The 56,291-nt window shown below is 54.7% G+C and carries 60 protein-coding genes, 1 pseudogene and 1 riboswitch (2 of these 62 only partly in view); of the genes and pseudogenes, 37 read left to right on the top strand and 24 right to left on the bottom strand.

What is annotated here, in order from left to right; all coding sequences use genetic code 11:
* The 8 genes from G5B42_RS06495 to G5B42_RS06460 all read right to left on the bottom strand — a co-directional run.
* A protein-coding gene (locus G5B42_RS06495) for a S41 family peptidase (protein WP_181339643.1) crosses the window boundary here: on the bottom strand, window positions 1-985 show its 5' portion. 167 nt of this gene lie to the left of the window's left edge; 985 of the gene's 1,152 nt are visible here — the first part of the coding sequence; its start codon is at window positions 983-985; the stop codon falls past the left edge of the window.
* A gap of 73 nt (window positions 986-1,058) precedes the next feature.
* A complete protein-coding gene (ftsX, locus tag G5B42_RS06490) occupies window positions 1,059-1,931 on the bottom strand; it encodes a permease-like cell division protein FtsX (protein ID WP_181339642.1) in 873 nt (290 codons plus the stop codon).
* The gene (gene ftsE / locus G5B42_RS06485; protein WP_181339641.1) at window positions 1,921-2,607 is read right to left on the bottom strand and encodes a cell division ATP-binding protein FtsE; all 687 of its coding nucleotides are present in this window, start codon (window positions 2,605-2,607) and stop codon (window positions 1,921-1,923) included. Before ftsE ends, ftsX begins: the two co-directional genes overlap by 11 nt.
* A gap of 106 nt (window positions 2,608-2,713) precedes the next feature.
* On the bottom strand, window positions 2,714-3,067 hold the full coding sequence (locus G5B42_RS06480) for a hypothetical protein (RefSeq protein ID WP_181339640.1): 354 nt from the start codon (window positions 3,065-3,067) through the stop codon (window positions 2,714-2,716).
* Window positions 3,068-3,190: 123 nt separating this feature from the next.
* A complete protein-coding gene (locus tag G5B42_RS06475) occupies window positions 3,191-4,390 on the bottom strand; it encodes an argininosuccinate synthase (RefSeq protein ID WP_181339639.1) in 1,200 nt (399 codons plus the stop codon).
* Between the two features lie 103 nt (window positions 4,391-4,493).
* Window positions 4,494-4,739, bottom strand: a complete 246-nt coding sequence (locus G5B42_RS06470; RefSeq protein WP_181339638.1) for a putative signal transducing protein — start codon at window positions 4,737-4,739, stop codon at window positions 4,494-4,496.
* A 76-nt stretch (window positions 4,740-4,815) separates the two neighbouring features.
* Window positions 4,816-5,019 (bottom strand): DUF1540 domain-containing protein, encoded by a 204-nt coding sequence (locus G5B42_RS06465; RefSeq protein WP_231133309.1) that lies wholly within the window; start codon window positions 5,017-5,019, stop codon window positions 4,816-4,818.
* A 55-nt stretch (window positions 5,020-5,074) separates the two neighbouring features.
* Window positions 5,075-5,821 carry a ZIP family metal transporter gene (locus tag G5B42_RS06460; protein ID WP_181339636.1) on the bottom strand — a complete coding sequence of 249 codons (747 nt, stop codon included), beginning with the start codon at window positions 5,819-5,821 and terminating at the stop codon, window positions 5,075-5,077.
* A gap of 32 nt (window positions 5,822-5,853) precedes the next feature.
* On the opposite strand from G5B42_RS06460, the pseudogene G5B42_RS12340 reads away from it, so the two are divergent.
* Window positions 5,854-6,102: pseudogene (locus G5B42_RS12340) on the top strand (DMT family transporter); the annotation flags it as partial.
* Between the two features lie 25 nt (window positions 6,103-6,127).
* Entirely contained in the window at window positions 6,128-6,370 is a 243-nt protein-coding gene (locus tag G5B42_RS12140; RefSeq protein ID WP_407926904.1) for a DMT family transporter, read from the top strand.
* Window positions 6,371-6,682: 312 nt separating this feature from the next.
* Here G5B42_RS12140 and ypeB read toward each other — a convergent pair whose 3' ends face one another.
* Window positions 6,683-8,149, bottom strand: a complete 1,467-nt coding sequence (gene ypeB, locus G5B42_RS06445) for a germination protein YpeB (protein ID WP_181339634.1) — start codon at window positions 8,147-8,149, stop codon at window positions 6,683-6,685.
* A gap of 204 nt (window positions 8,150-8,353) precedes the next feature.
* Here ypeB and G5B42_RS06440 point away from each other — a divergent pair, with 204 nt between their 5' ends.
* Window positions 8,354-9,862 (top strand): IMP dehydrogenase, encoded by a 1,509-nt coding sequence (locus tag G5B42_RS06440; protein WP_181339633.1) that lies wholly within the window; start codon window positions 8,354-8,356, stop codon window positions 9,860-9,862.
* A 103-nt stretch (window positions 9,863-9,965) separates the two neighbouring features.
* Here the strand turns inward: G5B42_RS06440 and G5B42_RS06435 are convergent, their stop codons facing one another.
* Window positions 9,966-11,291: a DUF1015 domain-containing protein gene (locus G5B42_RS06435; protein ID WP_331274062.1), complete on the bottom strand. Its 1,326-nt coding sequence runs from the start codon at window positions 11,289-11,291 to the stop codon at window positions 9,966-9,968.
* 28 nt (window positions 11,292-11,319) lie between these two features.
* Window positions 11,320-13,614, bottom strand: coding sequence for a HelD family protein (locus G5B42_RS06430; RefSeq protein ID WP_181339631.1), 2,295 nt, complete (start codon window positions 13,612-13,614; stop codon window positions 11,320-11,322).
* A 247-nt stretch (window positions 13,615-13,861) separates the two neighbouring features.
* Between G5B42_RS06430 and G5B42_RS06425 the strand changes: the two genes are divergently transcribed.
* The gene (locus G5B42_RS06425) at window positions 13,862-14,686 is read left to right on the top strand and encodes an HAD family hydrolase (RefSeq protein ID WP_181339630.1); all 825 of its coding nucleotides are present in this window, start codon (window positions 13,862-13,864) and stop codon (window positions 14,684-14,686) included.
* A gap of 46 nt (window positions 14,687-14,732) precedes the next feature.
* Here the strand turns inward: G5B42_RS06425 and G5B42_RS06420 are convergent, their stop codons facing one another.
* From G5B42_RS06420 to G5B42_RS06410, 3 genes are read right to left on the bottom strand one after another with little or no spacing between them, the layout of a single operon-like run.
* A complete protein-coding gene (locus G5B42_RS06420; protein ID WP_181339629.1) occupies window positions 14,733-15,722 on the bottom strand; it encodes a M42 family metallopeptidase in 990 nt (329 codons plus the stop codon).
* Entirely contained in the window at window positions 15,719-16,744 is a 1,026-nt protein-coding gene (locus G5B42_RS06415; RefSeq protein ID WP_181339628.1) for a M42 family metallopeptidase, read from the bottom strand. The genes G5B42_RS06420 and G5B42_RS06415 overlap by 4 nt, the downstream gene beginning before the upstream one ends.
* A complete protein-coding gene (locus G5B42_RS06410; RefSeq protein WP_181339627.1) occupies window positions 16,735-17,799 on the bottom strand; it encodes a M20/M25/M40 family metallo-hydrolase in 1,065 nt (354 codons plus the stop codon). The genes G5B42_RS06415 and G5B42_RS06410 overlap by 10 nt, the downstream gene beginning before the upstream one ends.
* Before the next feature lie 192 nt (window positions 17,800-17,991).
* Between G5B42_RS06410 and G5B42_RS06405 the strand changes: the two genes are divergently transcribed.
* A complete protein-coding gene (locus tag G5B42_RS06405; RefSeq protein WP_231133294.1) occupies window positions 17,992-18,897 on the top strand; it encodes a PorV/PorQ family protein in 906 nt (301 codons plus the stop codon).
* Window positions 18,898-18,906: 9 nt separating this feature from the next.
* Here the strand turns inward: G5B42_RS06405 and G5B42_RS06400 are convergent, their stop codons facing one another.
* Window positions 18,907-19,542 carry a LysE family transporter gene (locus G5B42_RS06400; RefSeq protein WP_181339625.1) on the bottom strand — a complete coding sequence of 212 codons (636 nt, stop codon included), beginning with the start codon at window positions 19,540-19,542 and terminating at the stop codon, window positions 18,907-18,909.
* 142 nt (window positions 19,543-19,684) lie between these two features.
* Between G5B42_RS06400 and G5B42_RS06395 the strand changes: the two genes are divergently transcribed.
* Window positions 19,685-20,542 carry an FRG domain-containing protein gene (locus tag G5B42_RS06395; protein WP_231133293.1) on the top strand — a complete coding sequence of 286 codons (858 nt, stop codon included), beginning with the start codon at window positions 19,685-19,687 and terminating at the stop codon, window positions 20,540-20,542.
* 86 nt (window positions 20,543-20,628) lie between these two features.
* Here G5B42_RS06395 and nadC read toward each other — a convergent pair whose 3' ends face one another.
* From nadC to nadA, 3 genes are all read right to left on the bottom strand, one after another.
* On the bottom strand, window positions 20,629-21,465 hold the full coding sequence (gene nadC, locus G5B42_RS06390; protein WP_181339623.1) for a carboxylating nicotinate-nucleotide diphosphorylase: 837 nt from the start codon (window positions 21,463-21,465) through the stop codon (window positions 20,629-20,631).
* A gap of 18 nt (window positions 21,466-21,483) precedes the next feature.
* A complete protein-coding gene (gene nadB, locus G5B42_RS06385) occupies window positions 21,484-23,094 on the bottom strand; it encodes an L-aspartate oxidase (protein ID WP_181339622.1) in 1,611 nt (536 codons plus the stop codon).
* Between the two features lie 84 nt (window positions 23,095-23,178).
* Window positions 23,179-24,090, bottom strand: coding sequence for a quinolinate synthase NadA (gene nadA / locus G5B42_RS06380; RefSeq protein ID WP_181339621.1), 912 nt, complete (start codon window positions 24,088-24,090; stop codon window positions 23,179-23,181).
* A 162-nt stretch (window positions 24,091-24,252) separates the two neighbouring features.
* Here nadA and folB point away from each other — a divergent pair, with 162 nt between their 5' ends.
* From folB to G5B42_RS06340, 8 genes are all read left to right on the top strand, one after another.
* Window positions 24,253-24,633 (top strand): dihydroneopterin aldolase, encoded by a 381-nt coding sequence (folB, locus tag G5B42_RS06375; protein ID WP_181339620.1) that lies wholly within the window; start codon window positions 24,253-24,255, stop codon window positions 24,631-24,633.
* Window positions 24,634-24,980: 347 nt separating this feature from the next.
* The gene (locus G5B42_RS06370) at window positions 24,981-26,327 is read left to right on the top strand and encodes a glycosyltransferase family 4 protein (RefSeq protein ID WP_181339619.1); all 1,347 of its coding nucleotides are present in this window, start codon (window positions 24,981-24,983) and stop codon (window positions 26,325-26,327) included.
* Window positions 26,324-28,807: a sugar phosphate nucleotidyltransferase gene (locus G5B42_RS06365; RefSeq protein ID WP_181339618.1), complete on the top strand. Its 2,484-nt coding sequence runs from the start codon at window positions 26,324-26,326 to the stop codon at window positions 28,805-28,807. The genes G5B42_RS06370 and G5B42_RS06365 overlap by 4 nt, the downstream gene beginning before the upstream one ends.
* Before the next feature lie 180 nt (window positions 28,808-28,987).
* On the top strand, window positions 28,988-29,839 hold the full coding sequence (rapZ, locus tag G5B42_RS06360) for an RNase adapter RapZ (RefSeq protein WP_181339692.1): 852 nt from the start codon (window positions 28,988-28,990) through the stop codon (window positions 29,837-29,839).
* Between the two features lie 11 nt (window positions 29,840-29,850).
* Window positions 29,851-31,536, top strand: coding sequence for a uridine diphosphate-N-acetylglucosamine-binding protein YvcK (yvcK, locus tag G5B42_RS06355; RefSeq protein ID WP_181339617.1), 1,686 nt, complete (start codon window positions 29,851-29,853; stop codon window positions 31,534-31,536).
* Between the two features lie 113 nt (window positions 31,537-31,649).
* Window positions 31,650-31,793: riboswitch (FMN riboswitch) on the top strand.
* A gap of 93 nt (window positions 31,794-31,886) precedes the next feature.
* Window positions 31,887-32,660 carry an ABC transporter ATP-binding protein gene (locus G5B42_RS06350; RefSeq protein WP_181339616.1) on the top strand — a complete coding sequence of 258 codons (774 nt, stop codon included), beginning with the start codon at window positions 31,887-31,889 and terminating at the stop codon, window positions 32,658-32,660.
* Window positions 32,653-33,438 carry an ABC transporter permease gene (locus G5B42_RS06345; protein WP_181339615.1) on the top strand — a complete coding sequence of 262 codons (786 nt, stop codon included), beginning with the start codon at window positions 32,653-32,655 and terminating at the stop codon, window positions 33,436-33,438. The genes G5B42_RS06350 and G5B42_RS06345 overlap by 8 nt, the downstream gene beginning before the upstream one ends.
* A gap of 46 nt (window positions 33,439-33,484) precedes the next feature.
* Complete coding sequence (locus G5B42_RS06340; protein WP_181339614.1) at window positions 33,485-34,471, top strand: ABC transporter substrate-binding protein; 987 nt, start codon at window positions 33,485-33,487, stop codon at window positions 34,469-34,471.
* 120 nt (window positions 34,472-34,591) lie between these two features.
* Here G5B42_RS06340 and G5B42_RS06335 read toward each other — a convergent pair whose 3' ends face one another.
* Window positions 34,592-35,578 (bottom strand): LysM peptidoglycan-binding domain-containing protein, encoded by a 987-nt coding sequence (locus G5B42_RS06335; RefSeq protein ID WP_181339613.1) that lies wholly within the window; start codon window positions 35,576-35,578, stop codon window positions 34,592-34,594.
* 266 nt (window positions 35,579-35,844) lie between these two features.
* Here G5B42_RS06335 and G5B42_RS06330 point away from each other — a divergent pair, with 266 nt between their 5' ends.
* The 8 genes from G5B42_RS06330 (at window position 35,845) to trxA (ending at window position 42,847) form a co-directional block, all read left to right on the top strand.
* On the top strand, window positions 35,845-37,242 hold the full coding sequence (locus G5B42_RS06330; protein WP_181339612.1) for an FMN-binding glutamate synthase family protein: 1,398 nt from the start codon (window positions 35,845-35,847) through the stop codon (window positions 37,240-37,242).
* A gap of 202 nt (window positions 37,243-37,444) precedes the next feature.
* Window positions 37,445-38,614, top strand: coding sequence for a murein hydrolase activator EnvC family protein (locus tag G5B42_RS06325; RefSeq protein ID WP_181339611.1), 1,170 nt, complete (start codon window positions 37,445-37,447; stop codon window positions 38,612-38,614).
* A gap of 88 nt (window positions 38,615-38,702) precedes the next feature.
* Complete coding sequence (locus G5B42_RS06320) at window positions 38,703-39,785, top strand: D-alanine--D-alanine ligase family protein (RefSeq protein ID WP_181339610.1); 1,083 nt, start codon at window positions 38,703-38,705, stop codon at window positions 39,783-39,785.
* Window positions 39,786-39,981: 196 nt separating this feature from the next.
* Complete coding sequence (locus G5B42_RS06315; RefSeq protein ID WP_231133292.1) at window positions 39,982-40,413, top strand: bacteriohemerythrin; 432 nt, start codon at window positions 39,982-39,984, stop codon at window positions 40,411-40,413.
* Window positions 40,414-40,464: 51 nt separating this feature from the next.
* Window positions 40,465-41,943 (top strand): NAD(+) synthase, encoded by a 1,479-nt coding sequence (nadE, locus tag G5B42_RS06310; RefSeq protein WP_231133291.1) that lies wholly within the window; start codon window positions 40,465-40,467, stop codon window positions 41,941-41,943.
* Window positions 41,927-42,127, top strand: a complete 201-nt coding sequence (locus G5B42_RS11855; protein ID WP_231133290.1) for a hypothetical protein — start codon at window positions 41,927-41,929, stop codon at window positions 42,125-42,127. The genes nadE and G5B42_RS11855 overlap by 17 nt, the downstream gene beginning before the upstream one ends.
* A gap of 81 nt (window positions 42,128-42,208) precedes the next feature.
* A complete protein-coding gene (locus G5B42_RS06305) occupies window positions 42,209-42,508 on the top strand; it encodes a metal-sensitive transcriptional regulator (RefSeq protein WP_181339608.1) in 300 nt (99 codons plus the stop codon).
* Between the two features lie 18 nt (window positions 42,509-42,526).
* A complete protein-coding gene (gene trxA, locus G5B42_RS06300; RefSeq protein ID WP_181339607.1) occupies window positions 42,527-42,847 on the top strand; it encodes a thioredoxin in 321 nt (106 codons plus the stop codon).
* Window positions 42,848-42,893: 46 nt separating this feature from the next.
* On the opposite strand, the gene G5B42_RS06295 is transcribed toward trxA, so the two are convergent.
* The 3 genes from G5B42_RS06295 to G5B42_RS06285 all read right to left on the bottom strand — a co-directional run bounded on the left by G5B42_RS06295 (window position 42,894) and on the right by G5B42_RS06285 (window position 45,915).
* Window positions 42,894-44,198, bottom strand: coding sequence for a D-alanyl-D-alanine carboxypeptidase family protein (locus G5B42_RS06295; RefSeq protein WP_231133289.1), 1,305 nt, complete (start codon window positions 44,196-44,198; stop codon window positions 42,894-42,896).
* 212 nt (window positions 44,199-44,410) lie between these two features.
* A complete protein-coding gene (locus G5B42_RS06290) occupies window positions 44,411-44,614 on the bottom strand; it encodes a DUF378 domain-containing protein (RefSeq protein ID WP_181339606.1) in 204 nt (67 codons plus the stop codon).
* A 74-nt stretch (window positions 44,615-44,688) separates the two neighbouring features.
* Window positions 44,689-45,915: an MFS transporter gene (locus G5B42_RS06285; RefSeq protein WP_181339605.1), complete on the bottom strand. Its 1,227-nt coding sequence runs from the start codon at window positions 45,913-45,915 to the stop codon at window positions 44,689-44,691.
* A 165-nt stretch (window positions 45,916-46,080) separates the two neighbouring features.
* Here G5B42_RS06285 and G5B42_RS06280 point away from each other — a divergent pair, with 165 nt between their 5' ends.
* The 14 genes from G5B42_RS06280 to G5B42_RS06220 all read left to right on the top strand — a co-directional run bounded on the left by G5B42_RS06280 (window position 46,081) and on the right by G5B42_RS06220 (window position 53,960).
* The gene (locus tag G5B42_RS06280; protein ID WP_181339604.1) at window positions 46,081-46,761 is read left to right on the top strand and encodes a glucodextranase DOMON-like domain-containing protein; all 681 of its coding nucleotides are present in this window, start codon (window positions 46,081-46,083) and stop codon (window positions 46,759-46,761) included.
* Entirely contained in the window at window positions 46,721-47,002 is a 282-nt protein-coding gene (locus tag G5B42_RS06275; protein WP_231133318.1) for a hypothetical protein, read from the top strand. The genes G5B42_RS06280 and G5B42_RS06275 overlap by 41 nt, the downstream gene beginning before the upstream one ends.
* 69 nt (window positions 47,003-47,071) lie before the next feature.
* Window positions 47,072-47,380: a DUF2508 family protein gene (locus G5B42_RS06270; protein WP_181339602.1), complete on the top strand. Its 309-nt coding sequence runs from the start codon at window positions 47,072-47,074 to the stop codon at window positions 47,378-47,380.
* Window positions 47,381-47,641 carry a pro-sigmaK processing inhibitor BofA family protein gene (locus G5B42_RS06265; protein WP_181339601.1) on the top strand — a complete coding sequence of 87 codons (261 nt, stop codon included), beginning with the start codon at window positions 47,381-47,383 and terminating at the stop codon, window positions 47,639-47,641. It abuts the gene before it with no gap.
* A gap of 61 nt (window positions 47,642-47,702) precedes the next feature.
* Window positions 47,703-47,888: a sigma factor G inhibitor Gin gene (locus G5B42_RS06260; protein WP_181339600.1), complete on the top strand. Its 186-nt coding sequence runs from the start codon at window positions 47,703-47,705 to the stop codon at window positions 47,886-47,888.
* A 140-nt stretch (window positions 47,889-48,028) separates the two neighbouring features.
* The gene (locus G5B42_RS11850) at window positions 48,029-48,184 is read left to right on the top strand and encodes a dTMP kinase (protein ID WP_231133288.1); all 156 of its coding nucleotides are present in this window, start codon (window positions 48,029-48,031) and stop codon (window positions 48,182-48,184) included.
* Entirely contained in the window at window positions 48,162-48,698 is a 537-nt protein-coding gene (gene tmk / locus G5B42_RS06255; protein ID WP_331274057.1) for a dTMP kinase, read from the top strand. Before G5B42_RS11850 ends, tmk begins: the two co-directional genes overlap by 23 nt.
* Complete coding sequence (locus tag G5B42_RS06250; protein WP_181339599.1) at window positions 48,699-49,028, top strand: cyclic-di-AMP receptor; 330 nt, start codon at window positions 48,699-48,701, stop codon at window positions 49,026-49,028.
* A gap of 12 nt (window positions 49,029-49,040) precedes the next feature.
* Window positions 49,041-49,484: a YaaR family protein gene (locus G5B42_RS06245; RefSeq protein WP_181339598.1), complete on the top strand. Its 444-nt coding sequence runs from the start codon at window positions 49,041-49,043 to the stop codon at window positions 49,482-49,484.
* A gap of 102 nt (window positions 49,485-49,586) precedes the next feature.
* The gene (locus tag G5B42_RS06240) at window positions 49,587-50,396 is read left to right on the top strand and encodes a hypothetical protein (RefSeq protein ID WP_181339597.1); all 810 of its coding nucleotides are present in this window, start codon (window positions 49,587-49,589) and stop codon (window positions 50,394-50,396) included.
* Window positions 50,397-50,428: 32 nt separating this feature from the next.
* Window positions 50,429-51,385, top strand: a complete 957-nt coding sequence (locus G5B42_RS06235; RefSeq protein ID WP_269206177.1) for a PSP1 domain-containing protein — start codon at window positions 50,429-50,431, stop codon at window positions 51,383-51,385.
* 218 nt (window positions 51,386-51,603) lie between these two features.
* A complete protein-coding gene (locus tag G5B42_RS06230; protein WP_181339596.1) occupies window positions 51,604-52,401 on the top strand; it encodes a basic amino acid ABC transporter substrate-binding protein in 798 nt (265 codons plus the stop codon).
* Window positions 52,402-52,579: 178 nt separating this feature from the next.
* On the top strand, window positions 52,580-53,242 hold the full coding sequence (locus tag G5B42_RS06225) for an amino acid ABC transporter permease (RefSeq protein ID WP_181339595.1): 663 nt from the start codon (window positions 52,580-52,582) through the stop codon (window positions 53,240-53,242).
* Window positions 53,235-53,960 (top strand): amino acid ABC transporter ATP-binding protein, encoded by a 726-nt coding sequence (locus tag G5B42_RS06220; protein ID WP_181339594.1) that lies wholly within the window; start codon window positions 53,235-53,237, stop codon window positions 53,958-53,960. Before G5B42_RS06225 ends, G5B42_RS06220 begins: the two co-directional genes overlap by 8 nt.
* Window positions 53,961-54,030: 70 nt before the next feature.
* Here the strand turns inward: G5B42_RS06220 and G5B42_RS12135 are convergent, their stop codons facing one another.
* Together G5B42_RS12135 and G5B42_RS12130 are read right to left on the bottom strand one after the other, a co-directional pair.
* Window positions 54,031-55,140, bottom strand: coding sequence for an oligosaccharide flippase family protein (locus tag G5B42_RS12135; protein WP_181339593.1), 1,110 nt, complete (start codon window positions 55,138-55,140; stop codon window positions 54,031-54,033).
* Window positions 55,137-55,421, bottom strand: coding sequence for an oligosaccharide flippase family protein (locus G5B42_RS12130; protein ID WP_181339592.1), 285 nt, complete (start codon window positions 55,419-55,421; stop codon window positions 55,137-55,139). Before G5B42_RS12130 ends, G5B42_RS12135 begins: the two co-directional genes overlap by 4 nt.
* Window positions 55,422-55,577: 156 nt before the next feature.
* On the opposite strand from G5B42_RS12130, the gene G5B42_RS06205 reads away from it, so the two are divergent.
* A protein-coding gene (locus G5B42_RS06205; protein WP_181339591.1) for an NAD(+)/NADH kinase crosses the window boundary here: on the top strand, window positions 55,578-56,291 show its 5' portion. It continues 144 nt past the right edge of the window; only the first 714 of its 858 coding nucleotides appear in the window; the start codon lies at window positions 55,578-55,580; its stop codon lies beyond the right edge, outside the window.

Below are 56,291 nucleotides of genomic sequence, written 5' to 3'. Positions count from 1 at the left end.
TACCGAAAGTGGTGTTGCCAACCAGCACCCCGGCTTTTAAGTGTTGGATCGCACTGGCGACGATCTCCGATGAGCTGGCACTCCACTCGTTGATCAGCACGACCAGCGGAAAGGACGGGTGGGGATTGGGATAAGCGTAAAAATGCTCGGTGGTTTGGTTCCGGTATTGCAGGGACACGAGGGGAATCGTTTCCGCCCGGGGGAGAAACTGGCTGGCGACCTCCAGGGCGGAAAGGAGCAAACCGCCGGGGTTATAACGCAGATCCAAAACAATCCCGGCCACCTGTTCCCGGGTGAAGATCCGCAAAGCCCGCCCCAAGTCCTTTCCGGTTTCCTCGGTAAACTGGGTAAGCGTGATCCAGCCGACCTTGCCGATTTGCGGATCGGACCGGATCTCCCACTCAATGGAAGGGTCGATTAACGCCCTGGTTAAAGTAATATCCTTCGCGGGCAGGACACCGCCCCGTTGGACCGTCAAGACCACGGTCGTTCCGGGAGGGCCTAAAATGGCACCGACGGCGGCTTCTTTTGTCAGGCCGGCCGTTGGTTGGTGGTTAATCGCCGTAATCCGGTCGCCCGGTTGCAAACCAGCCCGGGCCGCCGGGGAGTTGTTGATTGTTTTAAAAACGATCAATTGTCCGTCGGTATACTCGAGATAGAGGCCGATTCCGCCGTAAACACCTTTATTCTCCTCCAGTAACCGGTGGTATTCTTCCGCCGCCAGGTATTTGGTATAAGGATCGCCCAAACTGGCCAACAGGGCAGGAACATTGCCGGTTTGCAGATAAGTCAGGACCAAACGGGAAAGGCTCAGGGGCTCGTAATATTTTAACTTCAACAGCGGAATCACTTGGCAAGCCAGGCCCAGATCCCTGTATTTATCCTGGGTTAAGGCAAAACCAAACCCGAAAAAAGTGGTTACCAATAAAAAAAACACGAGCAACCGGATTGCCGGCCGGCGGGGCAGATCAAATCTGTTCGTCACGGCCTTCGTCTCCTTTATCCTCATCTGCCTTTGGTTCTCTAAGAGCATATGAGGAGAGCCGGGCCGTTATAACTTAAACTTTGAGGTGTCTTTTCAGGGAAAGGTGGCTGCCAAGGCCGCCAAAGAAAAGCCCCATGCCCAGAAGGACGGCCGTTAGTTTTAATTCAAGCTCCGGTCCGGACAAAAGGGGAAGAAAACGGCGATAGTGTTGGATCTTTTGGACCAGGAAGGAGTAACCCTCCCTTAAAATCAGGAGCGCCACACCAGCGCCGAGTAACCCCAGGATAATTCCCTCCAAGATGAAAGGCCAGCGCACAAAGGAGTCGGTCGCGCCGACCAACTTCATAATCTCAATCTCTTGGCGGCGGGCGTAAACCGTCAGTTGGATCGTGTTGACAACGATATATAAGACGGCAAAAGCGGTCAGAAAGAGGAGGGCAAAGCCGAAGACCATAATCAAACGGATCACGATCTCCAGAAACTTTACAAAGTCCTGCTTAAAGACGACTTCTTCCACCCCGGGGACGGCTGCTGCCAAGCGCGCCAGTGTTGGCAGGTCCGCCGTTTCCTGGACGGAGAGGTTGAAAGCCGCCGGCAGGGGGTTTTCCCCATCAAGGAAAAGGTTCTGGTTACCGAGCATTTTTTCAAGTGCCGCGGCCCCTTCGGCTTTGGAGACATATTTAACACTCTTCACCCCCGGGAGGGCGGCCAGTTCCGCACCGATCTTCTCCGGATTCGTCACGTTTGGCTCCAAAAAAACGCGCAGTTCAATTCCTTCCCAGGCCAGATCGGTCAAATGGTGGAGATTGGCCGTGAGGAGAAAAAACAGCCCAAAGAGGAAAAGCCCGATGGTGATGATCCCCAAGGCGGTTAAGGTCATGACGCGATTGCGGACCAAGCCGCGCAGGGCTTCGCGGAGAAAATAAAAAAAGGTTCTAGGTTTCAAGGGTGTAACCTCCTTTGGGCGTATCCCGAACCAGTTTTCCCCGGTCTAAGGCGATGACCCGCCGGCGCATCTGATCCACGATCTCCCGGTTATGGGTGGCCATCACAATGGTGGTCCCGCGCCGGTTGACCTCCCGGAGCAGCTCCATAATCCCCCAGGAGGTATCGGGGTCGAGGTTTCCGGTGGGCTCGTCGGCCAGTAACAAGAGGGGCCGGTTGACCAGCGCCCGGGCTAAACAGACCCGTTGTTGTTCACCGCCGGATAATTCCGACGGGAAAAGATTGGCCTTGTTTAAGAGGCCAACCAGTTCCAAGACTTCATACACCCGGGGTTTAATCATCCGGGGTTTGGCTTCAATTACTTCCAGGGCAAAGGCGACGTTTTCATAGACCGTTTTTTGCGGTAACAGTTTATAATCCTGAAAGATCACGCCGATATTCCGCCGAAGGAAGGCGATCTCCTTTTTTTTGAGATAAGCCAAGTTCTGCTGGTTGACGGAGATCAGGCCGGAAGTGGGGACCTCCTGGCGGATGACCAGGTTCAGGAAGGTGGTTTTTCCGGCCCCGCTGGGACCGACCAGAAAAACGAACTCGCCCTTTTGCACGATGAGAGAAACCTGATCCAGGGCCACGACGCCGTTGTTGTAGATTTTGGTGAGTTTTTTGGCGATCAACAAGGTAACCACCTCGGAATGGGGTTATCGAATCTTTCTTCGACAAGCCAAACCAATCTCCTTCAGGTAAAATGGCCAATAAAAAACCCACCCGTGAAGGATGGGTTTTTCATTTATGGTAATAGTAGAGAAGATAACCGTTCGGCGCTGAAGAGCGGACTTCCTTCAGCGACGGCAAGGTGTGCATCAAGCGAAATTCTAGCCGAATAAACGTGTTAAAATCGATGATCGAGCCCAATTCCGCCAGGGCGACACGGCGTAGCTCGCCGTTTTTGTGGAAGAGAATCTCCATTTCCGTTCCCGGTGGGAGGAGCGCATTCCTGATGTCGGCAAGGAGTTCAGGCTCAATTTCTTCGACAGGGTAGGATAAGTGGTAAAAAAAACCGCTGCCCAGCGTGGAAATGGTCTCCGGCGTCCAGTCTTTATTGACGATCAGGCGAACGCCTTTGGTCCCGGTCCCCACTTTAATCCCCCTTTCTCCTTGCGGTGGTTGTACAAGAAGCGCTTTCTTTAAAGTATTATATGAAAGGGAGAAATGAAGAGTGTCACCGGGGGCACCGGGAGAAACACCCCATTCGCCCGGGGACTAGTCCTTTTTGACCATATGCCAGACCTGTTGGGGAAGGCCGAACAGCTTGATGAAACCTTCGGCGTCTTTCTGGTTATAAACACTGTCTTCCTCGAAGGTGGCCAGGTCTTGCCGGTAAAGACTATACGGGGATTTCCGCCCGACCGGGAGGCAATGGCCCTTCCACAGTTTCAGGCGGACGGTGCCGGTCACTCGTTCTTGCGTCTTGTCAACAAAGGCATCCAAGGCCTCGCGAAGGGGTGAGAACCACTGGCCATAGTAGACCAGCTCGGCGTATTTTTGGCTGAGATGTGCCTTAAAGTGCAGTGTATCGCGTTCCAATGTTAAGTACTCCAGTTCCCGGTGGGCAAGGTAAAGGATGGTGCCGCCGGGCGTTTCGTAAACACCCCGCGATTTCATGCCGACCAAACGGTTTTCCACAATGTCAATCCGGCCGATCCCGTGTTTTCCGCCGAGCTGGTTGAGGTGTTCAATCAAGGCCACGGGTGAATAGGATTGGCCGTTGACGGCCACCGGGATCCCCTGTTCAAACTCGATCGTAATCTCTTCCGGGGCGTCGGGGGCCTTTTCCGGGGCCACGGTCAAGCGGAACATCTCTTCGTCCGGCGGTTGCCAGGGGTCTTCCAAAACGCCCCCTTCATAACTGATGTGCCAAAGGTTACTGTCCATGGAGTAGGGTTTTTCTTTTGTGACGGGAACGGGAATTCCCTTTTTGGCGGCATAGTCAATGGCGTCCTGCCGCGAGCGGATGGACCATTCCCGCCAGGGGGCGATCACTTTCAGTTTTGGGTTAAGGGAGCGGAAGGTCAATTCGAACCGGACCTGGTCATTGCCCTTTCCGGTGCAGCCGTGGGCGACGGCATCCGCCCCTTCTTTTTCGGCAATCTCCACTTGTTTTTTGGCGATCACCGGCCGGGCAATTGAGGTTCCCAAAAGATACTTGCCTTCATAGATGGCGCCGGCTTTTAGCATTGGGAAAATGTATTCGGTCACAAATTCGTGGCGCAGGTCCTCGATGTAAATCTTACTGGCCCCGGATTGCAGTGCTTTTTCCCGGAGGGGTGCCAGCTCTTCACCTTGGCCGACATCGGCGGCAAAAGCAATTACTTCGCACCCGTAATTCTCCTTTAACCAGGGAATAATAACCGAGGTATCAAGCCCGCCCGAATAAGCTAGTACTACTTTGGCAATCGTCATCGTTAAGACCTCCTTTGTCGTTACGATTCTAATTATATAAAATAAAGACCGGCGGATCAATAATTTTTATGCAAATATTATGTATAATTATATAAACAACTGTTTACTTTTGGCACGGGTTGTCCGGTTCGTGGTTGAAGGGCGAGGCCGTTAAGAGGGCTTTGGCCTGGGGTAAGTCGTCGGCTGGGACTTGGATCTTGAGGCCGAAGGCACCACCGTAAATCTGATTTAAATTGCGATCGGGAATGAAACACCTGATGCCGGCACCAGCCAGGAGGCTTTTGATCAGATCGGCTTCCAAGGGGTTGTTGACTTCCGTAAGCGTCCGCCATTGGGTGTGGGTTGACATTATTCATCCCTCCCGCCTTTCCGGAGAAAACTATAAACGAAAAAACCGTCTGTCTTTGGGACAGACGGTGCAGGTTTCACATGTTTTTGGGTTTGAAGGTCCGGCAGTAGGTGGCCTTCGAGGTGTCGGCTTCGTTATGACCTCCACCCAGCGTTCCGATCTCCATATCCGGGTTGAACCGTTGGTTGTCAACCTCAATGGTGTCCGCGACACAGATGTTATTCTGATCCCAGTAGTGACAGCTGTCCACGTAGCATTTTACCTTTACTCGATTATTCATATTCGGCAATCTTATCGTCCCTCCTTTTTTTTAAGTTTTCCCGCCTCATGTTTTTTTATACTCGGGAGGCAAGGAAGAGGATCAGGAGGCGGGCGCCAGCGGCGCCCAGGGCAAGACCGGTTAAGGCCGACGGCCAACCGGCCAGCCGGGTGGCGAGGGGAATCATTTCCACCAGAACGAGGGTGAGCATAGCCCCACCGGCAAAACCTAAAGCCGTGGCGGACCAGGGGGTGGCGATCTGGCCGAGCAGGCCGCCGAGGAGAGCACCGACCGCCATAGGGACTTCGGCCCAGAATAAAGTCCGGACGATCGGCCACCACTTGGTTTTGCCCAACCGTAAGGTGGTGGCGACCGCAATTCCTTCCGGAATATTGTGCAGCGCCATGAGCAGGGAAAGTCGCCACCAAAGCGCCGAGAAGGGCTCGTGAACGAAAACGGTGCCTACGGCCAACCCTTCGGGGAAATTATGCAGGGCGATCCCGAAACCCAACAAGCGGCCGGTTTTCGTAAAACGGGCTTCGGCGGTAGGGGCGGTGGTTTCTTGGTCAAGTTGGCGGAGGATCAGCAGGAAAAGGGCGCCGGCGATTGTGCCGGTTATAGTGTGCACCGGACTAAGGCTCCAGGCTTCCGGGAAGAGATCCCAAATGACGACGCCGAGCATAATACCGCCGGAGGATCCCATCAGTAAACTCTGTTGTCGCCGGGTGACGGTCGGACACAGTCCGGCCACGACCCCGCCTAAACCGGCACCACTCACCCCAACCAAAAAACCGAGGAAAGCGGCGAATAAAACCAGGCCCAATCTTCCTCCCCCTTTTCTCTTCCATCTTATTCATGGTCTGCCCCGGGATATGCCCCGGCCGGCGCGGGGAAAATAAAGGCAACCGTCGACAAGAGAGGTGGAGGCACGTGTCGATTGTTTTTTTGTTGGTTGCGGGTCTGGCCGGGGCGTTGATGGCCGTCCAAGGTTGTTTGAATTCCTATTTAGGGGAAAAGTTGGGATTAATACCGGCGACCTTCAGTGTCCAACTGCTCGGTACTTTGACGGTGGGCGGTCTTCTCCTTCTGATGGCCAAAGGGGGGGGCTTTCCTCAAGGCCGCGGGCGAGATCCCCTATTATTACTGGCTGGGCGGGCCCATTGGGGTCGCCATCATTTACGGAGTAGCGGTGGCGATCTCCAGGATCGGGGCGGGGAATGCCACCACCGGCATTATCTTTTTCCAGCTGTTGACGGCCTATTTAATTGACCATTTTGGCCTTTTCAATCAGGATACGGTCCCCTTGACCGTAGGAAAGGTCATCGGTATTCTTTTGATGGTCGGCGGAGCTTTTCTTTTATTACGGCGGTAAGGAATAGCTACCGAGAACTAAATGGTGTTTCCGCCCGCTTGAATTTCATGGTACCATATTCTTAGTGAAGCGGAGATCGAAAGCAGACCGTGCGACATGGAGGTCACCCCGGCAAGCAATATTTTCTTAAGTAAGCGAAGAGCGGAAAAAGGCGATCTGGTGGACGACCATAAAAAAACCGGCTTCAGCCGGTTTTGTCGTTTCGATCGTACAGTGTGGGCGCCCCCGCACTTCTACGGGCGGCTGGACGATGGAGATGGCCTTCCTGCGGGCGTACGGACAAGGGTGCCCGGACTTGCCCGCAGGACAAGTTTATCTAAACGGGACACCTTCTTCGTCGATTCGTTGAATGCGTTCCTCCTCGCCGGTGTCGGCGTTGAGGTAAACCCGGTAACGATTTTGTCCGATCCGCCCGACACATTCGTAGGTCAGCACCTCTTGGTACTGGTCATTTAGGATAATCGCCTCTTTGATGGATTCCACGTTGAAGCGCTTGTTTAACCTGCTCCGGGCGGCGGCCACTGAGAGGCCTGGGGTAGAAATCCGGCGCTGCGGATCGTGGAAGGTTAAATAGGACATGGTTTCCACCCCCATGATCTCCCCGTCGTCCAGGGCGACTTGAACTTTGATCATCTCCGGATAGATAACCGTCTCCCCGCTTTGGGAACAAAGGGAAACCACGGCCACATTCCGGTATTCTTCCGCACCCACGGGGGTTAATCCGCGGTAACCTCGGCTCTCCATGTATTTCCGGGCTGCTTCCTTCGCTTCGTCCAACGAAAGTTTTTGTTCAGCGACGCTTCTTTCTTTTAGCATCCAGGCCACGTGTCCGCCTTTGACGGTCACCGCCAAGCGGCCACTGGCGGCGGCTTTACCCTTGTTGTCCTTTTTCTTCAGGGTGTAGAGGTACAGCGGATGGTCGCCATTGATCTTTTCGTCATAAGCCACTTCGTACCGGGGATCCTCTTTGTTCACAAAACTGCTGGCGATTTCCCGCCCTTGTTCCTGGGAGATTTCAGCCCCGGTGATTCCCTTCGGGACCGGCTTGATGCTCAACAGGTTGCCTTCCATCTCCGGATCGGGCAGGCGTTTAAAACCATCCTCCATCATCATAAAACTTTTGGTGATTTTGTTGGTTTCCAAACGATCGGAGACATCGGCCGCCAAAGCCGCGGTGGAGAGGCGATCAACCGGCAGCCACCGTTCGTCCGCTTCCAGGATGCTCTCTTGGAGGTCGACCAACTGGTCGGCCAGGTAGCGGGCTTGTTGGTGTAAAGCATTTAAGGTTTCCCAATCGCGGTCGGATAGATACTGCACACTTTCCCCGGTGGCCGCGGGTACCGCCGCAGAATTCGTATTTTGGTTCAGTTTGGTCACAATACTATGGGAGAAAGCCCCGACCTTCGCTAAAAATTCTTTGGTTCTACTTAGTTCCACCGAGGTTAAGGGCAATTGCCCCAGATCTTCTTGGGAGAGATAGGCTTGGCGCCAAATATCGGAAAAGGTCTTTACCAAGTGTGGACGGGAATTGGAGACCAGAGCTTCCGCCAGTTTGTTTTCTAACTCCCCGACATGGATGGACAATTCGGAAAAGGACCGGTTATATTGGTTTTCCGCTCTAATTTCCCAGTTTCGTCTGGCGCGGAACTGGGTAAAGCCCCAGACTAAAGAGGCGACCAACGCCACCGTCAGCAAGGGAATGGTGACCCGGGAGCGGAAGCGGTCCGTTTCCTCGCCACGGTTTTCCAGATTTCCATGTTCGTGATGTTCTTCCGCCAATCTATCTACCTTCCTTTCTACTATTTGGGTTTGACAATTTCATGACTAATATTCCCCAGAGAAGTTTCGCTATGCACGGAAAAAGCATTGAAAAAGCAAAACCCATGGGTGGCACAGGCGCTTTCCTTCCCGGAATGGGCTTGACAGCAGCCTAAAACTTCTTTATAATTGTTAGAATTTAAAAGAACGGATGGAGGTTGTTCAATGGCTTATTTTTATGATGAACCAAGTCGGACCTTCAGCGAATATTTACTCTTACCCAATTTAACTACTAAGGACTGTGTGCCGGAGAACGTCAACCTGAAAACACCGATCGTTCGGTTTAAACGGGGGGAAACCTCTCCTTTACATCTGAATATCCCTCTTGTCTCGGCAATCATGCAAGCGGTCTCCGGGGAGCGGATGGCGATCGAACTGGCCAGATGCGGGGGGCTTTCCTTTATTTACGCCTCCCAGCCCATCGAAGCCCAGGCCGAGATGGTAAAGCGGGTGAAAAGCTATAAAGCCGGTTTTGTGGTTAGCGACTCCAACTTAACCCCCGAGCATACGCTGGCCGATGTGCTGGCTTTGACCGCAAAAACCGGCCATTCCACCATCGCCATTACCGATGACGGTTCGCCCAACGGTAAGCTCTTGGGGATCGTCACCAGTAGAGACTACCGGAAAGGACGTACTCCGGTCGAGACGAAAGTAAAAGAATTTATGACCCCCTTTTCCGAGATGGTCTACGGCAAGGATGGACTTACCCTCTCGGAGGCCAATGATTTAATCTGGGAGCATAAATTGAACTGTTTACCCATCATCGATGAGGAGCAACGGCTTAAATACCTGGTTTTCCGGAAAGATTACACCGCCCATAAGGAAAATCCGCTGGAACTTTTGGATCAGCATAAAAGACTGATGGTGGGGGCCGGGATCAACACCCGGGATTATCACGACCGGGTGCCGGCCTTGGTGGAAGCCGGGGCGGATATTCTTTGTGTCGACTCTTCCGACGGTTACAGCGAATGGCAGTTTGAGACCATTAAAACGATTAAGGAGAAGTACCGGGGCGAAGTTAAAGTCGGCGGTGGGAACGTGGTGGACCGGGAAGCCTTTTTATATCTGGCCGAAGCCGGGGCTGATTTTGTGAAGGTCGGGATCGGCGGTGGTTCGATCTGTATTACCCGGGAACAAAAGGGAATCGGACGGGGACAAGCTACGGCTGTGATTGAAGTGGCGAAGGCGCGCGACGAATACTTCGACCGGACCGGGATCTATATCCCCATCTGTTCCGACGGGGGGATTGTCCATGACTATCACATCGTGCTGGCCCTGGCGATGGGGGCTGACTTTGTGATGCTCGGCCGGTATTTTGCCCGTTTTGACGAAAGCCCAACCCGCAAGATCCGGCATGGTATGAACTACGTGAAGGAATACTGGGGTGAAGGGTCAAACCGGGCGCGGAACTGGGCCCGTTATGACCATAGAGACGGGGAGCATTTAACCTTTGAAGAAGGGGTTGATTCCTATGTCCCCTATGCCGGGAAATTAAAAGATAACCTTGATTTAACCCTGGCGAAGATCAAATCGACGATGTGCAACTGCGGCGCCCTGACCATCCCCGAGTTACAGAAGAAAGCCCGCCTCACCCTGGTCTCCCCGCTTACCCTGCGGGAGGGCAGTGCCCACGATGTTATCCTCCGGAAAGAGGCCGAACACGATTTTTCTTGAACATTGCTTAACCGGTACGCGGCACGGAAAAAAGCCACCATTGACGGTGGCTTTTTTACTGGCCCGCTCAGGGTTTCGGCCGGTTTGGGTGAGGTGGTGGTAACTAGTCGCGCCGGATTTTGCGCGCTTCGAAATAAAACCGCTTTTCATCGGCTTCCCCCATGGAAAAGGTTTTCCGGGGTAAAGCGCCGTCGCGGATGACGGTCTTAAAGAGATCATGCTTGTTTAAGGGTGGCAGGATTAGGCCGAGGTTACCCGGTTGTCGTCCCAGGGTTTTAATGGTTTCGTCGCCGTGGATATAGTCGATCCGGCATTCCGGATGACGGCGGAGATAAGCATCGAGGAACGGTTGCAAAGTACCGACGGTCAGGACCGAACCGGGTTGCTCAAGGATGACCATGCCGGTGGTGGTGGCGGTGCAAAAGTGAAAATACTGGGTTTCAGGGTTATCCGGTCCTTCTGGCCGGTCGGTAGTAATCCGGCAAGGCAGGTGGCTTTGGAGTTCCCCGAAGAACTGGTCGGCATCGATGTTGAACAAAAGACGGTGGATCGGATGGAAGATCAATCCTTCGTCGTAAAGGTTGACCACTTCAACCAGGCAGAAACGGGCCGGATGATCCTGCAAGGTAGCAGGATCGGTAATTTGCTGTTTAAGCTTCTCCCAGATTGCTTTGGCGGTGGCCAGCGAATGGTTACCGTCACCGACGGCAAACAGAAGGGGTGCTTCGTCCGGGCCGTACCTGGCGGCGGTGAACTCTGGAGTGATCAAACGGGTTAAGGATTGGAAAGTCCGGTTGAGGAGCACCGGATCCGTCAGGTGATAACCGGTGAGGTGTCCGCCGTTCATCATCAGATCAAAATCGTAGAGCAGCGGTAAATCCGAGGTGTGCGCGAATAGTGGTTCGATTACGGTCTGTTCCGGATCATCGAGGAGGAGCATAATATGGGGTACCTCTAAAAGCGCCCCTTCCCGGATTTTAATGCGGGGTGGTAAACGGTCGGCGATCGTCTCTTCGGTGGGGCGGATCAAACTTTTGGTCCCTGGCCGGTAATCATACTTTTCCAGATCGACGGCGAGGAGCAGTCCTTTCCGGGACGGGACATGGGCGGTCCGGCGGTCGATGAGGATCAACCCCGGCTCCAGAGGAACGAGGATTTTTTCCGCCAAGTAGGTACGCATCCGTGCGTTAATCTGTTGGATTTTGGTGTCGACCTCCGGGTCGTCCAAATAAACCTCGGGGAGGATCAGATCGAAAGTGGAAGGCGAATCACCAATCTGCCTTCTGACTTCTGCCCAGTACTCGGGGTTTGATGTATACTGGTCGCAGGCGATCACCGCCCATTTGGTTGGGTCGATGTGGGCGGCGGGGACTAAAACCGTAGGGATCTGGATGCCCAGGTCGGCGGGGTTAAGCACGAAAAAACACACTCCTTTGCTTAAAAATAAAAAAGGATAGTTAATCCTCCCGTGGCGGTTCCTCCGGATAGCTGCTCCTGGTGTAAAGATCCGGGTTGACCCGGGCGAGCAGGGGGGAGAGTTCACCGGTATAATACAGATAAAGCCGGTGTAACGCGCGGGTACAAACGGTATAAAGGATCGGGAGTTCCTCCGGGGTGCGGTAAACCGCGCGGGAGCAATCGCAGATTAAGACGGCATCAAATTCCAATCCTTTGGCCAGATAGGACGGGATGATGACCGGGCCGCCGGCCAGGGTCTTCTCTTCCTTGGTGAGCAGCCGGATCGGGGCCAAGGCTTTTAGTTTTTCGTAAACCGCCTGGCATTCACGGGCGGTTTTGCCGATCACGGCCAGGGAAGAGTAGCCGGTGGCGTTTAAAGCGCGGATCCGGTCGGCGAGGGCCGGGATGAGGAGTTCGGGGACTAAAACCCTCGTCAACACCGGTTTTGGCCCGGGACGGTTGATTGCTTCGGCCGCCACAGCCGGTTCGGGCAGCAACGCATGGGTGAAAGCGGTAATCTCCCGGGTTGACCGGTAACTTTTGTTTAAGGTAAAGGTCTGCGGGTTGCGGCCGGTAAAAACCGCTTCGATCTCGGCGAAGGAACTCCGGTATTGCCGGGGATGGATGGTCTGGTTCGGATCACCGAGGATCGTCAGGGTTGCGGCGGGAAAGAGTTCCTGGATGATCCGGTAGTGAAACAGGGTGTAATCCTGTGCCTCGTCGATGATCAAGTGTTTAATCTCCGGGAACTTGGGGAACCCTTCAATTTTTCCCCGGAAATAAAAGAAGGGGGCCAGGTCTTCATAGAAGAGATGATTGGTGCTGAAGGTTTTCAAAACGGCCTGGCGGAGACGGTTCAGGGTCGCCGGTGGGAACCGTCCGGCGGCCATTTGGGCGAGAAGTTCCCGGTTGGCGAAGAGTTCCCGGTACAGTTGTAAGGAGTCCAGTTCGGACCAGGCGCGGATGGCCGTATAGAGCGGCTGGAGCTTTTTGCGGATGGCCAAGCGGCTACGGGCTTTAATCTCGGCTGCCGTTAACTGCGGATTCTCCTCGGCCAGGTGCTGGGCATACTCCTTTATTTTGCGCGCGGTTACGGGGCGAAGCAGGTAGAAAGCGCGCCGTTGCAACTGGACCAGCCGTTTTTTCAAGGGCAAATAACCATAATAATCATCGTATAGCGCCCGCAGCTCTTCTTTGCGCAGGACCATCTCCCCTTCCAACTGGAGATCGGGAAAGGGCAGACCGCGGGTGGTTAGATATTTTTGGTAATCATCGATCAATGCTAAAAATTCGGGGGTGGTCTGCAGGTAGATCTTCTCCTCCCGGAGGCGATCCTCAGCGCTCCCGTCGGTCGTCAGCGTAAACTCCAGCTGGTTATGGCGGTCTTCGACGGTCAGCCCGGACGGCAGCAAAGGCGCGACCAAATCCTGAAAAGTGGTGCAGAGCGCCATCTCTTCGCCCAATTCGGGTAAAACGTTGGATATGTAGTCGGCAAACAGTTGGTTGGGGGAAAAGATCAAAATATTTTTACTGGTAATCCGGTCCCGCTCTTTATACAGATAATAGGCGGCGCGGTGCAGGGCGATGGATGTTTTTCCGCTCCCGGCGGTACCCTGCACCAACACCACCGGATGATCTTCGTTGCGGATGACCCGGTTCTGTTCCCGTTGAATACTGGTAACGATCGCCCGCATCTTCTCGTCACTATGTTGGCTTAGGATCTCCTGCAGGATCTCGTCGTCGATCTTGATGTTGCAATCGAACATGTATACCAGACGCCCGTTTTCGATTTTGTACTGGCGTTTACGGGTGATTTCGCCGCGGATCACCCCGGCTTCGCACCGGTACTCGGCCGGACCCAGTTCATAATCGTAAAACATACTGGAGACCGGGGCCCGCCAATCGTAAATTAACGGCCTTCCCTCGGCGTCAAGGAGCGTGGAGAGGCCGATATAGATTTCCTCGGCGGTTGGTGTGCCGTCCTCCCGAAAATCAATCCGCGCAAAGTAGGGCGTTTTGAGCATCTTCTGGAGTTTGTAGATCGCCCGCCGGTTGTATTCCACACTTAACTCAGTATTGCGTAAGCCGCTCAGCTGTTGGGTGAGGTTGACCGCGGACGCGAAACTGTCGGCTAGACGGGGCCCGTCTTCCCAGACGTTTTTTCTCTCCTGTTGCAGCAGGGCTTTCAGGCGGGTAAAAAAGGCCTTTTTTGCGGCCAGTTCTTCTTTAATTACCTGCAGGACCATAGCCAAATGCGTTTCTTCGTAGCGGCGGTCTTCCGTTTTGGTTGCCATGTTACCTCCCAAGCTCGGTCGACGAATTGCTTTGCTTATGGTAAAATGAATTATGATATGTTCCCCTGCGGTGCAGGGGATTCCTTTTCCATCTTCTTTAGTTTTTAGCGTCGGTCTGGAATTTTATTTATTATAACAAACTTTTTATTCCGCTCCAAGCGGTGAATGGCAGATTTAGCCAAGGCTTAATAATAGGCATCTCGCCGGGGCCAGCGGTTTACTTTGTTGTCGGGGAGGGATGAGGACGATGGGCAAATTACGGATGCTTGCTTTGGATCTGGATGGGACTTTACTGAGAGAAGACAAAACGATCAGTCAACCAACGCGGAAGATGCTGACTGCATTGCACCAGGCCGGCGTGGAGATTGCCTTTGTGACCGGGCGGATGTATCATTTCACCGTACCGATCCAGGATTTACTCGGGTTTCCCGTTCATTATATCTGTACCGACGGCGCGTTTTTCCAGCCCCGCGGGTGGGAAGCGCCCCACTTGAAGACGGTGGCGCCCGCCGTAACCAAGACGGTCTTATCCTCCTTGGCCGATGAACTGGATGGCGTTTATCTTTTTAGCAACGACCGGATTCACTGTTTCACCGCCACCCCGGATCCGACCATCTTTTCATGGGGTTTTGATCTGCAGGCCGACCCGGACCGGAAGCTGGACCCGCCGGTCAACCAGGTGGAACAGATTGTGATTTACGAAGCGAGGGCGAAAATCAGGGGGATCCAGAAAGCGCTCGGCATGATGTTTCCCGGCCTTGATCAGGAGATTCAACCGTCCTTCAAAAGCGGTTACGAGTATTTGATCATCCGCCCGCAAGGGGTGGACAAAGGAAGTGGTTTAACCCGGTTGGCCGAAATTTTAGGGGTGAAAACCACGGAAACAATTGCTTTTGGTGATTGGCTCAACGATCTGGCGCTCTTTCGCGACGCCGGGTTGTCCATTGCCCCGGCCAACGCCGTGCCGGAGGTAAAGGCCAAAGCGACCATCGTTTCCCGCTACACCAATGAACAGGATTTTATCGTTCGGGAACTGGAACGGCTGTTCCAAGAGGGAAAAATGGTGGTTTGAGGGTGAGCGATGAAAAAAGAGGCTGCCGGCGGCAGCCTCTTTTTTGTTATAACGTAATCGGATGCTCCATGGTGGCGACGACCAAACGGACCGCCGCTTCCAGATCGTTTAGATCGATCATTTCCGAAGGGGAATGGAGGTAACGGCAGGGGATGGAGATGACCCCGGCGGGAATCCCGGCCTTGGTCAGCTGGATCGCACCGGCGTCGGTCCCGCCGAAGGGCAGCACTTCAAATTGATAAGGGATGCCGTTCTTCTCCGCCAGCATCGTCAAGAGCTCTTTGACTTGCGGATGGGTGATCAAAGAGACGTCCTTCACCTTAATGGCCGCTCCTTGGCCCAGCTTCATGGCTAATTTGGGCGCTTCGGGTGTATCACCGGTACCGGTGACATCGAGGGCGATCCCCAGGTCCGGCTCGATGCCGAAGGCAGCGGTTTTTGCCCCCCGCAACCCGACTTCCTCCTGGACCGTAAAGGTACAATAGAGGTCGTTCTGGGGTTTGGTGACACGTTTGAGGGCTTCGATCAGGACCGCACAGCCCACCCGGTCGTCGAGGGCTTTGGCCACGACCCGTTGGCCCAGATCGACAAAGGGATAATCAAAGGCGGCAATCTCGCCTACGTTCACTTTGGTTTTGGCTTCGGCGGCCGAAGCGGCCCCGATGTCAATGTATAACTTTTCCAAGGTCAACTGTTTTAGATCGTCGACCTTTTCGGCCCCGATCACGCCGGCCGTGCCGTTGGGAAACCGCACCCGTTGGGCATAAAGCTGGTGGGGTCTGATCCCGCCGACATTGCCGAAGCGGAGAAAGCCTTGCTCATCGATGGCGGTCACGATCACCCCGATCTCATCCATATGGGCGGCAAATTGCAGTTTGGTCTTGCCCCCGCGCTTAAACGCGATCAGATTGCCCATGGTGTCTACGGTCAGGTCATCACAGTAGTCTTTAATTTCGGCCTGAATGAAGGCGCGGATCTGTTCCTCCCGCCCCGAGGGCGCCGGAATGCTGGTCAAGCGGCGCAATAAATCCTTCATAAAGGTAACCCCCTTTGTTCGATGTCGCGCAAGAAAGCATCGATCAGTTTAACCGTCAATTCCAAGTCATTGAGGTTTAAAACGCCCACCGGCGAATGGATATAACGGCAGGGCACCGAGATCACCGCTACGGGAATGCCGCTCCTGGTCTGGTTAATGGCCCCTGCTTCCGTCCCGCCCGCAGTTGACTCGCGAAATTGATACGGGATCCCGGCTTTCTCCGCGACGGCAACCAGGCGCGTAATCAGGGCCGGGTTGACAATGACCGAACGGTCCATAAAACTGATGGCCGGTCCGGCCCCCAGGCGGGTGGAAGCTTGGTGTTTTTTCAGCGGCGGCACATCCCCCGCGGAGGTAGTCTCCACGACCAGGGCAAGGTCGGGGTTTACGCTAAAAGCGGCGACGGTTGCCCCGCGCAGTCCGACTTCCTCCTGGACAGTGAAGGCAAAAGCCAGGGGCAGACTATACTCCTTTTCCAGTATATTTAACAAAACCGCACAGCCGGCCCGGTCGTCAAGGGCTTTCCCTTTAAAGAGCCCATCCCCGAAAGCCTCCGCTTGGACATCAAAGGCAATGAGATCGCCGATCTTGACGTCCTTCTCGGCCTCTTTGCGGTCGGTAGCCCCGATATCCACAAACAGACTGGTGGTCTTCAGCGGGTGTTCCCGCTCTTCCTTTTCCTGGAGATGGATGGGTTTGGCGCCGATCACCCCGGGGATCCGTTGGGGACCAACCAAAACCCGTTTGGAGACGAGGACCCGTTCATCAATGCTACCGATGGTTTTGATCTTCAGTAATCCGCTGGCGTCGATCCCCACCACCATTAAGCCAACCTCATCCATATGGGCGGAGAGCATGACGAGGGGACCTTTTTTCCCCTGGTCGCGGCGGGCGATGAGGTTGCCCAACCGGTCGGTCTGGATCCGGTCGACGCGTCCCTGGATCCGGTCGTGGATATAGTGACGGACCGCGGTTTCGCCGCTGGAAACACCGTTTAACTCGGATAACTCCTTCAGTAACATTCTAATCCCTCCAAAAAGGCGCGGTCGATCTGCATGATGAATTCGGCCAGGAGACGACCGGTTTCTTTCAGATCGTCCAACGCTAATGTTTCAACGGAAGTATGCATGTAACGGAGGGGGATACAGACCAGGCCGCTGGCGACCCCGGCCTGGGCGATCTGGATGGCGTAGGCGTCCGTTCCCCTGGGAGTTTCCGCCGCTTCGACCTGGTATTTGACCTTCCCGGTTTCGGCGGCGGCGATCAGCTTCTCAAAGATGAGCGGATGAACCGGTGGACCGGTAACAATGACCGGCCCCTGACCCAGCTTAAAGGCTTCGTAATCGGGCAAGCCGGGCATCTCCCCATGGGTAACATCGACCGCCAGCCCGATATCGGGGTTAAGGCCATAGGAACTGACGACCGCCCCCCGGACGCCCAGTTCCTCCTGGACCGTGACGACTGCCAAGACTTCGGCTTCGTGGTTAAAATCTTTCAGGCGGCGGAGACATTCGACCAGCGCTACGACGCCGGCCCGGTCGTCCATGGCTTTTCCGCTGTAAAAAGAGTTTTTCAAAGCACAACAAGTCCGCTTGATCGTAATCGGATCGCCAACCCGCACCAAAGCGGCAATTCGCTCCGGAGCAAGGCCGAGGTCGATGGTCATTTCCTCAATTTTCACGGCCTTCTCACGCTCGTCCGCCTGTTGTAAATGAGGGGGTTTGGCCCCGATGACCCCGGGCAGATCCTCCCGGCCGTGGACGATGACCTCTTGGCCAAGGAGAACCCGTTGGTCAATGCCCCCGATGGTCGAAAAACGGATAAAGCCGTCTTCCAGGGCGGTGACGATCAGGCCGATTTCATCCAGATGGGCGGCCAGCATGATACGGGGTGGTTGCTCGCCCCGGCCTGCTTTCCGGAGGATGATGTTGCCTAACCGGTCGCGGTGGAGGTCGCTGATCCAGCGGCGGCCTTCCCCGTTGGTGAACAGATCAGTGATGATCCGGGCCGCCCGGTCTTCCCGCCCCGAGGGGCCGACGGCATTGGTCAGTTCTTGTAGTAGGGTTTCGGTCTGCACGGATAAAGCCTCCTTTCGTTCTGACTTCTATATTATACCTTTTTTTGCTGGTAAAGTAGAGGAAAATAACGGCGAAAAACACCCTTTTTCTGGTTGAACAATGAAAAAGGGATTAACCCCGATGTGTCGAAATTTGACATACGGTAATGGAACGTGAAAGGAGAGATGGTCATAAAAACAGTAAAAAGATTCTTGCTGGCCATAGTCTTACTGGTCGTGCTGGCGCCGCTTTGCGCCGCTTCCGCACCGGGGTTTGGCGCCCGGGCTATCGGGATGGGGGGCGCTTATACCGCGGTGGCGGACGACGGGAGTGCCGCTTATTGGAATCCGGCCGGAATTACCCAGGTAAAAGTGGGTTTAGCCCTTGACGGCGGGCTGGAGGGAAGTTTACAGCAGATGGAAGCCCTCCAGAAGCAAGATCCCGCTGCCCTCGATAATGCGCTGGGCTTAAAAGCCGGTGCCAGTTTGACCCTGAGTAACTTCGGGCTGCATTATGTTACCGACCAGCGGGCCGCCATCGAATCCGGAGCCGTCCCGAAGACGATGCGGATCGACCAGACCAATCAGGTGGCCTTCACCATCGCCCACGAACTGACCGACCTTTTTGCTTTCGGCCTGAACGCCAAGTATGTAACGGTCAGTACGGAAAAATTTACGGAGACCGGACAGATCGCGCAAGCGGACGGGAAAGGCGTGGCGGTTGATCTGGGCGCCATGTTTAAAGTCGGCAAACTGGTCCGTCTGGGGGCGGTCCTGAAAGACTTTGGGCTGACGAAGCTTGAGCGTAGCGGCGAAGATGAGTGGCCCACACAACTGGTCCTTGGCGGCGCGGTTAAGGTTCCCTTGTTTGGTACGGTCGTCGCGGCCGATCTGGCGACCCCCCTGTCGCAAGACCAGGATCCCACTTTCCATCTTGGCGTGGAGCAGCCTCTGTTGGGTATCTTTGCCCTGCGGGCGGGCGGGTACCATGACAGCGCCGGGTTAAACTTAACGACCGGTTGCGGGCTAAAGCTTGGCCCGGTGGCGTTTGATGTGGCGGCCAACCTGGACGCGGCGAAAGTGACGACGGTTTATGCGACCGCCCAGTTGAAATTCTGATTTTAAGAATCAGAAGATGAGCGGGAGGGAGTTGGCGAAAAAACCGGCCCCGAAACCGATCAGGCAAAGACCCAAACCGCCGATGACCAACCGGTAAACTAGCGGGTTGATAAAAGTCCTGGTCTTGCCGACCAACCAGGAAACCAAGAGGTACCAGGAAAAATCGGCCAGGATATGCCCAAGATAAAAAAGGAGAACCCCGCCAAAACCAAAGGCGTTAAAGGCGTTCATAATGAGACCGGGGCCGACCACCACCCACCAAATGATAAAGTAAGGATTGGCGGCGCTGATTAAAGCGCCGCCCAACAGCATACTACGGTTGTTTGGCGCGGCGGCGGCGGGCAGGATGATCGCCGTGTTGCCGCGCCAGCTGTCCTGGACCATTCTGCCGCCCAAAAAGATTAAGAGGAGACCGCCGCCAAGGCCAATCAGGATTTGGGCGAGGGTGGTGGTGAGATATTGGCCAAAACCCAAAAAGATCGCGATCACCAGGAACAATTCAAGGAGACTATGCCCCAGCGAAACCATAAATCCGGCTTTCACGCCGGATTTTAAACTTTGGTCCAGCGTATAAGTGAGTAACGAGCCGGGCATGACCGCACCCGAGTAACCAATCAAAATGGACTGAACGAAGATGGCAATCATCGGTGATCCCTTCCGTCTTTTTTCCCAATTGTAACAGAAAAGGAGCAAAAAAACGAGAGGAGAATTGGTTTTGACCGTGATTAATAAGTATAATAGGATTAACCTGGCGGACGTAGACTAATCCGGGCGATTGCTTTGACGGATGGAGTTTTCCGTAATGCAGGGGGGAATTGGGATGGCGCAGAACGAGATTGTCGTCCGTAGTTGGAGTGAAGTTTGCGAGCGTTTGTATGATAACGCTTGGAAACCGGAGCTTGGCCGTTTTCGGAGTGATTATGCCTTCCGGGGACTGGCCGATTGTGGCTACCCGTTACAGAACAGTTTCTACCGGGTTTGCCGGGACAATCCCCAGCTGGAATACCATTTGCTCCGGAACTTTAAAAAATACGGGCAATTTGCCGACACCAGTCTGGTCTCCTCCGACTGGCGGGTTCTGACTTTGGCGCAACACCACGGTTTACCCACCCGTTTGCTGGACTGGACCTATTCACCCTTTGTAGCCCTCCACTTTGTGACCGATGACCCCACCAAATACGACCGGGACGGTGTGATCTGGCAAGTCGATTACGTGCAGGTCAACCGGATGCTGCCTGAGCCGTTTAAAGGGGTGATGGAAAAGGTCGGGGCCAATGCTTTTACGGTGGAGATGATCGAGGAAGCGGTACCGACGCTGAAGGATTTTGACGCTTTCCACGCCCAGGACCGGGATCTGGTTATTTTCTTCGAACCACCTTCCCTCGATTCCCGGATCGTCAACCAATTTGCTTTCTTTTCCGTGATGTCCACCGCCACCGGACGTTTGGACAAGTGGCTTTACCAATACCCCCATCTTTACCGGAGAATAATCATTCCCCGGGAGTTGAAATGGGAGATCCGGGATAAACTTGACCAGGCCAATATCACCGAACGGATCCTTTTCCCCGGTTTGGACGGGTTGGCCAAATGGCTTTTACGTCATTACACGCCACGTTGTTTTGACCAACCGGACCAGCCCGGATAAAAGAGACCGGTCCAGAAAGTGGACCGGTTTTTCTGTTTTCCTTCAAGAAATTTCTTGTTGTGTCTTAAGTTTTAAACAGCAGTTTTTTAAAACCGGAGGCTGATGTCCAGCGCCTGTACGGAATGGGTAATGCGGCCCACGGAGATGAGGTCCACCCCGGTGGCGGCAATCGCCCGGATCGTCTCCGCGGAAACGTTGCCCGAGGCTTCGACCAATGCTTTACCGTCGATGAGCCGCACCATCTCGGCCATCAACGCCGGGGACATGTTGTCCAGCATGATAATGTCCGCACCGGCGGCCAGTGCTTCGCGAACCTGCTCTTCCGTTTCCACTTCCACTTCAATCTTCATAGTGTGGGGGACGGCGGCCCGGACTTTGGCGACGGCGGCTTTGATCCCGCCACAAGCCGCCAGGTGGTTGTCTTTGATCAGGACCGCGTCGGCCAGGTTAAAACGGTGGTTGTAACCGCCGCCGACCCGGACGGCGTATTTTTGTAAAGCGCGCAGCCCGGGAAGGGTTTTTCTGGTGTCGACCAGGCGGACCCGGGGATAGTCGGCAAGCAAATCAACTAGTTTCCGGGTGGCGGTGGCGATTCCGGACAAATGCTGGAGGAAGTTCAGGGCCACCCTTTCACCACTGAGCAGATCGCGGGTGGGGCCGGAAATAACGGCCAGGACCGTACCGGCGTTGACGCGGGCCCCGTCCGGTTGGTCGATCCTCAGTTCGATGGCGGGGTTTAGTTGATGAAAAACTTCCTGCACAACGGCCCAGCCACAGATCACCCCCGGCTCCTTGGCGAGAAAACGGCCGGTGGTGGTGGCTGTTGGCTCAATGGTCAGCAGGGAAGTGATGTCCCCGGGGCCCAAATCTTCCGCCAGGGCTTGGCGGACCAGATCGGTATAGACGTATTTCGGGAGTTCCATCGCGCAACACCTCTCTTTTTACCACGGCCAGTCAAAAGACTGGTCGGCGGGGATAAAACTGATGCCGGCCGGTGAAAAAACAATCCGTTTTCTCCAGTTGGGGTCCGTCTCGGGGTAATCGGCCCGGTAATGACTGCCACGGCTCTCCCGGCGGGTGCAGGCCGCTTCGAGCATTAACCGGACCAGGAGGCGCATGTTTTGCAACTCCAAGTAAGGACGGCTTAATGGAACCGGCCCTGCGGGTGTCGCCGGTGCCAAACGGCGCTGGGCGTTTTGCAAGTCTTCTTCCCGGCGGATGATCCCCAGATGGGCGGAGGCCAGCTCTTTGAGGGTCAAACGGTCGGCGGTTAAATCTTCCGGATTGGTTTCGGTGGGGAAAACCGCGGTTAATTCGGGTGGGAGGGCCGGACGAGTCCAACCGCCGCTTTGGAGGTATTCAAAGATGTGGTGGCCGAAGACCAAACCGTCCAACAGGGAGTTGCTGGCCAAACGGTTGGCCCCGTGCACCCCGGGGTTGGCCACTTCCCCGCAGGCAAAGAGCCCCGGCAGCGCAGTCCGGCCGTAGAGGTCAACGGCGACGCCCCCCATCATATAGTGGGCGGCGGGAGCGACCGGAATCGGTTCCTTGGTGATATCAAGGCCGTAACCCAAACAGGTTTCATAGATATTGGGGAAACGGCGTTTAATCAGTTCCGCGCTTAACAGGGAGAGATCAAGGAAAACATGGTCACTACCGGTTTTCGCCATTTCCGCCCAGACGCTACGGGCGACCACGTCACGAGGGGCCAGTTCGGCCTGGGGGTGATAGGAAGGCATAAAGCGGACGCCTTTCCGGTTACGAAGCAGGCCACCCTCGCCCCGGACGGCTTCGGTGATCAGAAAAGAAGGGGCACCATCCAGATGGAGGGCGGTCGGGTGAAACTGAACGAACTCCAGATCGGCCAAGGGAGCACCGGCCAGGTAGGCCAGGGCGAGCCCATCGCCGGTCGCCACGGCCGGGTTGGTGGTATCGGTAAAGATCTGCCCGCAACCACCGGTGGCCAGGATGGTTGCCTCCGCCAAAAGACTGGTCTGGGTTCCGGTTTCGTCCAGGACCAGGGCACCATAGCAACCTTCTTCCCCGGTGAGCAGCGCTACGGCATAATGGTATTCCTTGACGGTGATCCGGGGATGGGACCGGACCCGTCGGGCAAGGGCTTTACTGATTTCGCGGCCGGTGGCATCACCATCGGCGTGTAAAACCCGGGGAAAGGAGTGGGCTGCTTCACGGGTCATGAGAAAATTACCGGCCACGGCATCAAAATCAAAGGGGACGCCCCACGCAATCAATTCCCGGACCCGTTCCGGTCCTTCATTCACTAAAGCCGTAACGGCAGGAGGCAAGCAGAGACCAGCACCGGCTTTAATTGTGTCTTTGTAGTGGGAATCTGGCGAGTCGGCCGGACTGAGGGCGACGGCAATGCCGCCTTGAGCATAGCTCGTATTACTCTCTTCCAGCATATCTTTGGAAATTAAAGTGACATCGGCGATTTCTGCTAATTTGAGGGCGGTATAAAGTCCGGCAATTCCGCTGCCGATCACCAAAAAAGGAGTGGTGCGTAGACCGGCAGTGGAAAGTTTCATCTTCATCCAAACGGCCTCCTTAGTAGTTTAGATATAGAAAAGGGAAACCTCTCCCCGCGGGCGAGGAGAGGGAAGAAACAGGAGGAGAATCTATACAACCGCCAGCATTCGTTCAAGGCAACGGCGGGCTTGGGAGCGAATGGGCTCCGGTACGGTAATAACCGGTTGCAGTGTGCGGAGGGCGGCAGCCACATCCGCCAAGGTGGTTTTTTTCATATTCGGACAAACCAGCTTGGGTGTTAAAAGATAGAACCGTTTATCCGGGTAACGCTTTTTTAAACCATGGATGATTCCCATCTCGGTGCCGATAATAAAGGTGGAAGCGTCCATCTTCGCCACTTGCTCCACGATCTGTTTCGTACTGCCGACAAAATCGGCATGGGCGACAACCTCCGGCCGGCACTCGGGATGGATTAAAAGCTTGGCTTCGGGATGAACCCTTTTCACCTTCTCCACCTCGTCGACGGTGACTTGGTGATGGGTCCGGCAGAAACCGGGCCACAGGTGGAATTTTTTCTCCGGCACCTGGGAAGCCACATAGCTCCCCAAGTTTCGGTCGGGGAGGAAGATGATCTCTTCCTCGGCCAAGGAGCGCACGACTTTTACGGCGTTGGAAGAAGTGCAGCAGATATCACTGACCGCTTTCACCGCGGCACTGGTGTTCACGTAGGCGACGACCGCGGCCCGTGGATATTTGGCCCGCCATTCTTTGACCGTCTCGGCGTCGGCCATGTCCGCCATGGGACAACCGGCTTCGGGCGCCGGCAATAAAACCGTTTTTTCGGGGGAAAGGAGGGCGGCGCTTTCCGCCATAAAATGGACACCGCATAAAACAAGCACCCTATGGGGTGACTTTGCCGCTAAACGACTTAGTTCCAACGAATCACCGACAAAATCGGCGATCTCCTGAATTTCATCGTTTTGGTAGGTGTGGGCGAGAAGTAAAGCATCTTTTTCCGCTTTCAGTTTTTGGATCTCCGTGATGAGCTCAAGTTGGGACATTGGCTACACCCCCCTCGTGTCATTTTAATTGTATCGTTATTTCACCGTTTGTCAATTCGTCTCGAAATAATCAAAAAACTGCTTAACAGTAAATTTACCATTTGTCGTGTTTTTTAACGAAAGGGACAGCGGTAAAATTGGGTGGGAAAGAAGGGAAGAAAAATGGCTGCCGACAAGTTGGTTTTGCAAAACATGGTCTTCTATGGTTACCACGGGGTATTTGCGGCCGAGAAGGAGTTGGGGCAACGCTTTGAGGTCGATGTCGAACTTTACCTGGATTTACACCAGGCCGGCCTCAACGATGACCTCGAAGCAACCGTCAATTACGCGGAGGTTTATACCTTCATCAAGAAGCTGGTCGAAGAACGCGCGTTTAATCTCGTGGAAGGGTTGGCCGAAGAGATCGCCGCCACACTTCTTGCGGCTTACAACCTCCAGGAGATTGTTGTCCGCGTACGCAAACCCCAGCCACCCGTCGGTGGCCTCATGGATTATTTTGCGGTGGAGATCCGGCGTCGGGCGCCGAAAGTCAACCAATTATAAAAAGATATAAAAATAAAATCAAGGATGGGTAAAGTAGAATAAAAAAATCTGGATTATGTCAACGTTAAGGCCTTTCTCCCCAACGGGGAGAAGGCCTTTTTCTTTTTTCTGGCGCGGGGTAGACTGTTTTTTAACTGTTTATTGTTGGGGTGCCCCCTGGTCTGGGGGATGCTTCCTGCCCTTAGAAGCCGCCTTGCCTGTTGAGTGGGAGGGGCCCCCTGGTCTTTTCCCGGCAAAAGGGGAATAACCGGCGCATTAAGTCTTGGCCAGCCGGGAAGAATAAGTTTACAACTTTACCAAAGCCATCATGATCTGGGTGAGCGGTAATCTTTTTGAGGAGGGAACAAATGCGGGTTCTAATGCTGAGTTGGGAATACCCACCGGAAAACGTGGGCGGGATTGCTCCCCATGTCCATGATCTTTCCCTGGCCTTAACGGAAAAAGGACAAGAAGTGACCGTTTTGACCAGGGGTAATGGCCCGATGGGCACCACGGAACAGATTAAAGGGGTCAAAGTTTGCCGGGTCGGGCGCAGCGCTCCTGAGCCTCCCGACTTTGTCTCCTGGGTAATGCAGCTCAATCTGCAGTTGATGGAGAAGGCGGTTTCCCTGGTGGAAGAGGGGGAAACCTTTGATCTCATCCACGCCCATGACTGGTTGGTGGCCTACGCCGGCAAAGGCTTAAAGCACGCCTTTCGTCTTCCGTTGATCGCCACGATTCATGCCACTGAATGGGGGAGGAACAACGGGCTCCATAATGAGTTGCAACGCTACATCAGTAATGTCGAATGGTGGTTGGCCTATGAAGCCTGGCGGGTGATCTGTTGCAGCCGTTATATGTCCGGTGAACTGCAGCGCATCTTTCAAGTGCCCGTCAATAAAATGCGGGTCATTCCCAACGGGGTATATCCGGAGCTTTTCCGCTGTCCGGCGGGGGATGTCCGGGCGATCCGGCGGCGGTACGCGGCCGATGACGAGCAGGTTGTGTTTTATGTTGGCCGTTTGGTCTTTGAAAAAGGACTGGATCTGCTGTTGGAGGCCGCCCCTAAAATTTTGGCCCACCGGGAGAAGGTCAAGTTTGTTATTGCCGGAAAGGGCCCCCATGCGGAACATTTACACCACCGTGCCCGCCAAATGGGCCTTTACCATAAGTTTTATTTCACCGGTTATGTGGATGACTTAACGCGGAATGCTCTCTTCAGCACGGCGGATGTGGCCGTCTTCCCCAGTTTGTATGAACCGTTCGGGATTGTGGCCTTGGAGGCGATGGCGGCCGGCACGCCGGTGGTCGTCGCCGATACCGGAGGATTGGGTGAAGTGGTCCAACACGGAAGAAACGGTTTGAAGGCTTTCCCCAACAACCCGGAATCGCTGGCGGATAATATCTTATGGGTCCTCACCCACCCGGAGCAGGCGGCTGCCATGCGGGAGCAAGCCCGGCGTGATCTAGAAACCGAATACAATTGGGGTAAAATTGCGGACCAGACCATCGATGTCTACCAGGAAGTACAAAGTGAGTACCAACGGTCGGATTGGCACCGTCAGACGGCCATGGCCGCGCGGGAGCTCTCCCGCCACCATTGGACCCGCCCGGGGCCGGCTACCGCCGGCGCCGCCGGGCGGTATACCCTGACCGGGACGGAGACGGGCTGGTCGCATCCGGCCTTTAATGAACAAAAGGGGGGGTACCAATGAAGGCCATTGTCATGGCGGGGGGAAAAGGGACAAGACTGCGCCCGCTAACCTGTAAACAGCCGAAACCGATGGTGCCGATTGCCGGCCGCCCGATGGTCGAATATATTTTGACGCTTTTGAAACAATACCAATTCGCCGAGATCGGGATGACCCTCTTTTACCTTCCCGATCTCATCACCAACTATTTTGGGGACGGGCGGGAGTTTGGGGTCAACCTCCGCTATTTTGTGGAAGAAACTCCGCTCGGAACGGCGGGGAGCGTGAAGAATGCCGAGGCTTTTCTGGACGAGACCTTCCTGGTGATCAGCGGCGATGCTTTGACCGATATCAATCTGGCGGAAGCCTTGGTTTTTCACCGGGCACGCGGGGCTTTGGTCACCATTGTCCTGACTAAAGTGGCGAACCCCCTTGATTATGGGGTCGTCATCACGGAAGAGGACGGCCGGATCAAGCGGTTCCTGGAGAAACCCGGGTGGGGTGAAGTCTTCAGCGACACGGTGAACACCGGTATTTACCTGATTGAACCGGAGATCTTCCGCTATTACGAGAAGGACAAAGAGGTGGACTTCAGTAAGGATCTCTTCCCGCTGCTTTTACAGGCGGGCGCTCCCTTGTACGGATATGTAGCCGAAGGTTACTGGTCCGATGTGGGGAACCTGGCCCAGTACCGGCAGGCGAATTATGATCTTCTGGACGGCAAGCTGAAGTTTAAACCATCCGGCCGGGAGGTGGCCCCCGGGGTCTGGGTGGGTGAGGGAACGGAACTGCCCCCCACAGCCCAAGTGGAGGCGCCGGTGGCCTTAGGGCGGTATGTGCGGATCGGGAAAGATGCCAAGCTTGGTAAGCATACGGTCATCGGCGACCATAGTCTGGTCGGCGAGGAGGCCTCCCTTAAAAAAGCCATCTTGTGGAACCATGCTTACGTGGGTTACCAGACGGAGATCCGGGGGGCGATCCTGGCCCACCGGACCCATTTAAAATCCGGGGTGCGGGTTTACGAGGGCGCGGTGCTGGGGGAAGGCTGTACCGTCGGTTCAAAAGCGGTCATTAAGCCGGAGGTCCGGATCTGGCCGGAGAAATATTTGGAGAGCGGTTCGGTCCTCAATTCCAGTCTGGTCTGGGGTAACCGTTGGGGGACGAACCTCTTCGGTCGCCAGGGGGTCGATAAAACGGCCAATCTGGAGTTCACCCCCGAGTTTGCCGCCAAACTGGGGGTGGCTTACGGTACCATTTTGCCGGAGAACAGCTGGGTAGTGCTGGGGACCGACCATTTTCCGCCCGCCCAGAAACTGAAAGCCGCCTTGGTGAGCGGTCTGTTGGGAACCGGCGTCAATGTCTATGATTTAGGGGTGGCGGCAACCCCGGTGACCCGCCAGGCCGTTGTGGCTTTGGAAGCGGCGGCCGGGATTCAACTGCGGGTCTCCCCGGCGACCCCGGAGAATATTCTGGTGGAGTTCTTTGACGGGCAGGGGCTGATCATCGACCGGTCCGTAGAAAGAAAGGTGGAACAGGCCTTTTTTGCCGAGGAGTTCCGGCGGGCCGCCCTTGATCGGCTGGGGCGGACCCGTAGCGTTGAAGGTTTTTCCGCCCGTTATCTCGAGAATCTCTTGAAGGTAACCGCCAGAGAAGAGATCCGCGCCGCCGGTTTCAAAGCGGTGACCGGGGTGGATGCTGCCGAGGGACCCTTGGGTTCACTGCTGACGATGGCCCTGGCGGCCCTCGGTTGTGAAACGGTGGCCTTTCAAGCCGGCCCCGCCTGCTCATACCGGACGGTCAAGGACCTTCGGGAAGCCTGTTTACCCGCCTTGGCGGAACAGGTCCGCCGGGCGCGGGCCGACCTGGGGGTGCTGCTGGCCAGTAACGGTGAGTGTTTAATCCTGGTTGATGAGGAAGGTCGCTTTGTGGCGGAGGAGCAGTTTACCGCGTTACTTTCCCTGTTGGTCCTGAAGTATGGTGGCGCGGCGACGATTCCGCTCCCGGTGACCGCTCCTTCCTTCATCGAAGAGGTGATCCGGGCCAACCGGGGCGAGGTGGTCCGGACGAAAGCCAGCCCCCGGGCGCTCATGGAAAAGGTGGCTGAAGCCCGGATTTACCCGGCCGGTGATGGCCGGTGTTCCTTCCAAGCGACTTACGACGGCTTGTATGCCTTGACCAAAATCCTGGAGCTGATGGCCAGAGAAAAAAGGAGCCTGGCCTGCCTGGTTGCCCAGCTTCCCACTTACCATATCGACCGCAAACAGGTCGATTGTTCCTGGGAAGATAAGGGCCGGATCATGCGTCATCTTTTTGAAGAGAATAAAGACAAAACGGTGGAAGTGATAGACGGTTTGAAAGTCTTCCACGATCAGGGTTGGGCGCTCGTTTTACCCGATGCCGAGGAACCGGCCTTTCAGATTTACAGCGAGGCATCCTCGATGGAAGCGGCCGCGGAATTGACCAGTTTCTATTCGACCCGGATCAACGCCTTGCAGTTAAGATAGGACGAAACGGGCGGAAGCAAAGCCAAGCGAAGGGAAGTAAAGAAAAGCGCAAACGCGCTTTTCTCTTTAATTTAGAAGGATTTCCCGGCAGGAAAGATTTTTTGTTTCGCGAACCATTAAAGATGGAAATGAACTTTCCGGTGTGGCCTCGTTTTGAGGGGAGGGTTGGCGATTAACACGATCCGTTTCGTCATTATCACCGGGATTTCGGGTGCGGGGAAAACCGAAGCGATGAAAGCCTTTGAAGATCTGGGTTATTTTTGTGTCGATAACCTCCCGCCCGTCCTCCTGCCGAAATTTGCCGAGCTTTGCGCACAATCGGAAGGGCGGATTAATAGAATAGCTTTGGTGGTCGACATCAGAGGCGGCGGTTTTTTTGACAGCCTCTTCTCTTCGCTTCGTCTTTTGGAGGAAGAGGGTTACCGCTACGAGATTCTCTATTTGGAAGCGGAAGATGACGTCATTATCCGGCGGTTTAAAGAATCCCGCCGTCCTCATCCCTTGGCGGGCGAAGGGCGGATTGCCGACGCCATCCAGGCGGAAAAGTCCCGCTTGGAGAAGCTGAAAGGGAAAGCTTCGTTGATCATCGACACCAGCAATATAACCGTGCGGCAACTGAGAGAGAAGATTATCAACCGGTTTGGCCAGGCCCATGAAGGACTGAAGATGGTCATCACCATTGTCTCTTTTGGCTTTAGCCATGGGATCCCCCTCGACGCCGACCTGGTCTTTGATGTCCGTTTTTTGCCGAACCCGTTTTATGTCGACTCCCTGCGGGAACTGGACGGAAACAGTCAGGAAGTCGCCGATTATGTGCTGAAGTGGCCGGTGACCACGAAATTCCTTTCGAAGCTCTATAGTTTGATTGATTTTTTGATTCCCCAGTATATTAACGAGGGCAAGTTACAACTGGTGATTGGGATTGGTTGTACCGGCGGGCGTCACCGTTCGGTCACCATCGCCAATAAACTCCGGGACTTCATAAAAGCCAAGGGTTACAAGGCCCTGGTTGAGCATAGAGATATCAGTTAGGGGGAGAGATTATGCTCCGACCGTACCGCCCTGATCCCTGGCGTACCAGGCTGATCTTCGGATTGGGACTGATCGTCTGCGGCATACTGACTATTTTCGCCAAAACCAGACTTAACCTTTGGTTCGGGGTCTGTCTGGTTGCCGGCGGTTTGTTGCTGGTGGTTTGGGTGCCGCGGGTCCGCAATCTGCGGGGGATGGCCTTTATCACGGAGCGAAAGTGGTTCCGGTTATTGGAACGGGAAGCCCGGATTGTAGTGATTGGTGGCGGCACGGGCCTGGGGACGATCCTCCGCGGGTTAAAAAAAATAACCAACGATCTGACCGCCATCGTGACGGTGGCCGATGATGGGGGCAGTTCCGGGCGGCTCAGGAAGGAGTTTGGTATTTTACCGCCCGGCGACATTCGCAACTGCCTGATTGCCATGGCCGACCTGGAGCCGTTGATGGAGCAGTTGATGCAGTACCGGTTCAACGGCGGGAGCGGTTTGGCCGGCCATAGTTTTGGTAATCTTTTCCTGACAGCAATGACCGGGATTACCGGGGATTTTCAAAAGGCGATCGAGGCTTCGGTGAAAGTCTTGGCGGTCAAAGGGCGGATCTTCGCGGCGACCCTGGACAATGTCAGTCTCCGGGCTGAACTGCAGAACGGGGCGATGGTGGAAGGCGAGTCAACCATCAGCAAGAGTAAGACCCCGATTAAACGGATCTACTTGGAACCGGCGGCGGCAAAAGCGGTCCCCGAGAGTTTGGAAGCGATCGCCGCGGCTGACCTTATTATCATTGGGCCGGGGAGTCTGTTTACCAGCGTAATCCCGCCCTTGCTGGTTAAAGAACTTGTGGCCGCCGTGAAAGCGGCAAGGGCGACGAAGATCTATGTCTGTAACGTCATGACGCAACCCGGGGAAACCGATGGTTTTAGCGCCTCTGATCACTTGCGGGCGCTTTTGGAACACACCGACCCCAAGCTCGTAGATTATATGATCATCAACAACCAGGAGGTCCCCCCGGAAGTCAAGGCCGTCTACGCGGAAGAAGGGGCCGAGCCGGTCCTTCCTGATCCCGAGATGGTGCTCAGCCTTGGCGTGCGTCCGGTTCAGGCACCGCTCTTGAACACCAACGGACTGGTCCGCCATGACGCGGACCGCTTGGCCAATCTGCTGGTCAAGATGATGCCGATGTTTTTTAGCCGACGCCGCCGGTGGTTACAGCGCTGGCGCCGGTTGCGCGGGCTGGTGGGCGACGCCATCGGTAGATCGGGGATTGTCGCCGCCGGCGGACGCTTGCGCTGGCGGCCGACCGAACGGGGGAAAGCGCTCAAGTTTGATTTTATCGCGAAAAACCTCAACCGGTGCCAGGGACCCGCTTGCGAAGTATATACCAGTGCCGAGGAAGCCCCGGCTGTACTCCAACCCTATAAAATTAATTTTGAAAGAAACCTTGTGATCGGGGTGTTTTTGGGTGAACGCCCCACCGGCGGGTTTGGGTTGGCCCCGCTGGGGGTCCGTTTGAAAAAAAACGGCCTTGAGATTGCCTACCGGGAAGAAAAACCGCTCCAGGCGGGAGCAATACAAAGGTTGACCTACCCGGCGGCCTTTTTCGTCCTTGACCGGCGGGATCTCCCCGCGGGAGAACTACCGCTTTACTTAAGGCGGGAAGAAGTGAAGAAAACCGTTTTGGTGCATAAGCTTTCGTTATAAGCTTATTGCCTTGTTTCCGTTGCCAGGGAGGCCGTGGCGATCCAGGAGATCGCCCTTTACAAAAGGAAAGAAAAACGGTAAAATACATTTGCAGACAACAATATATATTTTATAAGATCCTTCAGGGCAGGGTGAGGCCGCATGGCCAATTCCCGACCGGTGGTAAGGGGTTAACCCAAGTCCACGAGCTTAATTTTTTAAGCTGATCTGGTGCAAGTCCAGAACCGACGGTACAGTCCGGATGGGAGAAGGAGTCTGAACTAGAGCGCTTGCTGGCGCTTGGCTGTGACGAAAACCCTGAAGGAAAACTTCGGGGTTTTTTCTTTGTCAAAATAAGAGGAGGATAACAAGTGGGAGCGGTTATTGAGGTTAACGATGTTACACTGGCCTTTTCCCCGCACTGTCCACCGGAGCTGGACGGGGTTAATCTGGTGGTGAATGAAGGCGAGTTCCTCTGTTTGGTTGGCCCCAGCGGTTGTGGCAAGTCGACCCTTTTACGTTTGGTGGCCGGGGTCTTAACGCCCGACCGGGGGGAGGTCAAAGTTTTTGGGGAGAAAAAGCCGCCCAATTGGTCGCGGTTGAGTATTGTCCCTCAGGATTCGCTGCTTTTGCCCTGGCGGAAGGTCATTGACAATGTGGTGTTGCCCCTGGAGTTGAACGGCCGCCGTGGCGACCGGTTGCAATGGAAAGCCCAGGCTCAGGCGGCTTTACGTCTGGTTAACCTGCAGGGGGTGGAAGACAAGTATCCCCATCAACTGTCCGGTGGGATGCGGCAACGGGTGGCTTTGGCGCGGGCCCTGGTCAGCAAGGCCGAGCTCCTGCTCCTGGATGAACCCTTTGCCGCCCTTGACGCCCTGACCAGAAGCCAACTCCATCTGGAGATTATGGGTATTCGCCGACAAACGCCGTTTACCGGTTTGATGGTCACCCATAATATCTTCGAGGCGGTTTTTTTGGCCGACCGCGTGGTGGTGATGGGGGAAAAACCCGGACGGATGCTGGGTGAGGTGAAGATTGATCTCCCGTACCCGCGGGAGCTTAAGCTGATGAGCACGCCGGAGTTTGCCGCTTTGGTCGGTGCCGTCCAGGAACTTTTGGAGAAAGGATGGTGCGGTGATGAGTAGACGGGTGGCCAATTCCAATTCCGGTGGGGAAAGGCTGATCGCTCTTCTCCTGGTGGGTATGGTTATTTTCTTGGTCTGGTCCTGGCTGGCGACTTTTTACCCCGATTATATTCTTCCTTCCCCGGTGGCCGTTGCCCGTCGCGCCCGGGAACTTTTCCGCCAGGGCGGGCTTTTTGCCGTCCATTTCCGGACGACTTTAGGCGAAGCGTTCCTCGGGTTCTTGTTGGGAGCCGGAGCCGCTTTACCCCTCAGTTATTTGCTGGCGCGCCACCCCCGTTTGGACCGCTTGGTGACGCCGGTGGTCGTGGCTATCCAGGCAATCCCGATCGTTGCTTTGGCGCCCCTGATGGTAATCTGGTTTGGGTTCGGCCTGACTTCCAAGGTTATCATCGCCGCGCTGACCGCTTTCTTTCCCGTCTTGACCAATGGGGTGGTGGGCCTGCGAGAGACCGATCCCCGCTTGAAAGAGATGTTCAAGATCATGGGTGCCGGGAAACGGGAGATCTTTTTTAAACTGGAGGTTCCTTCGGCTTTACCGGTCCTTTTTGGCGGTTTTCGGATGGGATTAACCCTTTCCGTAATCGGGGCCGTCGTCGGCGAGTTTTCCGGAGCCGGGCGCGGCCTCGGTTATCTGGTCTATTTTGCCCGGGGGACCTTTGACACCGCCTTGATCTTCGTGGCCTTGCTGGCGCTGGCGGTCATGGGGATTGGTTTTTACCTCTTGGTGTCTTGGTTGGAAGCGGTGGTGATGCCCTGGCGTAAAGACATGGATCGTTAAGGAAGGATTTCCCGCGAAGATCACCTGGATTTGGAGGAGAGGAAAGATGAAGAAAAAACTCGTTTTGCTGCTGGTGGCGGCGGTCCTGCTGCTTGGCGGAGTGCTGTTTTGGACTCGTCCGGTACAGTCGCGCACGGTTACTCTGGCGATGACCTATATTCCCAATGTTCAGTTTGCTCCCTGGTACGTGGCGGAGGAGAAAGGCTATTTCCGGGAAGAAGGACTGGAGGTTGTCTTTGATTACCGGATGGACATCGATGCTTTGCAGCTGGTGGCCACCGGCAAGATGGATTACGCCATTGCCGGCGGGGACCAAGTGCTGGTGGCGCGGGGGCAAGGGATTCCTGTGGTCTACCTGATGAGTCTGTATGCCGAATTTCCCCCGGCGGTCATTGCGAAAGCGGAGACGGGGATCAAAACCGCCACCGACTTAAAGGGAAAAACGGTCGGTCTCCCGTTATACGGGACCAATCTCCTGGCGGTGCAGGCCATCCTGCGCCGGGCCGGTCTTGCGGAGAAGGATGTTCACCTTGTTGATATCGGCTATACCCAGATTCCGTCGTTATTGGAGGACAAGGTGGATGCGGTGGTCGGTTTCGCCAACAACGAACCGATCAAGCTGAAGGCGATGGGGGTGGCGGTCAACCAGATCAACTCCTGGGATTACTTTTCCCTGGTTGGGCACGGCCTGATTACCGGCGCCGGAAAAGTGGAAAAGGCACCGGCGGAGGTGGGTAAAATGGTGCGGGCCAGTTACAAGGGGTTGCAATATGCCCTCGCCCACCCGGAAGAGGCCTTTGCGATCTGCCTGAAGTACCTGCCGGAACTGGGGGAAGAACAAAAGAAGCAGGAATGGGAAGTCTTAAAAGCATCCATGGCTTTATGGGAGAATGATTACACGCGTACGTACGGGCTGGGCCGTTCGGACCCGGCCAGTTGGGAAGATGCCCAGCAGTTGATGATCGAACTGGGCATGATTCCGCAGGCGACGCCGGTTGGCGAGATTCTTAATCTATCGTTCTTACCGGAGTAGGAGTTACCTACCGCGGTAACAGAAGCTCCCAAAAAAACTATATACCTTCGCCGGACCATACAGAAACCGCCCGTGCCGGGCGGTTTCTTTTTGGTTTGGTAAGTTGTTGGTAGACCCTGGTTAGTTTCGGAAGAAAACGTGGTTCCCGATCTGAGCGGTGATCGGCTGGGAGCGGACCCATTTGTTCGTGGTTTTGGCCGGGTTGTAAAAACCGATGGCCCCGTTGGAAGGATCCCACCCGTTCAGGGCGTCCTGGACCGCTTTTAGGCTCGTGGCGGTGGGCGGCAAGTTGATCCGTCCATCCATCACCGGACTGTATTGGTAGTATTTTCCCTGGTCCACCTGGTAGATAATCTGGCTAATCGTGTTGGGGTAACGGGGGTCGTTGAGCCGGTTGAGGACGGAAGCGGCCACGGCGACTTGGCCCTCGTAAGATTCCCCTTCGGCCTCCGCCCGGACTAAACGGGCGAGGAGCTCGATCTCCGCTTGGGAAAGGTTGTATTTATTCCCGTAATTCCCGCCGGGCCCCCCGTTGTTTCCGCCGGGATTGGAAGGAGCCGTGCCGGTCGGGATCGTCAAGACTTGTCCGGGATAAATAAAGTCGGAAGAGAGTTTGTTTGCCGTCTTCAGGGCTTGGATGGTGGTACCGAAACGTTTGGCAATCAGGTAAAGGCTGTCGTTGACCCGGACCGTATAGAACTGGCTACCGCCGGAGGGCGCCCCGGGGTTTGGGTTGGTGCTCCCCTGGCCGAGCGGCAGGTAGAGAACTTGTCCGATTTCTAAGTAGTCATGCCAAAGGTTATTGGTGGTGCGTAAGCTGGAGAGCGTAATTCCGTTACGGTTGGCAATCAGGTAAAGGGAATCACCGGGGCGCACCGTATAGGCCGTGGGGATAATCAGGGTTTGTCCGGGATATATCATATTAGAAGCCAAGTTGTTGCCGTTTTTGAGTGTATCGGTGGGGACATTGAAACGACGGGAAATGAGATACAGTGAGTCCCCCGGTTTGACTTGATAGGTTTGGGCGCTGGCGAGAACCGGCAAGAGCATGACCAGCAGGGCCAGCAGGAATGATCCGCACCGGATGTAACGTTTTTTGCCTTTCATCTGCAAACACTCCTCTTTCATGTTGTCGTTTTTGGTCGCCGACGGCAATTAGAGGTGTGATGAAAGTTGGGTCTTCAGCGGCATGGACGACCTGGCATAAAGCATAATTCTTGCTAGAACTGGGTTTTCCTAGTGGGAATTAAAGGGAATCCCATTTCTGATAAAAAACAAATGGTTTGGGATAACCAGTAAAGGCGGTTAGAAAACGGTATGATTGGTTAAAATATTGTCATTAGTAATAATTAATCCGGGTGAGGCGAATTGTGATGAAACTATTCGGCCTAGGTGTTTTGGCGGCCATAACAGGGTTGATCGTCTTCTTCTGCCTGCTGGTGGTGGCCAGCCGGGGATTAATCTCCCTCATCTTCGCGTTTTTGTATAAACGGATTACCACCGATCGTTACTGGAGCAATCTATTTGAAACGTATAATCTGGCGAAAAAGATTGGGCTCGACCGGTTGGTCGAGGCGGAATTGCGATCGGCCCACGGGCAACCGCCGGAGCGGCCCTTTGGGCGCCGCAATGTGGTTTCGCCCTGGCAAGATCTTTATTTTAATCCGGTTTATTTCTACCGCCAGCCGTTGTTGGACTACACGAAAATCGGGACGGAAGTGGTAATTGGCCCGGAGGCCAAGTATCCTTTGAAGATAAGGATCCCGGTGCTGATTGGGGGGATGGCCTACGGGACTGCTTTAAGCGCAAAAACCAAGCAAGCGCTGGCTTTGGGGGCGACCATGGCCGGAACGGCGGCCAACACCGGGAACGGGCCTTTTTTGCCGGCGGAAAGAGCCGCCGCCGAGAAACTGATCATTCAATACGCCCGGGGGAGCTGGGCGAAGGACATGGAGGTTTTGCAAAAGGCGGATGCCGTCGAGATCCAGCTGGGGCAGGGCTTGTGGGGACCGGCCCCGGCCGAGCTCTCCCCCCGCCGCTTGGCCCGCAACCCCCAACTGCGTCACCTTTTAGGCGTAAAGCCGGGGGAAAAAGCGGTGATCCCGCCCCGTTTGTTGGAGGTGAAAACAAACCAGGAATTAAAGGAATTGGTGAGGGCGATCCGGGCGCAAACGGAAGGCGTACCGGTGGGATTTAAACTGGGGGCCACCCAATGGCTCGAACGGGAACTGGAGATCCTGGTCCAGGCCAAACCCGATTTTATTGCCATTGACGGGATGGAAGGGGGGACCCACGGCGGGCTGGGTTCCAGTTTGGACGCTTTGGGTACGCCCACGCTTTACGCTTTGGTGCGGGCGCGACGGTTCTTGGACGAGAAAAATTTGTCAGGCAGGATCTCCCTGTTGATTGGGGGCGGACTCTATACGGGCATAGATTTCCTTAAAGCTTTGGCTTTGGGGGCGGATGCGGTTTTTATCGGGACCATTGCCCTCCTTGCTTTGGTTCATACCCAGGCGGTCAAGGTTCTGCCGTGGGAACCGCCGACCAAATTGATTTATGAAGGGTCAAAACAGAACAACAAGCTCAATATCGATCAAGGGGCGCAAAGCCTGGCTAATTTCTTGAAAGCCGCGGTGCAGGAGATGCAGGTGGCCGCTTTGTGTTTAGGGAAAGAACATCTGAGTGCGGTGGATAAAACGGATCTGTCCACACCCAGCCGGGAACTGGCTGCCTATTTGGGGATCAGGTGGTGCGGGGACCCGGTCGTATAGGAAGCGCCTATAAGACAGGTTGAGTACTTGCCTAATTGAGGGCGAGAATACCGAAAAGGATGAGCTTTAAGGAGCGTGGTATTTACCGGATTTGTTGACCGGATGAGCGTTGGAATTCCCGCAGGATGGCAGGAAAACCCCGTAAAAAAGCGAAATTTAGCAATTGATGGGTTTATTAACTTCGGGGCAAAGGATGAGCGGAATGCGGCAAGAAGGACAACGCAGCAGGTTTGGCCGGGTCCTTGTTTTCCTGTCCTTCCTTTTCTTTGTCCCTCTCCTTACGGCTCAGGAAGAAGCGGAGCTGGAGCGGATCAACCGTTTAATCGAACGGACAAAACAGCAGCTCTCGACCATGAAAAAACAGGAGTCATCGGTCTTGAGTGCTTTGCTCACCGCCCAGCAGGAACTGGATCAGATTGAGTTGGAACTGGAGAGGTTGGACCAAAGATTGCGCCTGGTGCAACGGGAGATCACCAAGTTGGAACGGGAACAGGCCCAGGTGGAACAGGAATTAGCCCGGTTGAATCGCCTCCAACGCGAACGGGCGGATCAATACAACCGGCGTTTGGTTGCGGTCTACAAATACGGTCCGTTGAGTTATTTGGAATTGCTGGTGGCCGCGGAGAATTTTGCGGATTTAATCAGTAAATTCGAGATGGTCTCCTATTTTCTACGGGCCGATGCCCGTTTGATCGCGGAAGTAACGGCGATTAAGGAAGAGATCAGCGCCCACCAAAGAACGCTCCAAGGGAAAAGACGGGAACTGGATCAACAGCGGGCCGCGGTAATTTCCTTGGAAAAAGCTGCGGCGGAGCAGCAGAAACTCAAAGCGGCGCTGGTCAAAAAGGCCGAAGAAGAGCTGAACAAGATCCAGCAGGACCGGAAGAGATTAGAAGCCGCCCTTGATGAGCTGGAAGAGACTTCGCGGCAGATCGAGGCGGAAATTAAACGACGGCAGCAAAAAGAAGCCATGGGCACCGGCAAGCTGATCTGGCCGCTTCCCGTCAAAGGACGGATCAGCTCGCCGTTCGGGGAACGGATGCACCCGATTCTGAAGCAGAAACGGTTCCACTCCGGCATCGATATCGCCGTCCCCACCGGCACCGATGTACTGGCGGCGGACCGGGGGCGGGTCATGATCAGCGGCTGGAACGGCGGGTACGGCTACTTTATCGTAATCGACCACGGGAACGGCCTGGCAACCGCCTATGCCCATAATTCGCGGCTTTTAGTAAAAGAAGGGGATGTGGTGGCCCAGGGGCAAGTGATTGCCAAATCGGGAAGCACGGGCTTGAGTACCGGCCCCCATCTCCATTTTGAGGTGCGTAAAGAAGGGGCTCCCGTTGATCCGGCCGGTTATTTACCGAAGTAAGGGAAAAAAGTCTTGTCGGGCCGACCGGTTGTATATGATATATTAAGAACTGGAAACGAGAACAGAGAAGAATGGTGGTGACCGCAAGATGGGGCTGAAAATGGCGCTGCTCTACGGCGGACAATCGAGCGAACATGAGGTTTCGGTGATGTCGGCGGCTTCCGTTGCCCAGGCGATCCGGGGAAGAATTGAAGTTTTGCCGATTGGGATTAGTAAAGACGGGCAGTGGATCCCCGGGCTCGCTCCGGAGTCGTTGGTGGAAAGGGGTTGCTTCGAGGTCAGCGGCGGTCATGGCGCGGCTGCTGATGCGGACCGGATCGTACAGAACCGGAACGGTTTTCTCCTGGGTTACCTGCGCGAAACGGTTGACTTGGTTTTTCCCCTGCTCCACGGACCAATGGGTGAAGACGGGACGGTGCAGGGGCTCTTGGAATTGGCCGGGATTCCCTATATCGGCGGCGGAGTAATGGCTTCGGCGGCCGGAATGGATAAAGAAATAATGAAAGCCCTTTTTAAACACCATGGTCTTCCTGTCGGTGATTATCTGGTTTTCCGGCGCCACGAATGGGAGAAAGACCGGGCGCGGATCTGCACCGCCATCGAAGACCGGCTGGGCTATCCTTGTTTTGTCAAACCGGCTAATATGGGGTCAAGTGTGGGTATCAGTAAAGCCCATAATCGCGCGGAGTTGGAAGCAGCTTTCTCCCTGGCCTTGAATTTTGACCGGAAAGTAGTGGTTGAGGCCTTTTTGGACGGCTACGAAGTGGAATGTGCGGTGCTTGGCAATGAAGAGCCCCGTGCCTCCGTACCGGGGGAGATTGTCCCGGGGGCGGAATTTTATAGTTACGAGGATAAATACGTGAAAAACGATTCCGAGTTGATTATTCCCGCCCGTCTGACCCCGGAACAAACCGCCGAAGTGCAGGATCTGGCGGTGCGGGCGTTTAAAGCGGTTGATTGTGCGGGAATGGGCCGCGTTGACTTTTTTGTCCTCAAGCGGGACGGACGGATCTTAGTTAATGAGATCAACACGATCCCCGGCTTTACCAAGATCAGTATGTACCCCAAGCTCTGGGCCGCCAGCGGTGTCCCCTATCCGGAGCTGATTGAACGCTTGGCCGAATTGGCTTTGGAACGTTTTCGGGACCGGCCCCGCGGCCGAAAAGCCTAGAAGGATGGCATGTTTAGAGGTAGACCGCAGTGTCTACCTCTTTTTTTGTGGCAGGGTTTACGGTTTTTGTAGGTCAGAAAAGCCGGCGGCCGGTTTTCCTTCGTCTAATTGATATTTATTTGCTTGTTGTTTCGGTTAATTTTTACGGTCCGGAAGAGGGTTTCGCCGGAAAAGGAGGAATAAACAGTATAAACTAATGCAGAAAAGAGGTGCTGCCATGTTGATCAAATGGACCCCCCAATACGCGGTTGGCGTGCCGGAGATCGACCAACAACACCAGGAGCTCTTCAGCAAAGTCAATGATCTTTTGGAAGCCTGTCAACGCGGGGAAGGAAAGCAAGAGATCGGCAATGTGTTGTCTTTTTTGGAGGAGTACGTGAAGATTCACTTTGGGACGGAAGAAAAGGCGATGCTTGATAATGCTTATCCCGAGTATGAACAGCACCGGGCACAACACCAAAAGTTTGTGGAGAATTTTTTGGAATTGAAAGCGAAGTTTGAAGCCGAGGGGGCTGGCATCTGGCTGGTCGCCCACACCAACCGGGTAGTGGTTGATTGGTTGATTAAACATATTATGATGACCGATACTAAACTAGGAAGTTTCCTAAAAAGCAAACAAGGAAATTAAGCATGCGCTTTCTGTGCCGCCGGGAAAAGGCGGCGAGAAGGGGGATGGGTGATGCGGATCACCGTTGCACAACTGAACCCGGTGGTGGGTGATTTGAGCGGGAATCTGGACCGTATCGAGCACCTGTTGGCCGGGGAAGCGGCGGACAGCGATCTTTTGGTCCTGCCGGAACTTTATCTCACCGGATATCCGCCCTTTGGGCTCTTGGAGAAGGAGTGGTTTCGGCAGCAAGCCGTCGCGGCCCTGGAGCGTTTACGTAGTATATCGGCCCGCTACCGGCAAACTGCCATTTTAGTGGGTGCGCCGACACCAACGGAAGCGGGAACTGGAATGGACTGGTACAACTCGGCCCTTTTGTACGCCGGAGGAGAGCTTTTATGGACGCAGCATAAAGCCACGCTCCCCGCCTATGATCTGTTCAACGAGGCGGCTTATTTTCAACCGGGACAACCGGCACCCGTCGTAACGATTAACGGGAAACGCCTCGGCGTATTTATCGGGGAAGACCTTTGGGCACTATCCTCCGCCACGCAAGAGGAGTTGAAGCCGTCATCGTTGCTTACGGAATTGGCCGTGCAAACCGGGTTGATTATTAACCTGGCGGCTTACCCCTATTATTGCGGGTGGGAGGAGAAGCTGTACCGCTTTGGGGCCGCCTGTGCGCAACGCTTCCGGATTCCTTTCCTCTTTGTCAACCAGGTCGGTGCCAATGAAGAGACGATCTTCTGCGGACAAAGCCTTTTGTTCGACGGGGACGGGAACACGCGTTATGTGGCTCCTGCCTTTCAGGAAGCGGTGGCGGCGGTCGACCTTGAGCCGGAAACTTCCTCCGGGGAGGCGTCTACCCCTCCGCCCCGCCCGACGGCGCGACGGATGGTTTACGACGCTCTGGTCCTGGGGATTCGCGACTATGCCCGGAAAACCGGGTTTACCAAGGCCGTGGTCGGCCTCTCCGGCGGGATTGATTCCGCCCTGGTCTGTTGTTTGGCCGCCGAAGCTTTGGGTCCGAAGAATGTCCTGGCCGTGACGATGCCTTCCCCCTACTCCTCCGTCGGCAGCGTGGAGGATTCCCGGGTTTTGGCCCAAAACTTGGGGATTGACTTCCATGTGATCCCCATCACCACTTTTCTCCAGAGTTTTCTCACGGGCCTCCGCCCGTACATCGGCCACCAAAATGATCCGGGGGACACCACGGAAGAGAACTTGCAGGCCCGGATCCGGACCAACATTTTGCTGGCTTTCTCAAATAAATATGGTTATCTGGTGCTGACCGCCGGGAACAAAAGCGAATTGATGGTGGGTTATTGCACCCTGGGCGGCGCTGATCTGAGCGGCGGCCTGGCTGTCCTGGCCGACGTCCCAAAAACCATGGTTTACGAATTGGCAATGGAGGCCAACCGGGAGCGGGAAGTGATTCCGGAGGCGATCATCGCCAAGCCGCCCTCGGCGGAGCTGCGCCCGAACCAGCTGGATCAGGATACTCTCCCCCCCCTACCCCATCCTCGACCGGATTTTGGCGCTCTATCTTGACGAAAACTGGACACCGGCCGAAATCAAGGCGGCCGGTTTCGCGGCGGCGACGGTGGACTGGGTGATCAAGGCGGTTCACCGGAGCGAGTTTAAACGGCGGCAGACGGCCCCCGGTTTGCGGGTAACAACCAATCCGTTGGGACCCAAACGGCGGCTTCCGGTGGCCGGGAAATTTCAAGTTTAAAGCGCCCCGTTCCTCTTGACAAAACGATCAAGGTCGTCTATTATATACCATAGGGGGTATAGTAAGGAGGTGGGAGGAAGGATGGTCCAGCATGGGGTTGATTATATTGACCAGATTTCCGGAGATATTAAAGAAGACCTCTTGAAACGTTTGCGCCGCATTGAAGGCCAGGTGCGGGGGTTGCAACGGATGATTGAAGAGGAGCGTTCCTGTCAGGAAGTGGTCTACCAGGCGGCGGCGGTGAAAGCGGCCGTGGTGCAAGTGGCAATGACGATCTTAAGCAATCAACTGGCAACCTGCCTCGCACAGGAAATGGCCAAGGGGGGTAACCCCGAGGCGGCGGTGAAGCGCTTTACCGAAGTCTTCAAGAAGTTTTACTAATTTAAGGAGGGAAAAAAGATGGCATTGACGTTAAACCAGGACAACTTTAAAACGGAAGTGCTCGACTATAAGGGCGTGGCGATGGTTGATTTTTGGGCACCTTGGTGTGGTCCTTGCCGGATGGTGGCCCCGATCATAGACCAGCTGGCCGAGGAGTATGCGGGAAAAGTAAAGATTGGGAAGGTGAACACCGACGAAAACATGGCCCTTTCCACCCAGTACCAGATCATGACGATCCCAACCATGCTCATCTTTAAAGACGGCAAAGTGGTGGACACCATCAACGGCGCGCTCCCCAAACAGCGGATTGCCGCTGTTCTTGACAAATGGATTTCATAAAAAAAGCCGGTGGCGAAGGGCCACCGCTTTTTTTTATTGATCTTTATTAAAACAGACCGCGGATCTGTTGGGCTAGCCAGGAAAAGAAGGCGCGGATCTGTTGGAGGATAAGCCGGACAAAGCCGGCTTTTTCCACCTCGGCCGTGGTCACCAGTGCTACGCTTTCCCGCAGCGGGCCATCGGCAGTCAGATACTCGTATTGGGTTGGCCCCGTATAAGTGGCGACCAGTCTACCGACTTGTTGGCCTTTGGTGACCGGGGCGGTGAGGCGCTCCGTTTCCAACTGCACTTGCGGTTGGTAGTGCTCGGCTTCGCCTCGCCGGATGAGGAGGGTTAACGGTTTGGCCGTGGCAATACCCACCCGGTTGGTTCTCCCCTTTTGCACCGGGAGATCGGGCTGCTCCGGAACCTGATAACCCGCGGGGACCAGTTCTTTCCGTTCAAAGTTGTTAAACCCGTAATCCAGCAGTTTTTTGGTTTCCTGGAAACGGTCGGCGTAGGAACGACTATTCATCACTACAGAAATGAGGCGGCGATCATTCCGCTGGGCGGTGGCGGTAAAACAATAGCCCGCCAGGGCCGTCGAGCCGGTTTTTAACCCGTCGATCCCTTCGTAGCCGTAAATCAGTTCCGGTAACATCCAGTTCCAGTTGTCCATGCGAATAGCATCCGGAGTGTCGGGACGGAAGGTTTTCCGGGGGATGCTAGCGACGTTTAGCACTTCCGGATAATCCTGCAGGATACGCAGGGCAAGTAACGCCGTATCTTTGGCGGAAGCCAGATTTTCCGCGTCGGCCGTCCCGGCCGGGTGCATCCCGAATAAATCTTTATTGTTTAAACCGGTGGAATTGACAAAGGTGAAGTTTTTCATCCCCAACTCTTTTGCTTTGGCGTTCATCAGGCGTACGAACTCGGTTTCACTGCCCGCCAGTACTTCCGCCAGGGCGATGGTTGCGCCGTTGGCCGAATAGATGGCCATTGCTTCGTAAAGTTCCCTGATGGTGTAATGCTCATTCCGGCGGAGCGGAACATTGGAGAGGGAGAGATTCTGGGAAACACGGTACGCATATTCGCTGATACTGGTCGTATCTTCCCAGGAGATTTGTTGATTGTTGATGGCTTCCAGGATTAAATATTCGGTGAGAATCTTTGACATGCTGGCCATGGCCAAAGGTTGGTCCGCGTTTTTCTGGTAGAGAATCATTCCGGAAGCGGCGTCGACCAGGATTGCGGCTTCCGCCTGGATCCGGAGCGGATCAGAAGTCTGGGCCCAGGTTGATAAGGTTGATGCGATAAGTAACGTTCCAATGAGAAAGAGCGTCGCCCACCGTTTACTGCGTGTCATTTGCATTGCTAATCACCCCCTTGAGCTCAAATCTTGTGATGCCCTAAAAATGATTATAACATATGGGCGGGGCGGGAGGATCGGGTTTCCGGGATTGGTAAATATTGGAGGAAAACCGGCCTCCATCACCTTTTGTTATTTAAGTAGTCGCCCACGCTGGTGAACACCGTCTAGCGCAGGGTGTTAATTTCGCACCAGGTGGGCGACAAAAGTGAAGCTTATTTGTTTTTAACCTGTTCGCGGTCGCGAAAGAGCAAGGTCAGGCACCAGAGTCCGGCCAGACCAACGAGGGTGTAGATGATCCGGCTGACCATGGAATCCATCCCGCCAAACAAGTTGGCGACCAGGTCGTACTGGAACAGGCCGACCAAGAGCCAGTTGAGGGCACCGATGATCACGAGAATCAACGCTAACCGGTCCATAATTTACCCTCCTTTCTCCATTTTATTCCTTTATATTTGGGCGCAAGGTAAAAATAGTTATTTTTACCGGTACTTTATCCCTCACCCCCTTTCAGGCTTTCCGGCAGGATTTGTTGGGGTTGGATAAAGAAGAAGGCCAAAACCGCAATGCCGGCCACGCACCCGACGTTGCTCCAGAAGATGAGCGGCGCGCCGTACTTGGTGGCAAAGCTGAACAGGGGAGGCCCGATGGCAACCCCAAAGAAGCGGACTGTTCCGTACAGGCAGGTGACCAGTCCCCGCTCGCTGGTGGGCGCGGAAGAAGTAATCAGGGTGTTCAGGGCGGGCAAGGCCATCCCGGTGCCCGTGCCGATCAAGGTGGCAAAGATTGTTTTAGTGACGATGCCATCACCCAGCGGGAAGCAGAATAGACCCAACGCCACGAGGGCAAGGCCGCCGAGGATGGTTCCTTTCATGATCTTTACCATCTGCTGTTTGAGGACAATCCCAAAAATATAGGACGTGACCGCCATCGCCAGGACAGGAACGGCAATAATTAAACCCCGGTGGAAGGTCTGAAGGTGAAATGTTTTTTCCAAGAGATCCGAGAAGTAACTTAACAGTCCGAAGAGGGAGAAAAGGACGATGAGACCGCAGAGGAAGGCAATCCCCAAGTTTACTCCTTTATCCTTGAGAATCTGGAGGAGATTGGTGAAATAGGAGGAAAGGGGTTGCGCCTGCTGCTTGGCGTTTGCTTCTTTGGCAATGAACAGGATGGCGAGGGCAATCGGTAAAGCCAGGATTCCATAGACAAAGAACGGCATGTACCAAGCGATTAAAGCGATGGCCGCCCCCGCCAGCGGACTGACGACCTTCCCCAGTCCGTTGGCCGCTTCTAAAAGGCCCAGGACTTGAGCCCGTTCGTTGTCTTGGATCAGATCGCCCGACAAGGCCATGGCCAGCTGGTAGGTGCCCCCGGCCCCAATGCCCTGGATGATCCGGGCGCCCAAAATGTAAGGATAGGCGTTTTCTTTAAAGAGCAAAGCGGCAGCGCCGGCGAGCAGCCCGCCCGTCCCGTAGATAATGAGGGCGGGGACCATGACAATCTTCCGCCCGACGTGGTCGGAGAGCATTCCGGCGAAGGGAATCGTCAGTCCGGCCGGGATCGAGAAGGCGGTGATCAAGAGACCGACTTGCAAGAGGGAAACGTCCAAAGCCTTTTGGATGGCGGGGAGCACCGGAATTAACATTGAATTCCCCAAAACCATAATAAACGGGACGGCAGCCAAAACCCCGATTGTTGGTTTGACTTTTGCATCCATTTTGGATCCTCCTTTTTTCGCGGGGGCGGCATAACAATCTTAGTGTACCAAGGAAAGGATTTTCTTAAACCAATCACGCAAAGAAAACGCCGGGGCCGGGCGCGGGCAAAAGTGGAATAGTTTACCGGAGCCATGCATAATTTGAGGATAAGGATGGTGAGGACAATGTGGAAGTACCTTCTTTTTTTTCTTGGTCTCTGTCTGCTCTGTGCTCCGGTCCAAGGCCAGGTAGGCGGTGCACAACGGCCGGTCGAAGTTTATTTTGAGGCGGTTGATCCGGCAGGGGATGACTACGGGCCGGGAAGTTATATCTACCCCCGCAATCTGGCCTTCCGGCCGTATGAAGGCCTTTACGACCTGTTGTGGTTCCGCGTCGCCGGTGACGGCGAGCAGTTGTTCTTTGATCTTCGGATTAAGCAAGTGACCAACCCCTGGAACGCACCGGAGGGCTTTATCCATCCGGTGATCCATATTTACCTCGACACGCGGCCCGGTGGGAGAACCGCCCCGTTAAGTGAGGCGCTGGGTGTCAAGATGGCACCGCAGTACGGGTGGGAATTTGCGCTGGTGGGCGTGGGCTGGGAAAGTAGCCGGTTGGTTTATTTAAGCGGCGATCAAACTTTGGTCGAAACCGACCTGACCGCAGTCTACCTGCCGGATCAGAACATCATTCGTTTATCGGTACCCATGGCGGTGGTGGGCCGGCCGCAGAAAAGTTGGCGCTACTATGTGTTGGTCGGTGCTTATGATGGTTTTGGCCCCGGTTTTCTCCGGGAGATCCGGACCGAACCCGGCGACTGGCACTTTGGGGGGGGCGACAACGGACGCGGCACCCCGGGTTCTTGACTTGTTGGCACCGGAAAGGGGAAAATATGCGCAGGAAAGACAGTTGCGACCGGGGAAGGACGGGCCGCCGGTGATCTATCCGGTCAACATGAAAAAAGGCCTCCCTTGGGGTTATTTGGGGGCGGCCGGTTTGGTGCTTCTCCTCGGCGGAGTCCTCAAGCGCCGGATGGTGATTACCGGTTTTTGGCTGAAAGGCACGGCCTTTGGCGACAAGAGCAAACCAGGAAAAGATGAGAAATAATCTCAGGATAACCTGAAATTGGGTATAGTTTTTTCCTCCCCGCTGAATACTAAAGGGGGAGGGAACGCAATGTTTGCCGAGAAGAAGGATTTAATCAACAATTTATTGAACCAACTTTTAAAAGTGGAAGACTACCAGAAAAAACGGGCGGAAGAAAGATATTGGCGCCTGGTCGAGGAGGCCAAAAGAGACTGGCAGGAGGCGCGGGTCTACTTTAATTCCGTTACCGATCCCGAATTGGTCGATCACGCCATTTATGCCTTGAGCGCGGCCGAGAAACGCTATGTTTATTTACTGAAAAAGGCCCGGGAGGAGCGGTGTTTTCAGGAAAAGTTTTTGGTGGAAGGGAAAGGGTTCTTTTTGGGGGAGGAGGTTTGAGTGTCGTTCGAAGTTTTGCTGGTGTATTTTCTCTTGTTGCTGCTGGTTGCTTTCGGGGGGAAGTACCTTTCCTCGCCGCTCCAGTTTGGTCTGGAGCTTCTGTTTAAAGGCGGAAGCGGTTTTCTCCTCCTTTTTGGCTTTAACCTTTTGACCCGTTTTACCGGGTACTATTTACCATTGAACCTTTATACCATTTTTTACTGTGGTTTCTTGGGCCTGCCCGGCTTAATCTCCTTATGTTTTTTGAAGACCTGGTTGTAGAGGAAAAAGGCACACATTGGCGATCCCGGGAATATTATTATCCCGGTGGGGTGTTGCGCAAATGGACGATAAGGTTTCTTGCTCTTTTTGCGGTCAGATAACCTGTGGCGGACTGCGGATCCACGGGGAGGTGATCTGCCCGGCCTGTGAAAAGCGACTGGCCCAGTTAAACGTGGCTGATGAAGATTATCCCCAGTGGCTTGCCGGTTTTCGTATTCTCTGGCATAAATGGTTGAAAGGAATGTAAGGAACCTGGTTTTCGGGACCAGGTTTTTTTATTCCCGCGGCCGGAAAAAAGGAAGCAGGGGTCTTTTTGTCGAAAAAATTAATGAAAAAATGAAAATGGCCCGTGGACGGGGAGATTTAGAGACAAAGCAAGGAGTAAACATGAAACAGGGTATTTTTGTAACATTTGAGGGGATCGACGGGTCAGGAAAGTCCACGCAAGCACAGATGTTAGCGGCCCGCCTTACGGCGGAGGGTGTCCCCACGGTCATCACCCGGGAGCCGGGGGGGGACGGTGCTGGCCGAAAAGATCCGTGAACTTCTCCTTTTTCCCGAGGAAGATCTGGCCCCGGAGACCGAGGTTCTCCTTTACGCGGCAGCCCGGGCGCAACATGTGCGCCAAGTGATCCGTCCGGGGCTCGCCCGGGGCGCGGTGGTCATCTGTGAGCGGTTTACCGATTCCACCCTGGCCTACCAAGGATTTGCCTCTGAGAACGATCCGGAGCTGATTCGAAAGCTGAATACTTTTGCCACCGGCGGCCTGGTACCCGACCTCACCTTTTTACTTGACATCACGCCTGAACAGGGCTGGTCCCGGGTGCAGGAACGGAGCAAAAACAATGGAACGGACCGGATTGAAGCCAAGGGCCTCGCTTTTCAAGAGAAAGTCCGTCAGGGCTATCTACGGCTGGCGGCCGCCGAGGCCGCACGGTTTTGTTTGCTTAACGGTTCCGATCGGGCAAAGGAGGAACTTCATCAGCAAATCTGGGCGCACTTCTTGGCAAAGTTCCCCTGGGTCCCGGTGGGAAAGGAAGGGAAAGGAGGATCATAAATGTTACTACTGATCGCTGTGGTTCAGGATCAGGACGTTAATCGTCTGCTCACTGCTTTGCTGGAGAAAGGCTACCGCGCGACCAAACTGGCCAGCACCGGCGGGTTCCTTCGTCAAGGGAATACCACCTTATTAATCGGGGTCCAAGAAGAACAGGCCGAAGAGGTTAATTCGATTATCAAAGGGATCTGCCGGACCAGGAAAGGGTTGGTCAGCCCGATGACGGCGGTCGACCAGACCTTGAACACCTACATCCCGACCCCGGTCGAAGTAGAAGTCGGCGGGGCGACCGTATTCACCCTGAAAGTTGAGTCTTTTGAAAAGTTTTAGGAGTGAAGAGGAATGCGGATTAAAGGAATCGGGACCGAATCGTCTTCCCCCCTGCCCGAGCGGGGCGAATTAATCCCGGAGCACGAGGGCAAAGTGGCCTTTAAGCAGATTCTGAGGACCGCCGGTGAACAGGAGGCAACCGGTTGGGATCAGCTTTTAAACCGGGTTGATGAAGCTGCGAAAAAACTGGTAAACCAGCCGAGCATGGCCACCCTCCGTTCCTACCGGGCGGCGGTGCGTGACTTTATGAAGAAAGCAATCAGCGGCAGTTACCAAATGAAAGGCGAGAGCCGCTGGGACCGGCGGGGTAACCGCCGGGTGTTCTGCGTGGTGCAGAAGATCAACCAGGCACTGGAGGAGTTAACAACGGCGGTTTTAGAGAAAAACGCCGAGACGATCACGCTGATGGCGAAGATCGATGAGATCCGCGGTTTATTGATCGATCTGTACTACTGACCGGCATTTTAAGGCAAGCTTTTTCCGTTGTTTCCGGAACCCGATTCCGTTACAATATTAATTGGCGGTAATGACAAGCAACGAAAGCCAAGGAGAATGATTGTGGCCGAGATAATAGCAAACCGGCGTTTTGCCGAACTGCAAAGGATCTTTGCCAGTGGGAAGGCCAGCCATGCTTATCTGTTCCTGGGGCCCCTGAACCGGGAAAATGAAGAGGGGATCCGGCGTCTTGCCCAAACTCTGCTTTGTGCGGCGGAAGCAGAGAAACCTTGTGGCCATTGTCGCGCTTGCCGGCTCATGGAACAAGGAAGTCACCCGGATTTCCGGGTGGTGGTCCCCGAGGAGGGAAAGATCAAGCTGGAAGAGGTACGGCAAATCTGTTACGATGCTCTCCTCAATCCCTATCTTTCCGCGGGCAAAGTTTATTTTTTTCAGAAGTTTGAAGCCCTGACCGAAGTGGCAGCCAATGCGTTCCTAAAAACACTGGAGGAGCCGCCGCCCGCCGTTTATTTTCTCGCGTTGGCCGAGGATGAACGGGGCGTTCTGCCTACGATCCGTTCCCGGATGCAACGGGTCCAGCTGGGCGGTGTTGGGCCGGAGGGCGGTTCCCCCTTGGCGAGCGGGGCGGATCTCCCCGTCTCCGATCTGGGGGCGCTTTTGCGGTGGGCGGAACAGTTAAGCAGTACCGACCGGAACCAAGTGGATCTGTATTTACAAGGGCTGCAAGCCCACTTCCGGACCGCCTTATTGGCGGCGGCCGACGCGGGGAAGGACACGCAAGCTTTAATCCGGGTCAACGCCGCTCTTCAGCAGGCCCGGGCGTACACGGCGGCCAACCTTAACCTCCGCCTTTTACTGGAGGACTTGTTTCTTACCATCTACGAAGAGTTGGGAGCAGGTCCGCGGCACTAACGGTGGTATCAAGCCGGAAAGGAGGGAGCAGAATGGAAGAAACCAAACAGACGGTGGAAGACATGAAACAGTCGACCGAAGAAGTAAAACAGACGACAGACGAAGAAGACCAAATGACGGAAGAGGAAAAGACGGAGGAAACAAAACAGACGACGGAAGAAACGGAACAGGCGACGGAGAGTTCTCCGGCGGAAGCATATACAGTCGTTGGGGTCCGGTTTAAACGGGCCGGCAAAATTTACTATTTTGACCCGAACAACTTGGATTTAAAGCCCGACCAGGAAGTGATCGTGGAAACGGCGCGGGGTTTGGAGTACGGCACGGTGAAGATCGGACCGAAGGTGGTCCCGGCCACCGAGATTACCCCGCCGTTGAAAAAGGTGATCCGGGTGGCCACGGAGAAAGACAAAGCCCAGTACCTTGAGAATAAAAATAAGGAAGCCGACGCCTTCCGGATCTGTCTGGAGAAGATTAAACAACACGGTCTCGAGATGAAGCTGATTGATGTGGAATATACCTTTGACCGGAATAAAGTAATCTTTTATTTTACGGCGGACGGCCGGGTTGATTTCCGGGAACTGGTAAAGGATCTGGCTTCGGTCTTTCGGACCCGGATTGAGCTCCGCCAGATTGGGGTGCGGGACGAGGCGAAAATGATCGGGGGCTTGGGCCCTTGCGGACGTTCTCTATGTTGTGCGACGTTTTTAGGGGAGTTTGACCCGGTTTCGATCAAAATGGCCAAGGAACAGAACCTGTCGCTTAACCCGACGAAGATCTCGGGGATCTGCGGCCGCCTAATGTGTTGCCTCAAGTTTGAATCCGACGCTTACCGGGAGAGCAGCCAGCTGCTGCCGGCCGTGGGCAGCAGGGTGGAATACCAGGGAAAAGAAGCGACGGTAGTCCAGATCAATATGTTAAAGGAAACACTGGTGATTCAGTTACCCGACGGGGAGCCCTTTGAGGTCCCCCTGGGCGAGGTTAATTTTTAGAAGGAAAGAAGATTGATGGAAAGGGAAAGACGGATGATATCATCCGTTTTTCTTGTTTTGGTTAAGCGGAAGTTAAACTTTACTATGCTGAGGAGGATCAGCGAAAACGGCTTGCATAAATATAAGTCGTAGGTTATAATTAATACAACGATTTAATAAATAACAAATTGCACTTTTTAAATTTTAAAGCTGAAGATCCAAGAGAGTGGGGGTTTATAATGAAAAAGAAGTCCTTGTTGTATGGTCTAATTGCGCTTGTGGTAATTGTCGTAGTCGCTCTGGTTGGGTTCAATGTTTTCGGCCCCAAAAAGGAGACGGGGACCAAGCCCAGTGGCGGGGTGCTCGTTGTTGGTTGCGACGCGGCGTTTCCTCCCTTTGAGTATCTGGACGAGGAAACCGGTGAACTCCTCGGTTTTGACCTTGACCTGATGCGGGCGATTGGTGCCGAGTTAGGAATGGAAGTCGAGATTAAGAATGTATCCTGGGATGGGATCATCCCCGGGCTGCTCAGCGGGAACTACGATGTGATTGCTTCCGGGATGACGATTACGGAGGAGCGGAAAGAAGTGGTTAACTTCTCCGACCCGTACATCAATGCCGGTCTGGTCATTGTGACCCGTGCGGGCGATAACCGCATTAAAGGGCCGGAAGATTTGGCCGGAAAACGGTTGGCCGTGCAGATTAACAGCACCGGTGACCTGGCCGCCACCGAGATGATGGAAAAAGGGATTGCGATTGCGTCGATTAAAAGATTTAACCAAGCGACCGATCCGTTCCTGGAGCTGAAGAACGGAGCCGCCGACGCCGTGGTGATGGATCTACCGGTGGCCGGTGCGCAGATTAAAGCCAACCCCGGGCAATACCAGATCGTTGGTGAAGCTTTTACGACCGAAGAGTATGGGTTGGCCCTCCGGAAGAGCGACACCGAATTGTTGGCCAAAATTAACCAGGCTTTGGCGACCCTCAAGGCCAACGGAACCTACGATGAGATTTACCGCAAATACTTTGGTGAATAATTATAAAAGAAAAAAGGCGAAAAGGCAGCCGACGGCTGCTTTTTCGATTCTAAGCAGCAAACTTGGTTTTTTCTCCCAGTACCTATCGGGCTTAGCGCGCTGTGAGGATTATGCCCCGACGCCAAAATATTGGCGGTCACCGCGGACTGGGGAGAGCGCCAACGAAGGAGAGGACGTAATGAATTATACCTGGGATTTAAGTGTAATGGTTCGCTTCCTGCCCGTCCTGCTGGAAGGGGCGGTTTTGACCATCCAGCTGACCTGTATTGCGGTGGGAATGGGGATCCTGATCGGAACATTTGTGGGGATTGGCCGTGTCTCCCAGAACAAGCTGATTTTTATGTTAAGTTCGATTTATGTCACCTTTATCCGGGGGACGCCCATGTTGGTCCAGCTCTATTTGGTTTATTTTGGCCTTCCCGCCTATTTCGGGACGATTCCGCCGCGGATGGCGGCGATCATTACCCTGTCGGTCAACAGCGGCGCCTATGTGGCGGAGATTGTACGGGCCGGGATCCAATCGATCGACCGGGGACAGTTGGAAGCCGCCCGCTCACTGGGGATGACCTACTCCCAAGCCATGCGGTATGTACTCATCCCGCAGACCTTTAAGCGGATTATTCCACCCTTGGGGAACGAGTTTATTGCCATGCTCAAAGATTCTTCGATTGTTTCCGTTATTGCCCTGGAAGAGTTGGTGCGGAAAGGCTCGATGATCGCCGGGCGCACCTTCCGTGCTTTTGAGATCTGGACCGCTGTGGCCTTGCTTTTCTTGTTCATGACGCTTCCCATCACCCAGCTGGTTAATTACACGGAGAGGAGGCTGAAACAGAATGATTAAGGTCGTCAACTTGCATAAACGCTTCGGCTCTCTTCGGGTTTTAAACGGCATCACCAACGAGGTGAAGGAAGGGGAAGTCGTCTGTGTGATTGGGCCCAGCGGTTCGGGGAAAAGCACCTTTTTGCGCTGCCTCAACCTGCTGGAGATCCCCGACGGCGGCCAGATTTACTTCGACGGGGTCGAAATTACGGATCTGAAAAAGGTCGATCTCAACCGGATCCGGACTGAAATGGGGATGGTTTTCCAACGGTTCAACCTGTTTCCCCATATGAACGTGGTTGAGAACATCTGCCTGGCCCCGCTGAAGGTCCGGAAATGTTCGCGGGAGGAGGCGGAGGCCCGGGCTTACGATCTGTTGCAAAAGGTCGGGTTGAAGGACAAAGCCCTCGCTTACCCGGATACCCTCTCGGGTGGACAACAACAGCGGGTGGCGATCGCCCGGGCTTTGGCGATGCAACCGAAAGTGATGCTCTTTGACGAGCCGACTTCCGCGTTGGATCCGGAGATGATCAAGGAAGTCTTGGACGTAATGAAGGCTTTGGCCAAAGACGGGTTGACCATGGTGGTGGTCACCCATGAAATGGGTTTTGCCCGCGAAGTTGCCGACCGGGTGTTGTTTATGGATGATGGGTTGATCATTGAAGAGAACACCCCGGAAAAGCTTTTCAATGCACCGCAAAATGAACGGACCAAACTCTTTTTAAGCAAGATCCTCTAAAGGAATGGTAATCTGCCGCCCGCGTTCAGTAGCGTACCAAAAAAGACCGTTGCCGCCCGCAACGGTTTTTTTATGGCTTGGGCAGGTGAAGAAACTTGGTTTTGAATAAAAAGAACCATTTGGTACCGGGCACGACGGTAAAGAAGGTTTCTTTCAGCAATAAACAAAAGAGCAGGGCTTGGCTGATGGTCAGCCCCCAGGCGGCACCCGCCAGTCCGAAAGCGGGTAATGGGACAAAGGCGGCCGTAAGGCCGGTCTTCACGAAGATCAAGACCAGGGTCGCCCGGAGCAAAAAGAGTTGTTTCCCAAGGCCTTCCGCCACGGGGATTAACAGATTGTTCATGATTATGAAGGGAAGGGCCGGCAGGAGATAAGGGAGATAGCGGGTGGCGTTGGTAGTCCGGTAGAGTAATAGGGATAATGGCCGCGCAAACTTGAGGAGGAGAAGACACGCGCCGAGGGAATAAAGGAGGGCGCCGCCTAAAAGACAGCGCAGCTTCTGAAAATAAACCGGAAGCTTGTTTTTGACGGTGGCGCGGGCGGTGGCGGGAAGGATTAAAGTGGAAACGGGGGAAAATAAGAACAGCGGAAACAGGAGGAACGGGGTGGCCATTTCCCAGTATTCGCCAAGGTCATGGGCAATTTGGGTCTGGCTGAGTCCGCCCTTTGCCAATAACTTGGGCAGGAGGATGCTTTCGGCGATGCGCGCCAGGGACAAGATTAACTGCTGGGCCATTAGCGGGAAGGAAGAACGCAGTAAAGGGAGGAGCTTCCGCCCGGAGACCGGTTGGGCGGCCGCGTTGACCAGGGAGGGGCGGATACGGTACCGGTCATAAAGGAAAAGGGCAGTAAAACAAGTGACTTCGCCCAGCAGAAACCCTATGGCCAGGATCCGCCCGGCCGTTTCCACCCGCAACGGAGGGCGGGGACCGGTAAGGAGGAAAAGGAGAATAAAGACGGTTTCGCCGAAGGTCTCGGTGAGATCCGCAAAGGCCAGGGGGGCAACGCGGTCAAGACCATGAAAATACCCCCGGTACACCAGGCAAAGACAGTGAAAGATGAGGGCAAGTGCATAATATTTCAGCAGCGGACCGGTCCGGAGGTCATTATAAAGGAAGACGCCCAGCGGGGTGGCGAACAGGAAGAGGAGGCCGGAGACGATGGATGCGGTGGCGGTCACCAGGATGAAGACTTTTTTTTTTGGCCTGCCGGATCCAGGCGGTGTTTTTTTTTTGCTTGTTCGATGGCGATTAAACGGACGAAAGCGGTGGGCAAGCCCATGGTAATGAGCAGGCTCAACAGCCGGTAAAAGGGGGAGATCATGCCCAGGAGACCGAAGGGTTCAGCGCCGAAACAACGGAGGAGAAAAAGACGGTAGATCTGCCCGTAAACACGTAACAGCAGGCTGGAGAAGGTAAGGAGCACATACTTTTTAAAATGGGGTCGGAGCGCTGCTTTCATCAAAACCAAGCCCCTTTGCGCACGCTTTTCTTGACGGCCGCTTTGGTGGCTAATGATATAAAACTATGAATCTTTGCTCCTCTTCATGCAGGATTTCATCAAAATCTAATGAATAAATATAAAGGGACTCGAGGGAAGTGGAACTGAGGTGTAATTATGAAAAAAATAGGCGTATTTCCGCTTTTTGAGAAACCGGAAGCGGCTCGGGTTGCCCGTAAACTAATCCACCTCTTGGCACAGGCTGGTTTTCAGGTGGTTATGGAAGAAGAAAGTGCCGCGCGTCTTGACGCCGCCGAACTGGGCTGCCGGAAAGAGGATTTGCCGGCCCAGCTGGACTATGGAGTGGTTCTGGGCGGCGATGGCGCGCTTTTGTCGCTGGCCCGGCGGCTTTATCCCTGGGAGATTCCGATCTTCGGTATTAACCTGGGGCATTTGGGTTTTTTAACCGAAGTGGAAGATAAAGAGCTGGAAAGCGCCGTGGAAAAACTCCGCAGGGGCGAGTTTGTGGTAGAAAACCGGATTATGGTCAACGCGGAGGTGACCAGTGCCGGCAAGCAGCGGGCTTGTCTGGTCGGGTTGAATGATATTGTGATCAGTAAAGGCCTGTTCTCCCGGATGCTCCGGCTCGAACTGCTTATTGATGGGTTTTTTACCGGCATGTTGGCGGCGGACGGATTGATTGTGGCCACGCCGACCGGCTCCACGGCCTACTCCTTATCGGCGGGCGGACCAATCGTTTCCCCGCAGTTGTCGGCGTTGGTACTGACCCCGATCTGTGCCCACTCGCTCTTTAACCGGCCTTTGGTGGTGGACAGTAACGCGGTCATTGAGATTAAATTTACGGCACCCCCCCACGAAGTGCTGCTCACC

This window comes from Capillibacterium thermochitinicola (genome assembly GCF_013664685.1).
Lineage (GTDB): Bacteria > Bacillota > UBA4882 > UBA10575 > UBA10575 > Capillibacterium > Capillibacterium thermochitinicola.
The sequence above is the reverse complement of the archived record's forward strand: the minus strand, read 5'-3'. Positions and strand labels throughout refer to the sequence as shown.

Bases quoted from the DNA above. Each gene is read 5' to 3' on its own strand.
- nadB (WP_181339622.1), bottom strand. From the start codon at position 23,094: ATGAAGATGAAACTTTCCACTGCCGGTCTACGCACCACTCCTTTTTTG.
- G5B42_RS06270 (WP_181339602.1), top strand. From the start codon at position 47,072: ATGTTTGCCGAGAAGAAGGATTTAATCAACAATTTATTGAACCAACTT.
- G5B42_RS06335 (WP_181339613.1), bottom strand. From the start codon at position 35,578: ATGAAAGGCAAAAAACGTTACATCCGGTGCGGATCATTCCTGCTGGCC.
- trxA (WP_181339607.1), top strand. From the start codon at position 42,527: ATGGCATTGACGTTAAACCAGGACAACTTTAAAACGGAAGTGCTCGAC.
- G5B42_RS06370 (WP_181339619.1), top strand. From the start codon at position 24,981: ATGCGGGTTCTAATGCTGAGTTGGGAATACCCACCGGAAAACGTGGGC.
- yvcK (WP_181339617.1), top strand. From the start codon at position 29,851: ATGCTCCGACCGTACCGCCCTGATCCCTGGCGTACCAGGCTGATCTTC.
- nadE (WP_231133291.1), top strand. From the start codon at position 40,465: ATGCGGATCACCGTTGCACAACTGAACCCGGTGGTGGGTGATTTGAGC.
- G5B42_RS06330 (WP_181339612.1), top strand. From the start codon at position 35,845: ATGAAACTATTCGGCCTAGGTGTTTTGGCGGCCATAACAGGGTTGATC.
- G5B42_RS06465 (WP_231133309.1), bottom strand. From the start codon at position 5,019: ATGAATAATCGAGTAAAGGTAAAATGCTACGTGGACAGCTGTCACTAC.
- G5B42_RS06415 (WP_181339628.1), bottom strand. From the start codon at position 16,744: ATGTTACTGAAGGAGTTATCCGAGTTAAACGGTGTTTCCAGCGGCGAA.
- G5B42_RS06295 (WP_231133289.1), bottom strand. From the start codon at position 44,198: ATGCAAATGACACGCAGTAAACGGTGGGCGACGCTCTTTCTCATTGGA.
- G5B42_RS06440 (WP_181339633.1), top strand. From the start codon at position 8,354: ATGGCTTATTTTTATGATGAACCAAGTCGGACCTTCAGCGAATATTTA.
- G5B42_RS06400 (WP_181339625.1), bottom strand. From the start codon at position 19,542: ATGATTGCCATCTTCGTTCAGTCCATTTTGATTGGTTACTCGGGTGCG.
- nadA (WP_181339621.1), bottom strand. From the start codon at position 24,090: ATGTCCCAACTTGAGCTCATCACGGAGATCCAAAAACTGAAAGCGGAA.
- G5B42_RS06285 (WP_181339605.1), bottom strand. From the start codon at position 45,915: ATGGATGCAAAAGTCAAACCAACAATCGGGGTTTTGGCTGCCGTCCCG.
- G5B42_RS06365 (WP_181339618.1), top strand. From the start codon at position 26,324: ATGAAGGCCATTGTCATGGCGGGGGGAAAAGGGACAAGACTGCGCCCG.
- G5B42_RS06320 (WP_181339610.1), top strand. From the start codon at position 38,703: ATGGGGCTGAAAATGGCGCTGCTCTACGGCGGACAATCGAGCGAACAT.
- G5B42_RS06280 (WP_181339604.1), top strand. From the start codon at position 46,081: ATGTGGAAGTACCTTCTTTTTTTTCTTGGTCTCTGTCTGCTCTGTGCT.
- G5B42_RS06230 (WP_181339596.1), top strand. From the start codon at position 51,604: ATGAAAAAGAAGTCCTTGTTGTATGGTCTAATTGCGCTTGTGGTAATT.
- G5B42_RS06305 (WP_181339608.1), top strand. From the start codon at position 42,209: ATGGTCCAGCATGGGGTTGATTATATTGACCAGATTTCCGGAGATATT.
- G5B42_RS06475 (WP_181339639.1), bottom strand. From the start codon at position 4,390: ATGACGATTGCCAAAGTAGTACTAGCTTATTCGGGCGGGCTTGATACC.
- G5B42_RS06260 (WP_181339600.1), top strand. From the start codon at position 47,703: ATGGACGATAAGGTTTCTTGCTCTTTTTGCGGTCAGATAACCTGTGGC.
- G5B42_RS06290 (WP_181339606.1), bottom strand. From the start codon at position 44,614: ATGGACCGGTTAGCGTTGATTCTCGTGATCATCGGTGCCCTCAACTGG.
- G5B42_RS11850 (WP_231133288.1), top strand. From the start codon at position 48,029: ATGAAACAGGGTATTTTTGTAACATTTGAGGGGATCGACGGGTCAGGA.
- G5B42_RS06340 (WP_181339614.1), top strand. From the start codon at position 33,485: ATGAAGAAAAAACTCGTTTTGCTGCTGGTGGCGGCGGTCCTGCTGCTT.
- G5B42_RS06245 (WP_181339598.1), top strand. From the start codon at position 49,041: ATGCGGATTAAAGGAATCGGGACCGAATCGTCTTCCCCCCTGCCCGAG.
- G5B42_RS06420 (WP_181339629.1), bottom strand. From the start codon at position 15,722: ATGAAGGATTTATTGCGCCGCTTGACCAGCATTCCGGCGCCCTCGGGG.
- G5B42_RS06395 (WP_231133293.1), top strand. From the start codon at position 19,685: ATGGAGTTTTCCGTAATGCAGGGGGGAATTGGGATGGCGCAGAACGAG.
- G5B42_RS12130 (WP_181339592.1), bottom strand. From the start codon at position 55,421: ATGAAAGCAGCGCTCCGACCCCATTTTAAAAAGTATGTGCTCCTTACC.
- G5B42_RS06470 (WP_181339638.1), bottom strand. From the start codon at position 4,739: ATGTCAACCCACACCCAATGGCGGACGCTTACGGAAGTCAACAACCCC.
- G5B42_RS06315 (WP_231133292.1), top strand. From the start codon at position 39,982: ATGCAGAAAAGAGGTGCTGCCATGTTGATCAAATGGACCCCCCAATAC.
- G5B42_RS06220 (WP_181339594.1), top strand. From the start codon at position 53,235: ATGATTAAGGTCGTCAACTTGCATAAACGCTTCGGCTCTCTTCGGGTT.
- G5B42_RS06225 (WP_181339595.1), top strand. From the start codon at position 52,580: ATGAATTATACCTGGGATTTAAGTGTAATGGTTCGCTTCCTGCCCGTC.
- G5B42_RS06425 (WP_181339630.1), top strand. From the start codon at position 13,862: ATGGGCAAATTACGGATGCTTGCTTTGGATCTGGATGGGACTTTACTG.
- G5B42_RS06235 (WP_269206177.1), top strand. From the start codon at position 50,429: ATGGAAGAAACCAAACAGACGGTGGAAGACATGAAACAGTCGACCGAA.
- folB (WP_181339620.1), top strand. From the start codon at position 24,253: ATGGCTGCCGACAAGTTGGTTTTGCAAAACATGGTCTTCTATGGTTAC.
- G5B42_RS06430 (WP_181339631.1), bottom strand. From the start codon at position 13,614: ATGGCAACCAAAACGGAAGACCGCCGCTACGAAGAAACGCATTTGGCT.
- G5B42_RS06325 (WP_181339611.1), top strand. From the start codon at position 37,445: ATGCGGCAAGAAGGACAACGCAGCAGGTTTGGCCGGGTCCTTGTTTTC.
- G5B42_RS06250 (WP_181339599.1), top strand. From the start codon at position 48,699: ATGTTACTACTGATCGCTGTGGTTCAGGATCAGGACGTTAATCGTCTG.
- G5B42_RS06345 (WP_181339615.1), top strand. From the start codon at position 32,653: ATGAGTAGACGGGTGGCCAATTCCAATTCCGGTGGGGAAAGGCTGATC.
- nadC (WP_181339623.1), bottom strand. From the start codon at position 21,465: ATGGAACTCCCGAAATACGTCTATACCGATCTGGTCCGCCAAGCCCTG.